Origin of the sequence: Pseudomonas sp. LP_7_YM (genome assembly GCF_004364435.1) — a bacterium.
Lineage (GTDB): Bacteria > Pseudomonadota > Gammaproteobacteria > Pseudomonadales > Pseudomonadaceae > Aquipseudomonas.
Window position 1 is genome coordinate 684,212 of the sequence record NZ_SOCT01000002.1, and the last position, 56,433, is coordinate 740,644.

Here is a 56,433-nt window from a genome sequence, read left to right on the forward strand (position 1 = left end):
TACCGCGATTACCGAGTTCCCTGAATACAAGCGCGGCGGGCAGGGCGTTATTGCCATGGTCAGCAACGAGCGTAACGGCCGTCTGGTTGGCGCGGTTCAGGTGCAGGACGGTGAGGAGATCATGCTGATTTCCGACCAGGGCACCCTGGTGCGAACTCGCGTCGGCGAAGTGTCGAGCCTGGGCCGCAATACTCAGGGCGTGACCCTGATCAAGCTGGCCAAGGACGAGAAACTGGTCGGTCTGGAACGGGTTCAAGAGCCTTCGGAAGTCGAAGGTGAAGAGCTGGATGGCGAAGTGCTCGAGGGCGAAGAACTGGAGGGCGAGGGTGCAAACCTCTCCGACTCAGACGAATCGGCCAGCGAACTGCAAGCCGATGCCGGGGCTGACGAAGAAGAACCGCAAGACTGATAAACGTTGTTTTTGAGGGCCCTTCGTGGGCCCTCTTGGCTTTAGCCAGAACTGCAGTCCCGCCGGCAGGCCTGTTGGCTGCAGCCGTTTCGAATTCAAAGAGTTGACGAGAGTGGATATGAGCAAGCGAGCCTTTAACTTCTGCGCCGGTCCAGCCGCGCTTCCTGATGCAGTTCTGCAACGCGCCCAGGCCGAGATGCTCGACTGGCACGGCAAGGGCTTGTCAGTGATGGAGATGAGTCATCGCAGCGCCGATTACACGGCCATCGCCGAGAAGGCCGAGCAAGATCTGCGTGAGTTGCTGTCCGTTCCCTCCAACTACAAAGTCCTCTTCCTGCAAGGCGGTGCCAGTCAGCAGTTTGCGGAAATTCCGCTGAACCTGCTGCCGGAAAATGGCACGGCCGATTATGTCGAAACCGGCATCTGGTCGAAAAAGGCCATTGAGGAAGCCTGCCGTTTCGGCAATGTCAATGTTGCGGCCAGTGCCAAGCCTTTCGACTACCTGGCGATCCCGGGGCAGAACGACTGGAAGCTGACCAACAACGCGGCTTACGTCCACTACGCCTCCAACGAAACCATCGGCGGCTTGCAGTTTGACTGGGTGCCAGAGACCGGTGACGTACCGTTGGTGGTCGACATGTCTTCGGACATTCTGTCGCGTCCGATCGACGTCTCGCAATTTGGTCTGATCTACGCAGGCGCGCAGAAGAACATCGGCCCCAGCGGTCTGGTGGTGGTGATTGTCCGCGAAGACCTGCTGGGTCGTGCACGCAGCAGTTGCCCGACCATGCTCGACTACAAGGTCTCGGCGGACAATGGCTCGATGTACAACACGCCAGCCACGTACTCGTGGTATCTGTCGGGTCTGGTCTTCGAGTGGCTCAAGGAGCAGGGCGGCGTCCAGGCCATGGAGCAGCGCAACCGTTCCAAGAAAGAGCGTCTGTATGGCTTTATCGACAACAGCGAGTTCTATTCCAACCCGATCAGCCACAACGCCCGCTCATGGATGAACGTGCCGTTCCGGCTGGCTGACGAGCGTCTGGACAAGGCTTTTCTGGCCGGTGCCGACGGCCGTGGTCTGCTCAACCTTAAAGGCCACCGTTCGGTCGGCGGCATGCGTGCTTCGATCTACAACGCTCTGGGCCTGGAAGCAGTCGAAGCGCTGGTGGCCTACATGGCCGAATTCGAGAAGGAACACGGCTAATGTCTGAACAAGAACTCAAGGCCCTACGCGTACGCATCGACAGTCTGGATGAAAAGGTCCTGGAACTGATCAGCGAACGGGCACGCTGCGCGCAGGAAGTGGCGCGGGTGAAGACGGCCAGCCTGGCTGAAGGCGAGGAGCCGGTGTTCTATCGCCCCGAGCGCGAAGCTGCGGTGCTCAAGCGCGTCATGGAGCGCAATCGTGGCCCGCTGAGCAACGAGGAAATGGCGCGTCTGTTCCGCGAAATCATGTCTTCGTGTCTGGCGCTTGAGCAACCGCTCAAGGTCGCCTATCTCGGGCCGGAGGGCACCTTCACCCAAGCTGCGGCGCTGAAACATTTCGGTCATGCGGTAATCAGCAAACCGATGGCGGCCATTGACGAAGTTTTCCGCGAGGTAGCGGCCGGCGCAGTCAATTTCGGCGTGGTGCCGGTGGAAAACTCCACCGAGGGCGCGGTCAACCATACTCTGGACAGCTTCCTCGAACATGACATGGTCATTTGCGGCGAGGTCGAGTTGCGCATTCACCACCATTTGCTGGTGGGCGAAAACACCAAGACTGACAGCATCAGCCGTATCTACTCCCATGCCCAGTCGCTGGCCCAGTGCCGCAAATGGCTGGACGCCCATTACCCCAACGTCGAGCGCGTAGCGGTAGCCAGCAACGCCGAAGCGGCCAAGCGGGTCAAGGGTGAATGGAACTCCGCAGCCATCGCCGGGGACATGGCTGCCGGTCTGTATGGCCTCTTGCGTATCGCCGAGAAGATCGAAGATCGCCCTGACAATTCGACGCGCTTTTTAATGATCGGTAATCAGGAAGTGCCGCCGACCGGCGACGACAAGACCTCGATCATCGTGTCGATGAGCAACAAACCAGGCGCGTTGCATGAATTGCTAGTGCCTTTCCATGAGAACGGAATCGACCTGACCCGTATCGAGACCAGGCCTTCACGTAGCGGTAAATGGACCTACGTGTTCTTTATCGACTTCGTTGGCCATCACCGGGACCCGCTGATCAAGGCCGTGCTTGAGCGAATCAGCCAGGAAGCCGTGGCACTCAAGGTTCTGGGCTCCTATCCGAAAGCGGTTCTCTGATCCGGCCTGCGGTTTTCTGAAGAGGTAAAGCGGTACATGAGCGGTGACTTCCTCGCGCTGGCGCAGGCTGGCGTGCAAAAACTATCGCCTTACGTTCCCGGCAAACCGGTGGACGAGTTGGCGCGTGAGCTGGATATTGATCCGGCTCACATCATCAAACTGGCCAGTAACGAGAACCCGATGGGTGGAAGTCCCAAGGCGCTGGCGGCGATTCGTGACGCACTGGCGGAACTGACTCGCTACCCCGACGGCAATGGCTTCGAATTGAAGCTGCGGCTGTCGGAACGCTGCGGCGTCAAACTGAATCAGGTGACGCTGGGCAACGGCTCCAATGACATCCTCGAGATCGTCGCCCGCGCTTATCTGGCCCCGGGGCTGAACGCAGTGTTCAGCGAGCACGCCTTCGCGATTTATCCGATCGTCACCCAGGCAGTGGGCGCCGAGGCTCATGTGGCCAAAGCCCGTGATTGGGGGCATGACCTGCCCGCCATGCTCGAGGTTATCGACAGCGAAACCCGCGTCGTCTTCATCGCCAACCCGAACAACCCGACCGGCACCTGGTTCGGTCCGCAGGCATTGGCGGATTTCCTTGCCGCAGTGCCGCAAGACGTGCTGGTGGTTCTGGACGAGGCCTACATCGAATATGCCGAAGGCGCCGATCTGCCGGACGGCCTGAACTTCCTGGCCCAGTATCCGAATCTGCTGGTTTCCCGCACCTTCTCCAAGGCTTATGGCCTGGCCTCGCTGCGTGTGGGCTATGCGCTGTCTTCGCCGGTAGTGGCGGATGTGCTGAACCGTGTACGTCAGCCATTCAACGTAAACAGTCTCGCCCTGGCTGCGGCCTGCGCGGCGCTCGAAGACGCCGAGTTCGTTGCCGAAAGCCGACAGTTGAACGAGGCGGGGTTAAGGCAGCTTGAAGAAGGCCTGCGTCAGATGGGGCTCGGCTGGATTGCTTCGAAGGCCAACTTCATCGCCGTCGATGTCGGTCGAGAAGCGGCGTCGGTTTATCAGGGATTGTTGCGCGAGGGCGTGATCGTGCGCCCGGTCGCGGGCTACGGCATGCCCAACCATCTGCGTGTGAGCGTCGGTCTGGCGGTTGAGAACAGCCGCTTCCTCGACGCTTTGAACAAAGTTCTGGCGCGTGGTTGATGTCATCGCTGATATCTCGGCAGTGCAGGTCGCTGAGCCTGTGATTGGCCGTCTGGTGGTGATCGGTCTCGGGCTGATTGGCGGCTCGTTCGCCAAAGGTTTGAAAGAAAGCGGGCTGTGTCGCGAGGTGGTCGGCGTCGACCTCGACCCGCAGTCGCGCAAGCTGGCCGTGGAGCTGGGTGTCGTCGATCGCTGTGAAGACAATCTCGTCGCTGCCTGCGTCGGCGCCGACGTCATTCAACTGGCCGTGCCTATCCTGGCCATGGAAAAGCTGCTGGGGATGCTCGCCGTGCTTGACCTCGGTGCTGCCGTGCTGACCGATGTGGGCAGTGCCAAGGGCAATGTCGTGCGCGCGGCCCGTGATGCTTTCGGTGTGATGCCGGCGCGCTTCGTGCCCGGACACCCCATCGCCGGCTCAGAGCAAAGTGGAGTCGAGGCGTCCAACGCACAGCTGTTCCGTCGTCACAAGGTCATTCTCACGCCCTTGCCTGAAACCGATCCTGCGGCATTGGCGCTGGTGGACCGGATGTGGTCGCAGTTGGGGGCCGACGTTGAGCATATGCAGGTGGAGCGCCACGACGAAGTCCTGGCGGCGACCAGTCACTTGCCGCATCTGCTGGCTTTCGGGCTGGTGGACTCGCTGGCCAAGCGCAATGAAAACCTCGATATCTTTCGCTACGCGGCGGGCGGGTTTCGCGATTTCACCCGCATCGCTGGCAGCGACCCGGTGATGTGGCATGACATTTTCCTGGCCAACCGTGAGGCTGTGCTGCGCACGCTGGATACCTTCCGCCACGACCTTGACGCGCTGCGTGATGCCGTGGATGCGGGCGACGGCCATCAGTTGCTCGGTGTATTCACTCGCGCCCGGGTGGCTCGTGAGCATTTCGGCAAAATCCTTGCGCAGCGCGCTTACGTTGAAGCAGAGTCTACCGATGATCTGACGTTCGTCGCTCAACCCGCTGGCAGCGTAAGCGGTCGGATCCGCGTGCCGGGTGACAAATCCATCTCGCATCGCTCTATCATGCTTGGGTCGCTGGCCGAGGGCACGACAGAGGTCGAAGGGTTTCTCGAAGGCGAGGATGCACTGGCGACGTTGCAGGCTTTGCGCGACATGGGCGTGGTCATCGAAGGTCCGCATCATGGTCGTCTGACCATTCATGGGGTAGGCCTCAACGGACTCAAACCCGCGCCCGGCCCGATCTATCTGGGTAACTCCGGAACCTCGATGCGGCTGCTGTCCGGTCTGTTGGCCGGCCAGCGTTTCGACAGCGTACTGACCGGTGATGCGTCGTTATCCAAACTTCCGATGGCGCGCGTGGCCGAGCCTTTGCGGCAAATGGGCGCAATAATCGAGACCGCGGCAGAGGGGCGTCCGCCACTGACCATTCGCGGCGGCAAGCCGCTGCACGGCATCGGATACGTCATGCCGATGGCCAGTGCCCAGGTCAAATCCTGTCTCTTGCTGGCGGGTCTGTATGCCGAAGGCGTGACGACGGTCACCGAGCCTGCGCCGACCCGCGATCACACCGAGCGCATGCTGCGCGGCTTTGGCTATCCGGTGGCGGTTAACGGAGCAACGGCGTCTGTCGAGTCGGGCACAAGGCTCACTGCAACCCGCATCGAAATTCCTGCCGACATTTCTTCGGCCGCTTTCTTTCTGGTCGCCGCGTCGATTGCAGAGGGTTCCGACCTGCTGCTTGAGCATGTGGGCGTCAACCCGACCCGCACCGGGGTCATCGACATCCTGCGTCTGATGGGCGCGGACATTTCGGTGCAGAATTTGCGCGAGCTGGGTGGCGAGCCGGTTGCCGAGTTGCGTGTTCGTTACGCCAGGCTGAAAGGGATCGTGATTCCCGAAGCGCTGGTTCCATTGGCGATCGATGAATTCCCGGTACTGTTCGTCGCTGCCGCGTGTGCCGAAGGCTGCACGGTGTTGCGAGGGGCGCAGGAATTGCGTTTCAAGGAGTCCGATCGCATTCAGGTCATGGCCGAGGGTCTGACAGCATTGGGCATCAGGGCTGAGCCAACAGCCGATGGCCTCGTTATCGAAGGCGGCAGCATCGGTGGTGGCGACATCGACAGCCATGGCGATCACCGGATTGCCATGGCATTCACTATCGCGTCGTTGCGCGCGTCGTCCCTGATCCGCATCCGGGACTGCGCTAATGTGGCGACTTCTTTTCCCGACTTCCTGGCGTTGTGCAACCAGGTGGGCATTCGTGTAACGCAAGAGGGGCAATCGTGAAAGTTCAAGCTCCGGTCATTACGATCGACGGGCCAAGCGGTTCCGGAAAAGGGACGGTGGCCGGGTTACTGGCAAAACGCCTGGGTTGGTGCCTGCTGGATTCCGGCGCGCTCTATCGTTTGCTGGCATTTGCTGCCCGTAATCATGGTGTGGACCTGACCAATGAGGAGGCGCTCAAACTTCTGGCTGCACATCTTGACGTGCAATTCGAGGCGGCGACCGGCGATCACGGTCAACGCATTATTCTCGAGGGCGAAGAGGTGACGCTGGCGATCCGCAACGAACAGGTCGGTAGCGGAGCCTCGCAGGTGGCATCGCTGCCTGTGGTGCGTGATGCATTGCTGCAGCGCCAGCGTGCCTTTCAGGAGTTTCCGGGTCTGGTCGCTGACGGTCGCGACATGGGCACTGTGGTGTTTCCCGCAGCCCCGTTGAAGATTTTCCTGACCGCCAGTGTCGAGGAACGTGGCCGACGCCGATATTTGCAGTTGAAGGCGAAGGGGGACGATGTTAGTCTGTCGAGTCTGCTAGATGAGATACGTGTCCGCGACGAGCGTGACACTCTGCGAGCGGTAGCCCCGCTCAAGCCGGCGCATGACGCCATTCAGCTGGATTCCACTGAATTATCCATCGAGCAGGTGCTGGAACGCATCTTGAGTGAAGTCGCACTTCGCGATCTCGCCGGATGACCAGAAAGCCATGTGGGAGACCAGTCATAGTCCCGCAGGCTTTCTTTCATATGAACGAAACCCACGTTGTCTGGAGCGTGGCAGATGGGCGTTTACTTCGCCCTTATCAACAGGAATTAAAATGAGCGAAAGCTTTGCTGAACTTTTCGAAGAAAGCCTAAAGACCCTTAACCTTCAGGCCGGTTCGATCATCACCGCTATTATCGTCGATATCGATTACCAGGCTGGTTGGGTAACCGTACACGCCGGTCTGAAGTCTGAAGGCCTCATCCCGCTGGAACAGTTCCACAATGATGCTGGCGAGCTGACCATCAAGATCGGCGACGAAGTTCATGTGGCGCTGGACGCGGTAGAAGACGGCTTTGGCGAAACCAAACTGTCCCGCGAAAAAGCCAAGCGTGCTGAGTGCTGGATCGTTCTGGAAGCGGCTTTCGCAGCTGAGGAAGTGGTCAAGGGCGTTATCAACGGTAAGGTTAAAGGCGGCTTCACTGTCGACGTTAACGGCATCCGTGCGTTCCTGCCAGGTTCTCTGGTTGACGTCCGTCCAGTGCGCGACACCACGCACCTGGAAGGCAAAGAGCTGGAATTCAAGGTCATCAAGCTGGATCAGAAGCGCAACAACGTTGTCGTTTCCCGTCGCAGCGTCCTGGAAGCCGAGAACAGCGCCGAGCGCGAAGCTCTGCTGGAATCCCTGCAGGAAGGTCAGCAAGTCAAAGGTATCGTCAAGAACCTCACCGACTACGGCGCATTCGTCGATCTGGGTGGCGTCGATGGCCTGCTGCACATCACCGACATGGCCTGGAAGCGTATCAAGCATCCATCGGAAATCGTCAACGTTGGCGATGAGATCGATGTAAAGGTTCTAAAGTATGATCGCGAGCGCAATCGTGTTTCGTTGGGCCTGAAGCAACTGGGTGAAGACCCATGGGTTGCTATCAAAGCTCGTTACCCAGAAAGCACTCGTGTGACTGCACGCGTTACCAACCTGACCGACTACGGCTGCTTCGCTGAGCTGGAAGAAGGCGTGGAAGGCTTGGTGCACGTTTCCGAAATGGACTGGACCAACAAGAACATCCACCCGTCGAAAGTCGTTCAGGTTGGCGACGAAGTGGAAGTCATGGTTCTGGACATCGACGAAGAGCGTCGTCGTATCTCTCTGGGCATCAAGCAGTGCAAGTCGAACCCATGGGAAGACTTCTCTGGCCAGTTCAACAAGGGCGACAAGATCTCCGGCACCATCAAGTCGATCACCGATTTCGGTATCTTCATTGGTCTGGACGGCGGCATCGACGGTCTGGTTCACCTGTCCGACATCTCTTGGAACGAAGTGGGCGAAGAAGCCGTACGTCGCTTCAAGAAGGGCGACGAACTCGACACGGTCATCCTGTCTGTTGATCCAGAGCGTGAGCGCATCTCGCTGGGTATCAAGCAGCTGGAAAGCGACCCGTTCTCCGAATACGTCACTGTCAATGACAAAGGCTCTATCGTCCGCGGTATTGTGAAAGAAGTTGACGCCAAAGGCGCCATCATCACTTTGGCCGAGGACATCGAAGCTACCCTCAAGGCTTCCGAAATCAGTCGTGACCGCGTTGAAGACGCGCGCAACGTTCTGAAAGAGGGCGAAGAGGTTGAAGCCAAGATCATCAGCGTTGACCGCAAGAGTCGCGTGATCAGCTTGTCCATCAAGTCGAAAGACGTTGAAGATGAGAAAGAAGCGATTCAGAGCCTGCGCAGCAAGCCTGAAACCGCTGAGAACACAGGTCCAACCACTCTGGGTGACCTGTTGCGTGCTCAAATGGAAAAACAGAACTGAGTTCTGTCTGACCATTGAAAAGGGCGACTTAGGTCGCCCTTTTTTGTGGGTGAGGTTTTCCTGGCTGGCGACAGATTCGAGATGATCTGGTGCATGCAAAAAACGCCAGGCCCCGAATCCAAACGCCCGCGCGTGGTTATCGCCTGTCGGCGGAAATCACCGCTCACATTAGTGAAAACATGGGCTGTTCAAACACCTCCGGTCATGCTAAAACCTTCGAAGCGCTTTACCTAGCTGCTTGAAACAGAAGGGAAAAATATGACGAAGTCGGAGTTGATCGAACGAATTGTCACCCATCAGGGACTGCTCTCATCCAAAGATGTCGAGCTGGCCATCAAGACCATGCTTGAGCAGATGTCGCAATGCCTTGCCACCGGCGAACGTATTGAAATACGGGGCTTTGGTAGCTTCTCCCTACACTACCGCCCGCCTCGTGTGGGGCGCAATCCTAAAACAGGCCAATCCGTCAGTCTTGATGGAAAATTCGTTCCTCACTTCAAACCCGGCAAAGAGCTGCGCGATCGGGTGAATGAAGAAGAGGAGCATGAGTTCCAATAGCCGTATGAGGAGTACTCGATGCGGAATCTTAAACGTCTCATATTTTTTGTCATCGTGCTGCTGATCGTAGGAGCGACGGTGATTTTTACGCTTGAGAACAAACAGTCTGTGACATTGGTATTTTTTGGCTGGTCTGCGCCCGAACTCTCCCTGGCGGTTCCGGTAATCCTGGCCCTGTTGGTGGGCATGTTGATTGGCCCTGTGCTGGCCTCAATTGCGCGACTGCGTAGAAAACCCAAGGCTTCGCGTCTGGCCTGACTATCGCGGCCTTTGGCCGCGCAGTACTTCGCCATGCCGAATGATCGCTGCTGCATCCAACTGCTTGCTCATTTCATCCAGAAATGTCTCTCCGGCTGATTCTGAAAAATCCCGTAAAACCTCTACGGCTGAATCTCACATTCAGTGACGTTAAGCTGCGCCGGTTCAGCAGCCAATTAAGGGATGCGCAGGCGTTGTCCAAGTGTCATTCATTATGATGGCGGAAGAGTTTCACCGGGTCTTGTAGCCAGTTGCGGATTCGTCAATTGTTTCTCCTGCTCTGGCTCATTTCAGCCTCTGATGGTTCATGATTTAATATCATTATCAAATCACTTGGGGCGATTTTCAGCGTTTCGAAGATAATTACGCTTCAGCAATTAACAAAACCTGATTTTTACTGCCTAACCCTCGCCTCAAGCTGTCATGCGCGAGGGTAGCGTGCAGCCGGAAAGATGGGCTGCTTCATACTGAACAGAGGAACCTCCGGGTTTTTTCGTCGCATAGGTTTTTACACATGAATCCCGACTATCCCGTTATTCAGACCCGTTGCTTCAAAGCCTACGATATCCGCGGCCAGGTCCCTAATGATCTGGACTCCGATATCGCCTATCGAATCGGGCGCTCCATGGTGGCGGAGCTGGGTGCCAAAAATATCGTGGTCGGCAGAGACATGCGGCTCGAAAGCCCTGCTCTCGCTCAGGCACTGACCCAGGGGATCCTGGACGCCGGCGCGGACGTGATCGACATCGGCTTGTGCGGAACCGAAGAAGTGTATTTTGCGACCAGCCACTATGCCGCCGACGGCGGTGTGATGGTTACGGCGAGCCACAACCCTAAAGGTTACAACGGCATGAAGCTGGTCCAGCGCCAATCGCGCCCGATCAGTGGCGATACAGGTCTGGACGCTATTCGTCAGCGCGTGGATGACGGGGATTTTGGAGTGGTTTGCGCGCAGCCAGGCAGCGTCAAGTCTGCACCGGATAAAACTGCCTACATCAAGCACCTCCTGACTTACGTCAAGGACGCCGACCTCAAACCGCTGAAAATCCTTGCTGATCCGGGTAACGGAGCTGTCGGCCCTGCGCTGGAAGCGATCATGCCCGAGCTTCCGTTCAAATGGGTCATTATCAATGCTGAACCGGATGGCAACTTCCCCAACGGTGTGCCCAATCCGCTGCTTCCGGAAAACCGCGAGCTCACTCGCAAGGCGTTACTCGAGCATAAATGTGATCTGGGCCTTGCATGGGACGGCGACTTCGACCGCTGCTTCTTTTTCGATGAAAACGGCCGATTCGTCGAAGGCTACTACCTCGTGGGCTTACTGGCTGAGATGCTGCTCAAGCAACAACCGGGTTCGAAGATCATTCACGACCCGCGGCTGACCTGGAACACCATTGATCAGGTGAATCTGGCGGGCGGTACGCCGGTGTTGTGCAAGACCGGCCATGCGTTCATCAAAGAACGTATGCGCAAGGAAGATGCGATCTACGGCGGCGAAATGAGCGCGCATCACTATTTCCGCGATTTTGCATACTGCGACAGCGGCATGATCCCGTGGCTATTGGTCACTGCTTTGATGTCGGTCTCCGGCAAGTCGTTCTCTCAGCTGGTCGATGAGCGCATGGCGGCTTACCCGTGCAGCGGCGAAATCAATTACAAGGTTCAGGACGTTAAGACCGTTCTGGGCAAAGTGCTGGAGCATTACACGCCCATTTGCTCAAAGATCGATAAAACGGACGGCATCAGTCTCGAGTTCCCTGAGTGGCGGTTCAATCTGCGTGGTTCGAACACCGAACCTCTGTTGCGACTGAACGTGGAAAGCCGCCGGGATCCACAACTGGTCGAGACCAAGGTCAAGGAAATCGAACAGCTGCTCAAAGCCGGTTGATTCAAACTGTGCCGCTGTCCCGTGTACGTTCCCGAGATGGCGGCTTAACCCTCTCATATGTGACATCCGGTAGCTGAAGAAACAAACACAGCCAACCATTTTATGACGGAACAAAAATGACTCATTGGTGGTTGGCATTTTCAGTAATCGGTTTTTCTTTCGCTTTGACTTATTGGCTTCGACAATATGCCTTAAACAAAAGCCTGCTGGATATTCCCAATGGCAGGAGTTCCCATACGGTCCCGACTCCGCGCGGTGGCGGGGTGGCGATCGTCATTGGTTATCTGGCCGCACTGACGGTACTGTTTGGTGAAGGCGTGTTGACCCTCTCGGTATTTCTAGCTTTATCTGGTTCGGGGCTCGTTATCGCAGCCCTGGGTTTCCTGGACGATCACGGACACGTTGCTGCGCGTTGGCGTCTGTTGGGCCATTTCACCGGGGCTGGCTGGGCGTTGTTCTGCCTGGACGGGCTACCGCCGATCTCCTTGTTTGGCGGTACGCTGGATCTCGGCTGGCTTGGGCATGCGCTGGCGGTGGTTTATCTGGTCTGGCTGCTGAATCTTTACAATTTCATGGATGGCATCGATGGCATCGCCAGCGTGGAAGCGGTTTGCGTTTGTGCAGGCGCAGCCCTGATCTACCTGTTAACGGGTCATTTTGAGTTGATATGGCAACCATTGCTGCTGGCGGCCTCCGTGCTGGGATTTCTGATCTGGAATTTCCCCCCTGCCAAAATCTTCATGGGAGATGCCGGCAGCGGGTTTCTGGGCATCGTTATTGGCGTTCTATCACTACAGGCGGCATGGATTTCCTCGCAGTTACTCTGGGCATGGCTTATTCTTCTTGGGGTTTTCATCGTAGACGCTACAGTTACCCTCATCCGTCGCCTCGTCCGAGGAGATAAGATCTATGAGGCTCACCGAAGCCATGCTTACCAGTTCGCCTCGCGAAGATATGGCGAGCACCTTCCGGTGACCTCCGCAGTCGGTGTAATCAATCTGTTCTGGCTTTTACCGGTCGCTATTGGTGTCACGCAGTTCGGTCTTGATGGTGCGGTCGGCTTGATCGTCGCGTACATCCCGCTAGTGATTCTTGCATTTTGCTTCAGGGCGGGAGAGCTTGAACGAAACTGAAAGGTTCTGGCTGTCGCAAGAGAGTAATTATTGCGAACGCTCGGAATCAAACGCCCGCGTTTCAGGTCGATAGGAGATTGAACTCGTGCTTGAGGGATGGATGAGTAAGTTGCGCGCTATGTTGGTGGCGTTGCCGCGTCGTCAGAAGCGAATAATTCAGGTGAGCACAGATGTCTGTCTGGTCTGGTTCGCGCTGTGGATGGCTTTTGTGGTTCGCCTTGGAATCGACGAACTCGTCAATCCGCTCGAAACCCACACCTGGCTGTTCATCAGCGCGCCTGTCATCGCCATCCCGTTGTTCATTCGCATCGGCATGTACAGAGCAGTCATGCGTTATTTCGGCAATGACGCTTTGGTGGCAATCATCAAGGCTGTCAGCCTGTCGGCTCTGATTCTGGGCGTAGTCGTCTACCTGTACAGCAACCATCAGCATGTAGTGCCGCGCTCGGTAATGTTCAATTATTGGTGGCTGAGTCTGGTGATGATTGGAGGGCTGCGGCTCGCGATGCGCCAGTATTTTCTGGGCGACTGGTTTTCCGCCGCGCAGCATGTGCCATTTGCCACCCGCGACGACGGTCTTCCCAAGGTCGCAATTTACGGTGCAGGGGCTGCTGGTAACCAACTGGTAGCGGCATTGCGCATGGGACGGTCCATGCGCCCGGTTGCCTTTATTGACGACGACGACTCGATCTCCAACCGGGTGATTTCCGGTCTGCAGGTCTACAAACCCAAGCACATCCAGCAGATGATCGATGTCACGGGCGCACAGGAAATCCTGTTGGCGATCCCGTCATCGGCCAGAACGCGGCGCCGCGAGATTCTCGGCCTGCTGGAGAGTTTTCCGCTTCATGTGCGCAGCGTGCCGAATTTTTCCGATCTGGCTGCCGGCAGGGTGAAGGTGGACGATTTGCAGGAGGTAGACATCGCCGACCTGCTGGGCCGCGACGCTGTCCCGGCGCAGGAAGAGTTGCTGGAACACTGCATCAAGAACCAGTGCGTATTGGTGACCGGGGCCGGCGGCTCCATCGGCTCGGAGCTGTGCCGACAGATCGTCCTGCTTAAGCCCACCACGTTGTTGCTGCTCGACCATAGCGAGTTCAACCTCTACACCATCCTGTCGGAATTGGAGCGGCGGATTGCGCGTGAGTCGTTGAAAGTCAAGGTCCTGCCGATTCTGGGTTCTGTGCGTAATCACTCCAAGCTGCTGGATGTGATGAAGACCTGGCAGGTCGATACGGTTTATCACGCAGCGGCGTACAAACATGTGCCGATGGTGGAGCACAACATCGCCGAAGGCGTGTTCAACAATGTGGTCGGCACCTTGAATGCCGCACAGGCTGCGTTGCAGGCAGGCGTGTCCAACTTTGTGCTGATTTCCACCGATAAGGCCGTTCGGCCGACCAATATCATGGGCAGTACCAAAAGGCTGGCCGAGTTGATCCTGCAGGCGTTGAGCCGGGAAACGGCACCTGTAATGTTTGGTGATCGGGCCAACGTGCATCAGGTCAATAAAACCCGGTTCATCATGGTCCGCTTCGGTAACGTGCTTGGCTCGTCTGGCTCGGTGATCCCGGTGTTTCACCAACAGATCAAATCAGGCGGTCCACTGACCGTGACCCACCCGAAAATCACGCGTTACTTCATGACCATTCCCGAGGCCGCACAGCTGGTTATCCAAGCGGGCTCGATGGGACAGGGCGGCGATGTGTTCGTGCTCGACATGGGCGAGCCGGTGAGGATCATCGAGCTGGCCGAGAAAATGATTCATCTTTCGGGTTTGAGCATCCGCTCGGAAAAAAATCCACACGGCGACATCTCCATCGAATTCACAGGGCTCAGGCCTGGCGAGAAACTCTATGAAGAGTTGCTGATTGGCGACAACGTCGCTGTGACCAGCCATCCAATGATCATGAGCGCTCAGGAAGATCATGTGTCATGGGACCTCTTCAAGCAAAGCCTGTCGCTGCTGCTCAAGGCGCTGGAAGACGATGATTACGCCAAGGTGCGCCAGATATTGGGCGATACCGTCAGCGGCTACGCCCCGGAAGGCGAAATAGTGGATTGGATACATCAGCAGCGACGCCACGAACCCTGAGGCCGAAACCTGCGGTTACGCAATGCCTTCGTCCACCCCGTGGCCCAAGACCGCGGATTTCCCGGGATTGCGGGCCTTAAACATCCCGTCACTTATCCTCGCATTGACCCTCGTCGATCATCGTCTAGGTTTGGGAGGCAGCTCAGGATGCTGCTTCCCAAACCACGGTGTCATGGAGCGTTAATCATGCGTATTTCCTATCTGTCCTCCCTTCTCTTCGGCTTGCTGGCCAGCACATCCGTTGCGATCAATGCTGCACCCGCCACGAATGCCGAGGCATCATCCGCCGCAACCGCGGTCGTTGCACCCGTCGGCCAGGGTGTCAAGGTCAATTTGAATACCGCCACCGCGGAAACGCTGCAGCAGGAGCTGTCAGGCATTGGTTCAGCCAAGGCGAAGGCAATCGTTGCCTATCGTGAGGAAAACGGTGACTTTACCTCTGTCGACGAATTGATCGAAGTCAAAGGCATCGGCAAGGCGATTCTGGACAAGAATCGTGAGCGACTCGCAGTAAATTGAAGAACCCATGACCTGACAAGACCGATCATTGATCGGTCTTTTTTTGCCCGGCATTCGTAAAGCCTGTTTGCCAGTGACAAGCAAGGCACATGTTGATGCGTGATCGTGTCACCACAGGGACGCTCAATCTGGAAAAATCCTGTCGGAGGTGACGAGGGATCTCCATCAGACATCGGCGATGTATTGCTTGAGTTGCTCACGGGTGGTTTGCAGAATGCGCTCGGCCAGCTGCGGATCTTTGGCACTGCGAGCCAGCACCAACGCACCTACCAGCCCCGACAGGAGCATCAAACTCTTATCGCCAGCCTGCGGCACTGTCGACATACCGGCTTCAAGCTCGGACAACACCTGGTGGATCAACTTGTCGGTGCTCTCACTGGGCTGACCACGCTGGCCCAACTCCGCCGACATGGTGGGCAGGGGGCAGCCCCACTCAGGGTGATCACGGTGTTCGGACGTCAGGTACATATCAACAAAGGCCAAGGCCGAATGATCATCCGCCAACGTTTGGGCTCTTAACCCTTCGACCTGATCCATCGCACAACGCAGGGCTTTTTCGACCAAGTCATCCTTGGATTTGAAATGGGCATAAAAACCACCGTGGGTCAGACCCAACGCTTTCATCAGCGGCTGCAAACCGGTGGCGCCGATGCCATCACGGCGAAAGCGCGCGGCGGCTTCGTGGAGAATGCGATGATGGGTTTGGGCTTTGTGATCTTCGGCGTAACGCATTGGACGAGCCTCCCGACTTTGGCCCTTTAAGGGTACGAGACATTTTTACACGTATAGCAAGCCTATGCAGTACCCCCTTTTTCGGGTTGCATGGCCATTGGTCAAAAGGGCATTCAGTCAGGGCGAGCCCCGTCACGCTGTGTGTCTGCCCAAATGGCCGGGTCTGCGTTCGCTGCCAATTCAGCGAGAAATGCTTGAGGTGAGCGCAGAGCAAGCTCGGTCTTCTTTGACTTGGCAACGTTGAAATAGCGCAACGAACTCCACAATGAATAATCACCGACCATGTAGAAACGCCGTTTGGCTCGGGTTAACGCGACATTCAGCAGGTTCGGCTTGGAAGATGCCCATTGGGCGGCACCCGGTTTTTCAGCGTCGACACCCAGCACCATGAAAACGGTGTCCTGCTCTCTACCCTGGAAGGTATGCACAGTCCCGATATGGGTTTTCAGCCAGGCATTTAGTGTGTTGGCAGGCAGTTCCCTGAATTGACCATCGACACTCCAGTCAGTACGGCGGAGCCTGTTTTGCAATTCCTGACGAATCGCCTTGAAGGGGGAAATCACGAATAGCGCCGGCAATGCGCCGTCTCGCTGATAGAGCTGTTTGAGCACATGCACCATAAAATCGATCTGTTGCGGCACAACCTGCTTGTGTTCGGTTTTGCCAGCCATGTCGATCCAGCAGCTGTCGCAGTGCACAGGCGAGGCGTTCGCTGCCGTGCGACTCGGCAATCCGAATACCATCTTGTCCGAGTATGCGATGGAATTCGACAAGCTGAACATCGGTTCCAGGCAGCGCCGGTGCACCCGTAAAGGGCTGCCGATCCAGTGCAGCGTGTCATCTTCTCCTTCAGCGTAGCTTCCATAAGCGTTAGCCCGATCAGCGAGACTTTGTACCGAAACCCGATGCGGCGCGTATTGCTCGTCGGCAGTATGACTATCGACCTGGCTCAACGCCGTGATCAGACGCGCCGGAAGGGTGAAAACAGGCTCTATCTGCAAGGGATCGCCGACGATGACAGCCCTTTTTGCACGCCACAGGCCACCGACTGCTGCCTGCGGCACCGCTTGGCCCGCTTCGTCTATATAAAGCCAACCCAGAGAGTTCGGGCCCAGTCCCTGAAACTGATTGGCGAAAGATGCGAAGGTGGTAGAGATGACGGGGACAATCATAAACAGGCTTTGCCAGATCGGCAGGACATGGTCTGCATTTTCGGGCTTCTGGTTTTGCAACAGGTGCGAGAGAGCAAAGATGTTCCCGCCAAAGCCGCCGCCTTTTTTGCCGGTTTCCGCAAGCCATGCCTGATGCAGGTTCAGTGCAGCGGCGAACAGGCCCGAGCGCAAGGTGTTCATGGCCGCATCGTGCCAGAGCCCATGTATCTGGAAATAGTCATCTTCAAGTTGTGCCAGATCCGTCGGCAGAAGTGGTTCGCCTATTTGTGCGATGAGGCTTTCCCATTCCGTCACCAGATCCAGCCACTCAAGTCGTCGGCTTTCCAGCAGTTGCCGGGCGCTAGCGCTGGCAGCCGTGCACCCCTGCAGACTGTCTTCCAACCGGTTTGACAGATCGAATTTCAGCAGTGCAATTTTTTCCCGCATACGTTGTTGCTTGCTTGCGTTTTCAACCCTTTCGCTGTTGTAGGCCTTCGCTGAAGCCAGATTGAACAGACGCGCGACCCATCCCGGTCGCTTACGGTCGATCAGGCGTTCGTCTTCCCGAAGTTCATCCATAACCTGTTGCTCAGTGCAGAGGGATGCTTGTGCGTCGGTGATAGCGGTTTGCGCTTGCGTCAGCGATCGTTGCGCTTGATCGCTTGCGGTTTGTTGTTCGGCCAGAAATTGATGTTGGTCTGTTTGAGCAATAAGTAATGCGAGTTCGGCCAAGCGACTGCGCGCTATCAGCGCTTGTGTGACATCGGCGTCCGCCTTACGGAATTCAGCTGCAGCATGTTCGAACGCTTGGCCGGAATAATTTTTCAACCAGTGCCAGAGGTTCGCAGGCTGTTCAGGGTGTGGCGTTTCAAATGAATCATACATGACGCGATCACAGAATTTTTTCCGGTTACGCGAATTGCCCAACGCACAACTGATCAGTCCCCAAGGCATATCCTGGTCGGAAGGCGATCGGACATTTCCCTTTTCCGACACGATGGCAAGGTTATGGGCTACGGGCTGGAGATACGAAAAGGTTTTCCAGTCTTGACCCAGTTCCTTGCGCTTGGGCATGTCGACGGAGATGTTTTCAACCGCAGCGTTGTTGGAGGACGCCACGACCATTTCAAAGCCAGTCAACTCATCGATCAAAGGCCGGATATGGGTTTTTTCCGATCTTCCGCGAAAGCTGACTGACACTGCCCCTTTCTTGAACGCGTCTTTGGCTGAGCGCAGATTCGACAGGACACGACCTCTTCGCACGATATTTTCCGCGAACAAATCCCGGAGCAACGTTGTTTTTCCAGTGCCAGGCGGTCCATTGACGGAGAAGATCCCCGATTCACCCAGCTGTTGCCGCATTGCATTGATCGCGAACTGCTGTCGTTGACTCATGGCATATCTGGGATCGGCCAACCAATGGCCGGCATTCATGCGCTCAGGCCGCAATGTTGCGAAGAGGGTCTGCCGGCCTTTCTCACTGAAAAGATCGACACGGCCGGACTCTACTCCGGGCATCAGGAACTGGCGCAAAGCCTCCGGAACATGCCCGTTACGCACGCTATTGATCGTTCGCTCGATGTCCTTGATATAAAAACTGTTGAGGATATCGATTTCAGGTTCGGTCTCTTCATCTGCAGCTACTTCCGGGGAGTGCGGCGAGACCGGTTCATCGCTTGAAGCTTCGTCCGTTTGGTCGGGGGAAGCGTCAGGCTCATTCGCCACTTTCGCCTTGCCCGGTCTGGGCTCATGTGCAATTACTTCGAGTACCGCCACAGGTTGATTGCCCTCGGGCTGGAAAACGGCCCAGCTGCAAAGAATTTCATGCAGACGCAGAACTTCCATCGCACTCAGAGGCAAATCCGTATGGTGTTTGCGGTTGCTCAGGAAATTCTTCAGGCGCACCTGAAGTTCTCCCTTGGCAGTTTCAAAACTGTCGAATGCCAGGGCATCCAGTCCTTTCTGCGCCAAGGTGCCCAGTGCCCAGGGCAGGGCCGACACAGAAACAGTCTCGAGTTGGGGTACCCCTTGGCTATTCAGGCGGAGTTTGGCGAAACAGGTTTCACCGTCCAGCTCCGTGCGTTCATCCTCTTCAAAGATATTGAAAGAAGTGCGCTGAAGTTCAGCAGAAATATGACGCTCACAGAATGACGAAATGCTCGATTTGTCGAATACACCCATGTAGAGGTTATAGCCGCTGATGTTCATCTGACGAGGCGGGCTAAAGGTTCTCCACCCGTCGTCAAATGACAGGGATAAAAGCTCGACTGATAACTTGCGGGTTTGCCACTTTTCCTTATCGCTGATTTGCTGATCCAACCCGAACGGTATGAAGAACTCGATTTTGTGCCAGTAATCGAGAATACCTAGAATTCGTTGCCGTTCCTTATCCACCAAAACCTGATTCCTTGCACTGGGCTAATATGGATCCGATTGTACAAGATTGGCGTTTTACTAACCTATGCCGACGTACTACCTCGGCCCCATGATTTTGGCCAATACATCTGGCCGGGGCGCGCCCTGCTGTTGCTGCAGGTGGCCATTTTCGTCCTTATAGAAAATCGCTGGCGTGGAAGACAGTCCCATCTCTTCCATCAGCTTCAGGTTGGCGTCGAGCCTGGCTTGAATATCCTTCGGAATGCTGGACATGGCTTCAAGCGTGCTGCTCTTGCCTGCCTGCTCGTGCTTTTGCAGGGCCAGTTCCGGGTTGGCGTCATTCAGCAACGTGGCGGCCTTCGCGGCGCTGTCCTCGCGAATAATGCCAACCATGATGTGACGCAACTGGACCTTGCCCGATTTGACCCAGGGCCGGGCCTGCTCCCAGAACATGTTGCAGTACGGGCAATTGGCGTCGCTGAACAGGTAAATGACTTTCGGCGCGGTTTTGGCGCCGTCGGCGATCCAGGTGCTGCTTTCCATCTGGCTCCACATTTGCCTGCTCATGGGCTCATAGACCAGCTTCTGCAGCGGCGCTTCGCTCAGGTCTTCGCCCTTTTCATCGAACAGATTGCCAGCCAGCACATGCTTGCCATCGGACGTCAGATACAGCGCCATTGCCTGTGTCTGATACTCGGCTGCGTAGCCTTTCAGGCCACCGGGCGCGTCAAAAGTACCCTTGATCGTCGCACCCTTGGCTTGGAGTGCCTTGATGGGGGCGGGCAATTCTTCAGCCTGTAACAATGCGCTTTGCACAGTCAGCAGGCCCATGGCGCCGAGCATGAAGGGTCGCATGAATCTCATCGTGTGTTCCTTGGAATAGAGGGCTGTGAAACGGAAGACGGCTTCGGGTCGCTGACATTATCCAGATAGTGCTCCAGGCTGGCGTTGGACAATTCGCCTGTATGACTTCCCGACAAGCTTCCGGCTGCGTTGTAGAAAAGCGTGGTTGGCAGCACGGCGGCCCCGACCTGTCGAGCCAGTTCAGCGGTGTCATCGAACAAAACGTTGTCCAGGTGCACGTTCTGCCTGATGAAGAATGTCGCTACTTCACGGCGATCTTCTGCCTGATTGACGAACAGGAAAACCACCTCGGGATTGGCCTGCTGGGCGGCCTGCAGTACCGGCATCTCGCGGCGGCATGGCGGGCACCATGTGGCCCAGAGATTGATCACCAGCGCCTTGCCTTGATAGTCGCTTAGCGATACGGACTCGCCCGCGGCGTTAAGCAGTGTTACCTCAGGCAGGCGCGCATCTTCGTGCTCGTTTAGCGCCAGGCCAGCGAGCCACCAGAACACTACACCGCTTGCTACACCCACGCCCAAGGGGGCGCGTAGTGCTGGCCGTTTCCAGCCATGTAACAGCGTGCTGATCAGAACGGCTGTCACGCCGGGCCAGACCAGAAAGCCGCCGTCGCGAATATCAATAATGTCCAAAGGGTGACTTTGATATTGCCTCCAGTAGGTAATCACGAAGCCCAGCCTGGCAACTACCAGCCCCAGTACGAACAAGCCGAACAATACGCTCTCAGGATTGACCCGTTGCCGACGTCCTGCGAGCCAGCCTGCCAGTGTGGCCAGCGCCAGAGCAATTAGCAGCAGTAAATGATTGATCGCCAGCGCGAACGGGCCGAGGGTAACGCTCAGCATCAGCCCCGCTCCCGTGTGGCCTGCCACTGTGCGATGAACGCACCGGCATCGACTTCGCCAGTGAGGCGCCGGTCACGTCGTTCGTTTCCGTCGGGACCCAGCCACAGCAGCGTCGGTGGCCCGGGCACTTGATAACGTTTGAGCAAATCGCGGTTGGCGTCGTTGTCAGCAGTCACGTCCAGGCGCAACAGACGTACGCCATTGAGCGCGTGAATGACTTCGCTTTTGCCGAAAACGGATTTCTCCATGATTTTGCAGGAGGTGCACCAGTCGGCGTAGTAATCCACCAGCACCCACTGGCTGGCTGACGTCGCTGCGGCCAGTTCGCGGTCCAGGGCGGCAGGGTCGTTGAGTGTGACGAAGGCGCCGTTGGGTTCGCCGGCCCTTTCCTGGCGGGATCCGCTGTAAACCTTCAATGGCTGCCAGGGATCATCGGCGCCACCGGCAGCGCCGATCAGCAGCATTGCGCCCCACAACCCGAGAATCAGGCCTGCGGGCGCGCAGAGCCTGGCAGCCCATTTCAAGTTCCGCGTCTGCGTCACGGCGCTGAACCCTTCGATCAATAACAAGGCGCCCAGCGATGCAAGCCATAGGCTTTCAGGCAGCAGTGGCCGGACCATGATCAGCGCCGTACCCAGCAGCACAAAGCCGAAGACACCCTTGACCAGATCCATCCACGCGCCCGGCCTGGGCAGGAAACGGTTGCCGACCGTGACCAACAGTAACAGCGGCAGACCAATCCCCAGGCCCATGACGAACAGCGCCAGTGCGCCGTGTACGGCATTACCGCTCTGAGCGATGTAAAGCAATGCCCCCGCCAGGGGGGCTGTCATGCAAGGCCCGACCATCAATCCCGATACAGCGCCCAGCACTCCAGCGCCTAGCAGGCTGCCGCTCCGGCGCTGACGCCCCGTGTCTTCCAGTCGGTCGCGCACAAATGCGGGCAGTTGCAGCTCGAAAAAACCGAACATCGGCAGGGACAGGACGACGAACAGGCCAGCGAAGCTGCCGAGCAGCCAGGGTTGTTGCAGCGTCGATTGCAGATTGCCGCCCAGCAGCGCTGCCACGACACCCAGCCCCGCGTAAATCAACGCCATGCTCAGCACGTAGACACTGGCAAGCGCAAAGCCTCGACGGGCACTGGCATCGCTGCCGACTACCACGCCAGCCAGAATGGGCAGCATCGGCAATGAACAAGGTGTGAAAGCCAGCAGCAGGCCCAGTCCGAAGAAGATCAGCAGGCTCCAGCCCAAAGAGCGTTCCTGCAGGGCAACGGCCAGCGCCTGATCGGGTGCCTGACGGTCGTTCACGTTGCTGCTGCCAGCGCCCAGATCGACAGTCCGGGTTTGCGGCGGATAACACAGACCCGCATCGGCACAGCCTTGCCAACCGACGGTGACCTGCCCGCTGGCGGACGCCGGAATCACCAGCTCAAGACCTTGGCGGTACACCTGCTGCGCGCCGAAATACTCGTCGTTGTGCGCTTGCCCGGCGGGAAGGGAAGGTTGCTGATTGATGCTCAGACCCTCGAACTTGAGACGTTTCTGATAGAGGTAGTAACCCTGCGCGATTTGCCAGTACAGACGAGTTTCACCGGTGTCCAGTCGCTCCGAGCTGAACAAGAAGGCCTGCCCGACCGGCAGGAAATCAGGCTTCTTGAACAGATCCCCACCCGGCAATGCCTGCGCCAACAGCGGAAACAAAAGAAGCACCAAAACCCACACCCTGCGCATGCCAAACCCCGGCCAGTCATCAAAGCCTGCGAGCCTGACGGGCAGTGATTAACAGGTGATTAACGGTAGCGTCAGAGGGCCGCTGACACACGGGTCCCCAGAGATGCGAGGGCGGATCATGCATAATCGGCCCTTAATCCGAGCCTGTTCCACTTGCCTTTTTTTCGAGGCCACCCATGCACGTATTGCTCTGTGAAGACGACGATCTGATTGCCAGCGGCATCGTGGCCGGCCTCGACGCCCAAGGTCTGACCGTGGACCGTGTGGCCACTGCATCGGCTGCACGGGCGATGCTCTCGGCGGCGCATTTCGATGTGATGATCCTGGACCTGGGCCTGCCGGACGAAGACGGTCTCAAGCTGCTGCGCCAGTTGCGTCAACAAGGCGTTGACACTCCCGTACTGATCCTCACCGCGCGCGACACGGTCACCGATCGCGTCGACGGTCTGCAGGCGGGCGCCGACGATTACTTGCTCAAGCCCTTCGACCTGCGCGAATTGAGTGCGCGGCTGCACACTCTGGTCCGGCGTATGGCCGGACGCAGTGTCAACGTTATCGAGCACGGCCTGCTGACTTACGATCCCAGCAGCCGGGAGACCCGTCTGGCAGGGCAGGCGGTGGACTTGTCGCGCCGCGAGCAGGCGTTGCTGCAGGCCCTGCTCAACAACCATGGCCGCGTGCTGTCCGGCGAGCAGCTCAAGGATTGCGTTTATGGTTTTGGCGACGAGGTCGAGAGTAACGCGCTCAACGTCCATATCCACCACCTGCGGCGCAAACTGGGAGGCGGCATCATCGAAACCGTACGCGGCCTGGGTTATCGGTTGGGGCCTGCCGGTGATCCGGAGCAACAGCGATGATGAGCCTCAGAACGCGCCTCAGCCTGACGCTGGGCTCGGCGTTCATCGTGATCTGGGTGCTTGCGGCCGCCTGGATGCTGCGCGACCTGCGCACGCAGATGATGGAATCCCTCGACCAGCGTCTGCAAGCGTCGGCGCGCATGGTGTCCGGGTTGCTGGAGCAAATGCAGATGCCCAGCGACAACGACGGCAAAACCCTGCATGCCGGTGAGTTGAGCATTCCGGACGGCATGGCCTGCCAGCTCAGTTCCTTGCGCGGGCAGGTGCTGGCACGCACCGAGAGTTCGCCGGCCGAACCTTTGAAAGCAGACTCCAGCGGTTTCGTCGACCAGATGATCAATGGCGAACACTGGCGGGTGTACACCATGATGCACGGCAATGTGCGTGTGAGTACGGCGGATCGGCAGATCGAACGGGATGTGTTGGGGCGCTCGGTGCTGCTCGCCGCTTCGCTTCCCGTGTTGGTGGCATTGTTCGGTAGCCTGATTCTGGTCTGGTTCGGGATTGGTCGCGGCCTGGCGCCGTTGAACCGGATGCGCGATGCATTGAACCGGCACAGTGCCGATTCGGTCGAGCCGCTGGATGTACCCCACCTGCCCAGCGAATTACAGCCCTTGCTCAAGAGTCAGAATCAGCTGTTCCAGCGTATCGCCGAGACCCTCGAACGCGAACGCAGGCTCACGGGTGATGCCGCCCACGAGTTGCGCAGCCCGCTGACGGCCATCAAGACTCATCTGCAGGTTGCGCGCATGACCGAAGGCGACAAGCGCGACAGGGCGCTGGCCCATGCGGAGGAGGGCACCGATCGCATGCACCGCACGCTGGAGCAACTGCTGTTGCTGGCGCGGGTCGAGGGCAGCCTCTCCTTCGATGACGGCGTGCAGTGCGATGCCGAGAAAGTCGCGAGGCTGGCGATTCACGACGCCAGCCATGGCGATGAACAGCGTATCGAACTGATTATGCCTGTGCAGTTATCCACCGCACCGGTGGAGATGCCGGCGGCGCTGGCGGTCGCGGCCTTGCGCAACCTGCTGGACAACGCATTGCGTCACACCCAGGCCGGGGAGCGGGTGGAGTTGAGTCTGGAGACGTTCGATGGTCAGGCGCATTTCCGCGTTCGGGATTACGGTCCCGGCATTCCTGAACCGGATCTAGACAAGATGACCCAGCGCTTCTGGCGTAACGGCAAGAGCCCCGGTGCCGGGCTTGGCCTGGCGATTGTGCAGGCTATCGTGCAGCGCTGCGCCTGCTCTTTGAAATTCGACAGCCGCCACGATGGGCTGAGGGTGGAGTTGAGCATGCCGTTGCGAAGGGATGGTTGACTCGAGGCTTGCAGGCCGGCATGCGTGTGCCGGCCTTATTGGCGCAGAGTGTTTGATAAGCACTGACATGCATGTGAGCCGGTGTCGCTTTTCGGAACGAAACCCTGTGCCTCTGCCCGTCAGAAAACGCTGAAACAGCGACCATCCCTCCGACAACTCTTTGATTCTGCTTCTTAATCCCGGACAATCGCGGCCCTTTCCCTGTAGAGAACCGGTCAGAAGCGCTGACTGCCGAGCTTTTCGACGCGCTTTTGACTTTGTAGCTATCACCGGCAACGGAGAAATCGACCGGATGAATGATCAGGCCAACAGCGTCGAACAACGCATTGACGAAGCGTCCGCGGGCGTGGCGACGAGCATGACCCCCTGGCATCGCCACGACACCACCTGGATGCTTGGATTGTTTGGCACCGCCGTCGGTGCAGGCACTCTGTTCCTGCCGATCAACGCAGGTATCGGTGGGTTCTGGCCTTTGCTGATTCTTGCGCTGCTGGCGTTTCCGATGACTTTCTATGCCCACCGCGGTTTGACCCGCTTTGTGCTGTCGGGGCGTGAAGGTGCCGACATCACCGAAGTGGTCGAAGAGCATTTCGGCAAGAAGGCCGGGGCGTTGATCACCTTGCTGTATTTCTTCGCGGTGTTTCCGATCCTACTGATCTACAGCGTGGCACTGACCAATACCGTCACCAGCTTCATGGAGCATCAGTTGCATGTTCAACCACCGCCACGCGCGGTGCTGGCATTTGTGCTGATCCTGGGTCTGCTGGCTGTGGTGCGTTGTGGCGAGCAGCTCATCGTCAAGGCCATGAGCCTGATGGTGTACCCGTTCATCGTTGCGCTGCTGTTTCTCGCGGTATTCCTGATCCCGCACTGGACCGGCGGCATTCTCACAACAGCGACCCGCGTGCCCGCACCGTCAGCCCTGTTGCCTACCCTGTGGCTGGCGATTCCGGTGATGGTGTTCTCGTTCAACCATTCGCCCATCATTTCCGCGTTCGCTGTCGACCAGAAGCGTCGCTACGGCGAACATGCCGATCAGCGCAGTTCACAGATCCTGGCCCGCGCCCACGGCTTGATGGTTGTAATGGTGCTGTTCTTCGTCTTCAGTTGCGTGCTGACGCTGTCCCCTGAGCAACTGGCCGAGGCGAAGGCGCAGAATCTTTCGATCCTGTCCTATCTGGCCAACCATTTCAGCAATCCGACCATCGCCTTCGCAGCACCCTTGATTGCGTTCGTGGCCATTACCAAATCGTTCCTGGGCCACTACATCGGCGCCAGCGAGGGTCTCAAGGGGCTGGTGGTGAAGACTGGCCGCCGTCCGTCGCCGAAGGCGCTGGATCGTCTGACTGCAGGTTTCATGCTGGTGGTCTGCTGGTTGGTGGCAACGCTTAACCCGAGCATCCTCGGCATGATCGAAACCCTGGGCGGCCCGGTCATCGCAGCGCTGCTGTTCCTAATGCCGATGTACGCGGTGCGCAAAGTGCCAGCCATGCGCCGATACGCGGGCAAACTGTCCAACGTGTTCGTGGTGGTGGTCGGGCTGGTATCGATTTCGGCGCTGGTCTACTCGTTGATGCCGTGACCCTGCTGCGGCGATCACGTGTTCAAGAGGTGATCGCCGTCTTCATCAGCGTGGAATCAGGGCTCAGGCGATGGTGTCGACCACGCCCCCGTCTACGCGCAAGGCCGCGCCACTGGTGGCAGAAGCCTGCTTCGACGACACGTACACCACCATATTGGCCACTTCCTCGATGCTCGCCGCTCGCTGGATGATCGAACTGGGGCGATGCTCCATGACGAAGGCTGCCGCGCAGTCTTCAAGCGCTTTGCCGGTCTTCTCCACTTCATCTTTGAGCATGTCGGTCATCCCCTCCGACAGGGTAGGGCCGGGCAGCACGGCGTTGACAGTCACGCCCGTGCCTGCCAGACGTTTGGCCAGGCCTCGGGAGATCGACAGATTGGAGGTCTTGGTGAGTCCGTAATGGATCATGTCTGCCGGGATATTCAACGCTGACTCGGACGAAATGAACACGATGCGACCCCAACCGCGTTTAGCCATTTCATCGGCATAAGCACGTGACAGTCGCACACCGGACATCACGTTGACGTCGAAGAAGCGCTGCCATACATCGTCCGGCGTATCGAAGAAATCCTGCGGCCCATAAATGCCGACGTTGTTGATCAGGATATCGACCTGTGGCACAGCTTTAATCAGCGCTTCGCAACCCTCGGCGGTGCCCACGTCCGTAGCGACGCCACGCAGTCGCGCATCCGACACTTCCCTCTTCAGGCGCTCGAGCGCTTTATCGACCGCATCCTGCTTGCGGCCATTGATGACCACCTCGGCACCGGCTTCGGCAAGGCCCTTAGCAATGGCATAACCGATGCCCAGCGTCGAACCTGTTACCAGAGCGGTTTTGCCGGTCAAATCGATTTTCATCTCGCAGATCTCCATTAAGGTTGAAAAAAAAGATGGAGTGCTGAAATCGGCATGGGTTCACGCCGATGCTGATCGGGTATTCTGGCCGTCGACTCACGCCAGGTTGACTTTCGAGGACGCAATGCAATGAGTGGCAGGAACTCACTCCAACTCTCCCTACGCCAGGCAACACCCGAAGATGCGTTGCGCATTGGCGTGTTGGGCATGCAGGTTTTTCTCGATACCTACGCCACTGAAGGCATTCGTGACTCATTGGCTCGCCAAGCGCTGAGGTCTTTTTCCACTGAGACCATTTTGGACTTGATGGCGCGTGCCGATACGTCTTTCATCGTCGCGCAAACCCAAGGGCATTTGCTCGGCTTCGCGCAACTCGCTGCACAGACCGACCATCCGATGATCCGCAGCCCACAGGCCGCTGAACTGCAACGGCTTTACGTTCAGGAGCGCTTCACGGGGTACGGACTCGGCTGGCGCCTGCTGGCATTTGCCGAACGGCAAGCCTGCTTGAAAAAGGCGTCGATGCTGTGGGCAACGGTGTGGGTCGGCAATCCCAGGGCCTTGGCGTTTTACCCACGGCAGGGCTACGCGCATATCGGTTCACCGGTTTACACGCTGCAGAATGAGACGCATGAGAACGCATTGTTCCGAAAGATGCTTTAAGCCCACGTGCCAGGGTACGGACCCCGAATGACGACCTAGAGCATGTTGAGCAGCGGGGAAAGCACCGCTGTAAGCCCGAGGATGCAGGCAATCATCTGCACGTAATAGTGAAAGCGTCGGTAGCTGCGCTCGTTATTGCGTTTGTCGTAGTGATCGACGATGTGCGAAAGCATTGACAGTGATACAGCGAACAGACAACCCGCGGCCAGCCAGGCGGGCAGGCCGTGCAGATGTGTGCCGTGGCGCCGGTGGAAAATGAACAGGTCGTTCCGCCAGACCCCGTAGATCGTGGTGGCGCAGCCGGGTTGACGGGCTTTTGCGTCTGCCGCTGGATAACGGTGCGCTTGCTCACCAAGGCTAACTCCACCCCCTTAAAACATGGCGGCTGTACGACGTTTCAGCCTGTCACCGTGCGATTGCGTCCTTGATGCTTGGCCGCGTAAAGCGCGCTGTCGGCGCGTTCGATGAGTGCTTCCATGCTCGGACATTCCTGAGCCCCACAGCCGTAGACGCCCAGACTGATGCTGACGATGCCCTCCGGGTTACCCCGGTGTTCGATGGCCCGAGCCAGTACTGTCAGGCGGATTTTCTCGGCGAGCCTGTAGGCGCCCTGGACTTCACTGTGCGGCAGAAACACGGCCATCTCTTCGCCGCCGTAGCGCACCGCCAGGTCGCCTGTGCGATTGAGGTTGCCGCGAATGCACTCAGCTACGGCAGCGATGCATTTATCGCCGGCCACGTGTCCGTAGTTATCGTTGTAGGTTTTGAAGAAGTCGATATCGATCAGGATCAGGCTCAGCGGATGCTGATTCGGGTGGCCGCTGACGAATTCCAGCCCCAGTATTTCCTGAAAGTGGCGACGGTTGGCCAAGCCAGTCAGTCCATCCTGCAACGCGAGTTTTTCAAGCGAATGGCTGGCGATGCGCAGTTGTGATTCGGCGTTCAGGCCGAAGCGGATCTGCTGGAACAGCAAAACCCCGAACAACAGGTTGGCCACCACAACACACATGATGATCGCCAGCGAGCGCCAGGCATACTGGCGCCACTCCCCCAGCACTTCCTCCTCGGACAACCCGGCCAATACCACCAACGGGTAACGGTCCAGACGTTTGTAGCCATACCGGCGGAGTTGCTGGTCGAGGATCGAGCGGACCGTTGCCGTGCCTTCGTAGCGCTCTTTGAGGTATTTGCTGAACAGTTCGCTGTCGGCAATCGACACGCCCCGCAGGTTTTCCTGGATCGGGCGACGCGCCAGAATGGTGCCGTCGGCCATCGCCAGCGTGAGGACGCCTTTCTTGCCGATGTCAAATCGATCAAAAAAACGGTCGAAATAGGCAAGCTCAAGTGTTGCCAGCACGACACCTGCAAAATTTCCCGCGGAGTCATTGACCCGGCGCGAGATCGGGATGACCCACTCGCCGGTCGTGCGGCTGCGAATGGCGGGGCTGATGTGCGGCAGGATGCTATCGAAAGATTTGTGAAAACGGAAATACTCCCGGTCGGCGTTGTCGGCGTTGTCCGGCATGCGGTTCAGCGATGTGGCCGCCCAGTTGCCTTCCTTGTCATAGATGAACAACCCCTGGACCTGCTCGACGCTGGCAGCGGTGACGCGCAGGAAGTCATGCATCCGTGAGCTGGTGGCGGCGCCGAAGCCGTCGAAGGAAAGCCGCTCGACGATGCCGGCTACCGGGATTTCGGCCTGATCGAACGCATCATCCGCTTGCTGCGCCATCGAGCGAGACAGGTTGGCGACCGTAGTGTCAGCGATTTCCAGTTCGTGATTGCGGGCCTGGCGCAATTGCCACAAGGTAATGGTGGTGATGGATAAGCACACCAGGACAGTAAAAAATCCCGCCAGCCACAGCACAGGCATGCGCTTCAGACGCCGGTTTCTGGCATCGAAGACTGTTCCTTCTACTTGTCTCAAGCCTCGCCCTCACTGACGTCTACGATTAACACCCGTCGATGTGCCAAACACCCCATGCTGGGTGACACACGCTATCGCAACAGCGACCGTCTGACACAGCGTAGGACAAGTATGGGATTTTGAAGGGAAAATTCTTTCGGCATTAGAATCTCGCAGAGAACGAGTCGGCCCTTTCGCGAGCAAGCTTGCTCCCACAGTAGATTCGCCGCACATGGCCAGGCTTAGGTGTACGGGGTGTGCCGTTGCGGCCATAGGTAAACCAGGGTCGCTGCCGATGCGGGCCTTTGAGGGTCATGCCCGGTATGATCGAGCCATCTACCCGACCACGGTGCGACATGAATTCTCCGGATTCCGGCAAAGTTATCTCCCCCGTCACCGCCCCCTGCGATCGCGATCGTCTGTCCACGTCCCTGCTGGGCGGCGGTTGCGAACCTGACCCGCGCTTTACCCTGGCCAACGAGCGCACTTTTTTGGCGTGGATTCGCACGGCGCTGGCGTTCCTCGCCGGGGGCATTGCGGTCGAGGCTTTCGCGGGCGATGTCTTCAGCCCCGGCTTGCGACGTGCGGTGGCGTTATCGCTGCTGGTGCTGGCGATGTTGGTCAGCGCCAGTGCCTGCATTCGCTGGCTGAAAGTCGAGCGCGCCATGCGTCTGCGCAAGCCGCTGCCCTTACCGGTGCTCGTGCCGGTTCTGTCACTGGGCGGCGCGCTGGTGGCGGCAGGGCTCATCGTCTTTCTCACATACGGCGCAGCATGAACCGTCGCGGGCCGCTGGTTGCGGGTCACGACGATCCGGGCCTGCAACCGGAACGCACACTGCTGGCCTGGCGCCGCACGCTGATGACCTTACTGGTGGTCTGCACGATCTTCCTGCGCTGGATTCCGCATTTTGGCATGATCGCGCTGCTACCGATCATGATCTCGCTGGTGGCGGGCATCTTGATCCAGATCGCCCTCAATGCGCGTTATCGCAAAAGCAGCAAAGGCCTCAAGCAGGAGCGTATACCCGCGCCGTTTCGGGAGGTTGTGGTATTGGCCGGCACAGTGATCGTCTTGAGTGGCGTGGGCATTTATGCGGTGGGATTCGGCTAACAGCCTCAGAAACCAACAGAGCCTACCGACCAGGCACCACACAACGCTGAGCGCGAATTCATTCGCAAGACGCATCAGGCGACAGAGAATTGGACCCTGCCACCCTTCACGATGAATGCACTCCCATCATCTACTGTGAAGCAGCCATCAATAAGCTGCGACTATCCCATCCTTGCGCGGGTCGGTTCCGCCCACATAGCCGTGAGCCGTGCGCTGGATGATCTGCGCGCCGCCAAAGGCGAACACGCCGCTCGGGTCCTCTATCTCCACTTCATGCCCTTTGGCGCGCAGTTCTTCGATCACCAGAGGATCGAACGAGCGCTCTACCGCAACTTTCAACCCCGCTTCCAGGCGCCAGCGCGGGGCGTCGGCAGCGGCTTGCGGGTTCTGTTTGTAGCGCAGGATACGCATCATCATCTGCAGATGACCCTGGGCCTGCATCGGGCCGCCCATCAGGCCGAAGGACATCAGCGGCGTGCCATCGGCGTTCATCACAAAGCCCGGAATGATGGTGTGGAAAGGGCGTTTACCCGGCGCGACGGTGTTGACGTGTTCAGGATCAAGGCTGAAGCCTGCGCCGCGATTTTGCAGGCTGATACCGGTGCCCGGCACCACCACCCCGGACCCGAAGCCCATGTAATTGGACTGGATAAACGAGACCATCATGCCGCTCTCGTCGGCTGTCGACAGGTACACCGTGCCGCCTGCCTTGGGCGCGCCGTGCAGCGGATCGGCGGCCTGTTCGGTGACCAGTGCGGCGCGTTCCTTAAGGTAGCTCGGGGCCAGCAGGTGCTCCGAGGCGACGCGCATGTGCTCGTTGTCGGCGACATGCTGGGCAAGGTCGGCCAGCGCCAGTTTCATGGCTTCTAGCACCGGGTGCACGGTCTCGACGCTGTCCACCGGGTGCTCGCCGACGCCCAGCGCTTCGAGCATGGTCAGGCCGGCCAGCGTGGCGATGCCCTGGCCATTGGGCGGCAGTTCGTGAACCATGGCTCCGGCGTAAGGCACGGAAAGGGTGTCAATCCAGTCGACGCTGTGGCTCGCCAGATCGTCCAGGCTCATGACGCTGCCATTGATATGGGCATGGGCAATGATCTGCTGGGCCAGCTCGCCACGATAAAACGACTCACCTTTGGTTTCGGCGATCAGCTCCAGGGTCTTGGCATGATCCGCAAGCTTGACCTTCTCCCCGGCGTTCGGCGCTTTGCCGCCCTGCAGGAAGCACTCGGCAAAGCCCGGTTGATCCTTCAGCAGTGCCGCACCACGACGCCACAGTTCGGCAATGATCGGCGTGACCTGATAGCCATCGCGAGCGTAGCCGATGGCGGGTTCGGCGAGGGTGGCGAAGGGCAGTTTGCCGTAGCGCTCGGACAATGCGACCCAGGCCGACACGGCGCCGGGAACGGTCACTGCACCCCAGCCGCGCTGGGGCATTTCTGTCTGCCCGGCGAAGTGCTCCGGGATCCAGGCTTGCGGCGAGCGCCCGGAAGCATTCAGGCCTTGCAGCTGCTTGCCGTCCCAGACGATGGCGAAGGCATCGCTGCCGATGCCACAGCCCGTGGGCTCGACCACGGTTAGCACCATGGCCGCAGCAATCGCAGCATCCACGGCGTTGCCGCCACGGCGTAGCATGTCGAGCCCGGCCTGAGCAGCCAGCGGTTGCGAGCAGGCGACCATGTTGTTGCCCATCACCGGCGAGCGGGCGGAGGCGTAGGGTTGGCTGTAATCCAGATCATCGAACATGAGGTTGTCTCTTCGGCAGTTGATCAACTTTAAAAAGAAGCGGGTCGGTTTCTTCAGTATGCGGCGTCAGCTTTTTGGATCGAGGGCATCTCGCAAGCCGTCGCCCAGCAGGTTGAAGCACAACACCGTGATGTAGATTGCCACGCCCGGCGCGATGGACATCCAGGGTGCCTGCTCCATGAAGTTTTTTGCAGTGTTGAGCATCGAGCCCCAGGACGGCGAGGGCGGCTGTTGGCCCAGGCCCAGGAACGAGAGGCTGGCCTCGGCCAGAATCGCAGACGCAATGGTCAGCGTGGCTTGGACCACCAGTGGCGATAATACGTTGGGCAAAACGTAACGCAGGATAATCCAACGGTCCGGCAGGCCAATGGCCCGGGCGCCTTCCAGATAATCCTCGTGGCGGATCGCCAGAACCTGACCGCGGGTCAGTCGGGAGAAAATCGGCATCGCCGACAAGCCGATGGCGATCATCGCGTTGGTCAGGCTTGGGCCGAGAAACGCCCCGAGCGCGATGGCCAGTACCAGAAACGGGCACGACAGCAGCGCCTCCATGATGCGCGAGATCACTGCGTCCAGCTTGCCGCCGAAATAACCGGCCAACAGCCCCAGGGGCACGCCGATGATCATCGCAATGGCAACGGAAACGCCACCGGCCAGCAGCGAGCTGCGCGCGCCCCACAACAACCGGGAGAACAGATCGCGCCCGAGTTCGTCGGTGCCCAGCCAGTACATCAGCGAAGGGGCCTTGCGCACCGCGAGGAAATTGGCCTTGAGCGGGTCGTGAGGCGCAATCCACGGCGCTAGCAGCGCGGCGAGGATGAACGCGATCAGCACCACCGCACCGACCACCGCGCCCTTGTTGGCGAGGAATTTCTTCACGAACGGCGAGCGCATACGCGGCTTCAATGACTTCTTGACGGGCACAGCAGGATTGACGGCAATCGAGCTCATCAGGCAGTCCTCAGGCGCGGGTTGATCAGGCGATACAGCACGTCGGCCAGCAGGTTCAGCAACAGGAAACCAATGGCCACGCACAGCACCACCCCTTGCACCACGGCGTAATCGCGATTGAACACGGCGTCGACGATCATCTTGCCGAAACCGGGAATGCTGAACACCTGCTCGGTGAGTACTGCGCCGCCGAGCAATTCACCAAACAGCAGGGTGGTCAGGGTGACAATGGGCATCAGCGCGTTACGCAGCGCGTGCTTGAGGATCACCGTGCGCGGGAACAGCCCCTTGGCCCGTGCCGTCCGTACATAATCTGCCCGCAGCACTTCGAGCATGGCGCTGCGGGTGTGGCGCATCAGCACACCGGAGAGCCCTGCGCCGAGCACGAAGGCCGGGAGGATCAAGGTCTTGAGGTTCTGCCCCACGTCTTCGCCCAGCGGCACGAAACCGGAGGCGGGCAGCCATTGCAGTTTCACGGCGAAGATCATGATCAGCAAAATCCCCAGCCAGAAGTGCGGAATGGAAATGCCCGACAGGGCGAATACGTTGGCCGCATAGTCGGTGGCCGTGCCCTTGCGCACCGCCGAAATCACCCCGGTGGGAATACCGATCCCCAGTGCGATGATCAACGCCAGCACGGCCAGCTCGATGGTCACTGGCAGCTTGGACGCCAGCAACGTGGTCACCGGTTGCTCAGTGCGCAGCGAGGTGCCTAAATCACCTTGCAGCACATTGCCGACCCAATGGACGTACTGCACCGGCAGAGGATCGTTGAGCCGATACTTTTCGCGCAGGTATTCCATGACAGCCGGATCACGTTCCTCACCGGCCATGGCCTGCACCGGATCGCCCGGCAGCAGCTTCTGCAGGGTGAAGACGAACAGCGAAACCAGAATCAGCGTTGGAAGCGCACTGATCAGGCGTCGCAGGATGAAAGTCAGCATGACGATTCCTCGTGGCCGCAACGGTTGTCCACAGCGTCGGTGATCATTTGAAGGCGACGTTATTCAGACGGATCAGGCCATCGGGGTTGGGCACGAAGCCCGTCAGGTTGCTGCGCATGGCGATGATCCGCGGATCGAAATACAGGTAGCTGGTCGGCACGTCATCGGCGAGGACACGCAAGGCTTCGAAGTACAGGGCCTGACGCTGTGTCTGATCGTTAACGGTACGTGCCTTGTTCAGCAGTTCGTCGAGTTTCGGGTTGCAGAAGTGGCCGTCGTTCTGGCCGCCCTTGCAGGTCACGAACTGGTGAATGTCGCCATCCGGGTCGGGCCGACCGGACCAGGCATTCATGCTGATCTGGAAGTTGCCGGCCTGTTGTTCATTGAGCAACGTGGCGTATTCGGTCGCGATCAGATTGACCTTGAAGCCTGCTTCCTCGGTCATGGCCTGAACGATCTGGCCGACTTGCTGAGCGATGGGGTTGTTGGCGACCTTCAGCTCAACACTGACCGGGGCTTTTACGCCTGCTTCGGCCAGCAGCTTCTTGCTCGCCTCGACATCCCGGGCAGGAACCGGCAGGTCTTTGTCGTAATACGGACTGTTTTTCGGGAAAGGCTGCGCGCTCGGTGCATACAGACCTTCGAACACCACCTGATTGAGCGCATCGCGGTCGATCGCCAGTTCGAAGGCCTTGCGTACGCGCTTGTCCTTGCCCAGCGGATTGTTGGCCTTTTCGCCATTGCCGATGTTGTACATCAGTTGCATATAGCCCAGCCCTGGTGTGCTGAACACCTGAACATGGCTGTCGGCCTTGGCGGTTTTCACGTCGGTGGGCGCCACCCGTTCGATGATGTCCAGATCACCCGAGCGCAGGTTGGCCAGACGCACCGAAGTGTCGGGAATCGGCAGGAAAATCACCTTGTCGAAGTGATAGGCCTGCTTGTTCCAGTAATTGTCGAAACGCTCCAGAACGATGCGGTCCTGCTGCACGCGCTGGACGAATTTATAGGGCCCGGAGCACACCGGTCTGGCGCTGAAGTCGGTGGCCGCTGCCTTGGGCGCGAGCATCATCCCGGCACGGTCCGACAGTTGCGAAATCAGCGTGGCGTCGGCTTGCCTGACCTTGATCGCCACGGTTTTGGCATCGATGACCTCAACGCTTTCCACCGACGCCAGTTCGCTCTTGCGCAGCGAGTCGGGCAGGGCGCGGGCGCGGTCGAGATTGAACTTTACGGCGGCGGCGTCAAAGACTTCGCCGTCGTGGAAGGTCACGCCCTCGCGCAGGGTCATGGTCAGGGTTTTGCCATCCTCGCTCCAGTTCCACGCCGTGGCCAGTTGCGGCACGTAGGTCAAGTCGGGGCTGACGTCCACCAGCTTGTCGCACAGGGCGGTGTACACCAGGCGTCCCGAGTAGGTGCGCGAGCGATGCGGGTCCAGCACGTCGGGATCGTCCTGAATGCCGATGCGCAGCGTGGTGTCGGCAAACGCCGAGTTCGCAGCAAGCAGCAACAACGCGGTTGTCATCAGTGGGGCGAACTTCATGGCTGACTCTCCAGAGAAAGGGCTTGATGGCTTTTGAACAGGTTCAGGCGCTGGCTGTAGGCGGCGCTGGGCGTGGGCACGATTAGCGAACCGGCACCGGCATTGGCGATTTCGCGCCAGTAGTGGCAGGCGACCTGACGCCCCGGCTCGACGGTTTCGAAGGCGGGTTTGAGTTCGCGACACAGCGCCTTGGCGTGGGGGCAGCGGGTGTGAAAACGGCAGCCTGACGGCGGCTTGCTCGGGCTCGGCATGTCGCCGCCGAGCAGCGGACGAGGGCGTCGCAGGTCAGGATGGCTAACCGGCACTGCGGCCATCAGCGCTTGTGTATAAGGATGAAAGGGGGTTTCGAACAGCGCGTTGACCGGCGCCAGCTCAACGATTTCGCCAAGGTACATCACCGCCACCCGATCACTCATGTGACGTATCACTGCCAGCCCATGGGCCACGATTAGCAGCGTCAGGCCGAACTGATGCTTAAGGTCCTCAAGCAGGTTGACCACTTGCGCCTGCACCGACACGTCCAGCGCCGAGACCGGCTCGTCGCCGAGAATCAGCCGAGGTTCGGAGGCCAGGGCGCGGGCGATGCCGATACGCTGACGCTGGCCACCGGAAAATTCATGGGGGAAGCGGCTGCCATGCTCAGGCGCCAGGCCAACGGTGCGCAGCAGCTCGGCGACCTTGTCCTGTCGTGCGCTGCGCGAATCGTCGCGGTGCAGCCAGATTGGCTCGCCGATAATCGACTCTACGCTCATGCGCGGGTTCAGTGAGGCAAACGGGTCCTGAAAGATGATTTGCAGATCACGCCGCACCTGACGCAGCTTGTCGGCGGGCAGGTTGCCCAGATTGCGGCCTTCGTAAATCACATCGCCAGCCGTGGGCTTGAGCAGGTTCAGCAGCACGCGGCCCAAGGTCGATTTACCGGAGCCTGATTCGCCCACCAGCGCCAGCGTTTCGCCGCGCCGTACCGCCAGTGAGACCTCATTGACAGCCTGCACCGGCGGCTTTTTGCGCTGAAAAAGTCCGGCTTCGCTGTGGAAGTGTTTGCTGACCGCGATGCTTTCCAGAATCGGACTTTCCAAGGGGGCTGCATCGGCGATGGTGCTGACGGGTGTGTTCATGCGCTGACTCCCAGATGCTGTTCCAGTGGCGCACGAATGCACGCCGCGAAGTGACCCGCGGAGATTTCCAGCAGCGGCGGTCGGGCTTCGCGACAGGCTGCAATAACGAACGGACAGCGACTGGCGAAGCGACAGCCGCTGGGCATTTGCGCGGGCGTCGGCACGCGGCCATTGATCGTCGCCAGGCGGCCTTCCCGCGGCCCCACCGATGGCATCGAGCCCATCAGGCCGATGGTGTAAGGGTGCTGCGGGTCGTCGAACAGGGTCTTCACCGAAGCGCTTTCGACGACGCGACCGGCGTACATCACCATCACCTCGTCGGCGACTTCGGCGACCACGCCCAGGTCGTGCGTGATGAGGATCATCGAGGTGCCGGTCTCGGCCTGCAGGCTGGCCACCAGTGCAAGAATCTGTGCCTGAATGGTCACGTCCAGCGCCGTCGTGGGTTCGTCGGCGATGATCAGTGCTGGGTCGTTGGCCAGCGCCATGGCGATCATCGCGCGCTGGCGCATGCCGCCGGACAGTTCGTGGGGGTAGGCGTCCAGACGCTGAAGGGCATCGGGCACGCGGACCTTTTCCAGCATCAGCAGCGCGCGCTGCCGTGCGGCACTGGCGGACAGGCCCTGATGACGGATCACGCTTTCGGCGATCTGCTCGCCGATGGTGAACACCGGGTTGAGCGAGGTCATCGGCTCTTGAAAGATCATTGCCATGCGGTTGCCACGCACATCGAGCAGGCGTTCATCGGACATGCCCAGCAGCGGCTCTTCCAGCAGGCTCGAAGCGCTGGCCTGGACCTTGGCGGTGTCCGGCAGCAGGCCCATGAGCGCCATGGAGGTCACGCTCTTGCCGCAGCCGGATTCGCCGACGATGGCCAGTGTCTTGCCTGGGTGGATGGAGAACGAAACGCCGTCGACCACGTTGGCCGGGGCATCCTTGAAGCGCACGGTCAGGTCGCTCACGCTCAGTACGGCGTGGGACTGATTACGAGGGGTGTCACTCATACGCTGGCCTCGAGGTCTTGTTGAATGACGTGGTCCAGGGCCTGCTGCAAGGCGCGCAAATGGCCACGCATGGCAGTGGCGGCCTTGACCGGGTCGCGGGTTTCGATGGCACTGACGATGTCGTCGTGATCGTGGCTGTAGGTGTCCAGACGGTCGGCATTGCGTGCGCGTTGGCGCAGGTCGCGCCAGGCGGGATCCAGGCGAATGGCGTCGAGCATTTCAAAGATGTCCAGCATCAGCCGGTTGCCTGCGGCTTCGGCAATGCCACGGTGCAGCGCGCTGTCCCACAGCTCAATGCCCTCGGCGTCGATCTCGGTGGCGTGCTGCTGACGCGTGGTGCGTTCGGTCAGGCGGCGCAGGATCGCCATTTGCTCCCCGCTGGCCCGCAGCGCAGCGAGGGACGCCAGCGCTGGTTCCAGATACAGGCGCGCTTCCATGACCTCGCTGAAATTGGTTCGGCTGGACAGCTTGGCAAAACTCATCGATGCGCTGGGCGGAGTCGGCCCGACGAAGGTGCCTTTGCCCTGGCGACGCCAGATCTGCCCTTCGGCCTCAAGCACCGACAGAGCCCGGCGAATGGCTCGGCGACTTACACCGAAATCCACCGCCAGTTCACGTTCGGTAGGCAATGCCCGCTGGGGAAATGCCGCATGTTGCGCGACCATCTGGCGTAAGGCATCCAGGGCCATTTTCGACGAATTGTCGTGGAGCGCTTCAGTCTCGAACCTTTCCATCGTGGTCTCTCGTGACAGATGAAAACAGGACGCCGCTCGTGATCGCGGCTATTAAGGGGCGATATCGGAAGGGTGCAATAGCGATGCCAATTTAAATTGGTTCGGCGGTGGGCCAGGCAATTTGTCGGGCTTAGAGGAGCGCATTGGCACATTGCGGGCCAATTGCCAATGGTTCAGGAGGTTGGTTCGCGGGATTAAGAGGGGATTGGTTCGGGGATTAAGCGCACCAATTTTTTGAAGATGTTACTTGCATGCCTGTTTATGGTTCGGGTGCATGGTTACGGGGCGGCAGCTCGGCAAGGGCAGCCGCCGCTGTGGAGGCGGCTTGCTTACCAAGAGATCGGTGGATGCAGAGCCGCGTTGGGGTTTGAAGTCAATCTTCGTGAGCAAGCTCACTCCCGCAACAGGACCTACATGCAGCCCGGAATCGAGACTGGCAAGTAATCTGCGGGAATGAGCCCGCTCACGACAGGGCCGTTCGAATCGCAGCCTCTTCGGGGGACGAAGGTGACGCCTCGTGAGCAAGTCCATCTCATCAGCCGACCGCACCTGTCCTCAGATGCTTAATCCCACTGCGGCGCGAGACTTGCAGGGCTGGTCAGGCGGTGCGCACGATCAAGCGCGGCGATTTGCTTCATGTCGTCGTCGCTGAGTGTGAGGTCCACAGCCTTGAGATTGCTCTCCAGATTGGCCCGTTTGGTGGAGGACGGGATGACCGAATAGCCCAGTTGCATCGCCCAGGCCAGCGTCACCTGTGCCGGCGTTGCATCGTGACGCCTGGCAATCTGCTCGATGACCGGGTCTTTCAGCACTTCGCCCACGGCCAGGGTCATGTACGAAGTGATCTTGATCCCTTGCTGTCTGGCAAAGTCGGCAACGACGCGGTTTTGCAGATAGGGGTGCAGTTCGATCTGGTTGGTGGCGATATTCTGCGCACCTACTGCCTCGATTGCTTCCTTCATCAGCGCGATGGTGAAGTTCGACACGCCGATTTCACGGGTCAGGCCCTGTTTCTTCGCCTCAAGCAGAGCGCCCATGAATTCGGCGACCGGCACCTTGCCACCTGGCGATGGCCAGTGAATGAGGGTCAGGTCGACGTGATCGGTTTTTAGCTTCGTCAGGCTTTCCTTGAGGCTGGGGATCAGCTTGTCGGCGGCGAAATTATCGGTCCAGATCTTGGTGGTGATGAACAGCTCATCGCGTGGAACGCCGCTCTGCCCGATGGCGATGCCGACCTCGGCCTCGTTGCCGTAGATCTGTGCGGTGTCGATGACGCGATAGCCCAGTTCCAGGCCGTTGCTGACCGAGTCGATGACGACCTGGTCTTTCAAACGGAAGGTGCCAAGACCAAATGCAGGAACAGTCATTAAGTACTCCAGTACGCAGGTTGAAAATGTTCGGCCCCTCATTGCGTTTGGGTCCCGAAGAAAATGGCGATCAATCGGAATTTCGACCGTAAATCCTAAGCAGCGCTGGAGGGTAGAGCGATGGCAGTGAGTGTTCGTTCAGTTGGATTGAGGCCGATGCCCAGACGCCCGGGCTGTCCCGTTGGCACCCAGAATCCGCCAACGGATGTCGCCCGTTGTTCAGGCGTGCCCGTCCTTCTTCACGAAATGCTTGTGCATGTCTGCGGTCAGGACTTCGACGCGTTCAGTCAGGACCTTGGTCATTTCGGTCAGGCGGGTATTCTGTTCCAGCAGTTCAAGCATCTGTGCGGTGTTTTGCGCGGCACTTGCCATGCGCTCTTCGTTGGCCACTGCCAAGGCTTCGCGATGTTGTGCATCGGCATCGGATGTGGCCTTGTCCCGGGCAGCCTGACGGGTCTGGGCCAGCAGAATGAGCGGCGCGGCGTAGGCCGATTGCAGGCTGAATGCCAGATTCAGGAGGATGAAAGGGTAGAGGTCGAACGTCACCAGGCCACTCAGGTTGGCACCCACCCATAGCAGCACGAGCAGGGTTTGTGCTCCAAGGAAGGTGGGTGTGCCGAAGAAACGCGCGAAGGCTTCGGCCTTCAGAGCAAAAGCGTCGCTGCCAAAAGTGGGCGCCAGGTGCGCATGGAGTTTATGAAAGCGCATGTGATCGACTTTCACAGGCTTGGCGGGTGCGGTTGTGTCGGTGGCAGTGGTTTCGGGGGTGACAGCGGGCATGGGCCATTCTCGCAGGTTAAAGACTTTCACCTACTATAGGCCCACGCTCGCAGGCTTTGTACTGAGCTGCGGTGAATGCGTGATGACCCACAGCGCAGAGGTCAGTCCTGCTGCTCGGGGTACAACGGCTTGGAGCGATGCATGATGTTGGCGTAGTCGTACACGTACTGACGGCCTGCGTGGCTAGTCATGCGCAGACAATCGATCAGTTGTCGCTCTTTTTTGTTCAGGTATCTCAACTCTTTCTGGTCACTGGACTTGAGGCGATCGCGTTCATGGGCGTCAGGAAAGGTGATGACGTTCGTCATGAAATATCTCCTTGGTTAAATCCGTGTGCCCGGTTCCATGTCCGGGTTTATTGCTTGTCGTGTGACCTCGCACCTTACCCACAAAAAGTCTGACCCATCAACCCTGCAAATGATTAACAGATCACAGTACACGCGTGACTTCGAACGATTGGCGACTGCCATTGACGCTGATTTGCAGCTCATCGCCTTCGAGCTTGCCAAGCAGATTTTGCCCCAAGGGCGCGCGCGGGGTGATGACCGTGATCAGCGTGTCATCGAGATAAACCTTCAGGCCCGCCGCATCCGGGCCGAGAAACAGGTGCTGCGCCACGCCCTTGCCCGACTCAAGGACGATCAGGTCTCCCGACTGAATGCCGCGCGTCTGATCGAATGGCTTGAGGCCGAGCTGCCGATACAGGCTCAGCGACTGACGAATTTCCTCCACGCGACGCGCTTGGCCGGCCGCCAGATAGGAGGCCTCAAGACCCAGGGTGTCGTACTTGTTCTCGGCAATGTTTTCTTCATGCGTCGCCGTTTCGTAGGCGGTTTGCGCGGCACGAATGGCGACGTCCAGATCGATGTCGAGTTTTTCGATGATCCGTTGCAGGACCTGTTGCTTGTTCATGAGTGCGGCATATCTCGTCAAATGAATCAACCGCAGAACTGATAGATCGCCGCGCGGCTTTTTTCGCTTGGGGCGGTCTGGTTCTGCTGCATCCAGAACTGGCATTTTGGCCCGTTGAAACTGCGCTGCCGGTCGGCCTCTTCGGCTTTCTGAGCCTGACGGGTCTCGCTGTCACGCAGGATCTGCCGGTACTGATCAAACATCGAGTTGTCACTCTCAGGCTTTGCTTTGCCTGTCGGCGGGGTGATCAATTGCGCAGCGGCGTTATTCAGGGCCTGGGTCTGTTCGGCAGGCAGGGCCTTGTAGACCAACCAGCCGGTGAGCACGACAGCCAGGCATCCCAGCCAGATGCCAGCGGCAATGGACAACGCCAATTTCAGCGGACGCAGCGTGGCGGACAATTCGCGATGTTTGACGTACATGGCAGACTCCAGGCTTGCACAGTGTCGGTGGCCGCGATTGTCGCACGACCAGCGCTGGTGATTCAGTGCTGTTATGACGGACAATCCGTTTTTTTGAACATCCTCAGGGAGCCCCGATGAAAGCCTCTTGGGATATTTTCTGCACCGTTGTAGATAATTTCGGCGATGTCGGCGTGACCTTTCGCCTGGCCCGACAGTTGGTCGCCGAACACGACCTGCAGGTGCGCCTTTGGGTCGATGATCTTTCGGCCTTCGCGCGTCTGTGCCCCGGCGCCGATGCGCAGGCCGAACAGCAATGGCATGACGGCGTTCAGGTGTGTTCCTGGCCTGAAGACTGGCAACCGGCCGAGCCTGCCGATGTGGTCATCCAAGCCTTCGCCTGTCACCTGCCAGCGGCGTATATAGAAGCCGTTCAAGCGTGCAACCCCCGCCCGTTGTGGCTGAACCTGGAATACCTTAGCGCAGAGGAGTGGGTCACCGGGTGCCACGGCCTGCCGTCGCTGCAATCGAGTGGTGTTAAAAAGTTCTTCTTCTTTCCGGGGTTCAGAACTTCAACCGGGGGCTTGTTACGTGAAGCCGGGCTGATCGACCGACGCCACGCCTTTGAGCGCAACCTTTCTGCACGACAGGCGTTTCTCGCCGACCTGAGCATTTATCCACAACCTGGCGCACGCCTGATCTCGTTGTTCGCCTACGAACACGCAGGCTTGGGCTCGTGGCTGGCATATCTGGCTCAGGATGCAGAACTCACTCACCTGCTCGTGCCTGAAGGACGTGTCATTGGCGACGTCGAGCGCTGGCTTGACGTAGAGGGTTTACGGGCCGGGGCGGTGCACGTGCGTGGCGCGCTGACGATTCAGGTGCTGCCGTTCGTGCGTCAGGAAGATTACGACCGGTTGCTCTGGTGTTGCGCTTTCAACGTAGTGCGTGGCGAAGATTCGTTCGTACGCGGGCAATGGGCTGGTCGTCCGTTGATCTGGCACATCTACGAGCAGGACGACGACGCCCATTGGGCCAAGCTCGATGCCTTTCTGGAGTTGTATCTGGCAGGACTTTCAGACGCAGCCGGGCAGGCCCTGATCGAGGTCTGGCGTCACTGGAATGCCGGACAGGACATGACGCAAAGCTGGAGCGCGCTGGAAATACACCGTAGCGAACTGGCGCTTCATGCCGAACGCTGGTGTCTGGAACGCGCCTTGCAGGATGATCTGACGACTGCGCTGGTACAGTTTCACCGGAATTGGCTATGATACGCGGCCTTGTAGTAAGCCCTGTACGAAAAGTGGCTTTTCGTACAGGGCTTAGTAAGTACTTCAATCCAAATTCGGATACTCGTAATGAAAACTGGTAAAGAGCTGAAACCCGGTACCGTGATCAAGCTGGAAAAAGATCCTTGGCTGGTTCAGAAGGCCGAATTCACCAAGTCGGGCCGTAACAGCGCGATCATGAAGACCAAGCTGAAAAACCTGCTGACCGGCTACAAGACCGAGATCGTCTACAGCGCTGACGACAAGCTGGAGGACGTGATTCTGGACCGTAAGGAAGCCACCCTGTCTTTCATCAGCGGTGACACCTACACGTTCATGGACACCACCGACTACACCATGTACGAGTTGAACGCTGAAGACATCGAAGCCGTTCTGCCTTTCGTTGAAGAAGGCATGACCGACGTCTGCGAAGCCGTGTTCTTCGAAGAACGTCTCGTGTCCGTAGAGCTGCCGACCACCATCGTACGCGTCGTCGACTACACCGAAGGTTCCGCGCGTGGCGACACGTCGGGCAAGGTCATGAAGCCTGCCAAGCTGAGCAACGGTACTGAGCTGCAAGTGGCCGACTTCATCGAAATCGGTGACAAAATCGAGATCGACACTCGTGAAGGCGGTTCCTACAAAGGCCGTGCTAAATAAGCACTGCTGCTGTAACGCCAGATACGAAAAAGCCCGACCATCGAGTCGGGCTTTTTTGTGGGCGCCGGGTTTAGGGCCGCTGCTGCAGGGGCCAGCCGGCTTGCGTTCATCAAGACCGGGCTGACCCATGAGGGTCGAGCCGGTGCGATTCACGCTGACTGCAAATGGACCTTCAACGCCCGCGCCGCCTGCTGGATGGCCGACCGTACTCGGGACTGACTGGCCACATTGAGCAGCCCGTAGTGTCGCCATGTTGCCGCCGACACGGTTACTCGCCACTGCAACCACGCTCCACCCACAGGGCAAGCAACGACCCCGCCATGATCTTGCCGGATATGTTCATCTCCAGCATTGCGGGAGGATCAGACAGTCACGTGCAGACGAACCTCAACGTTGCCACGGGTAGCGTTGGAGTAAGGGCAGACGTTGTGAGCCGCTTCGACCAGTGCTTGAGCATCAGCTTGCTCCAGGCCCGGCAGGTTCACGTGCAGGTCGATGTCCAGGCCGAAACCGCCGGGAATCTGACCAATGCCGACATGCGCCGTGATCGAGGTGTCTGCCGGGATGCTGCGCTTGCTCTGGCTGGCGACGAATTTCAGTGCGCCGATGAAACAGGCCGAATAACCGGCAGCGAACAGTTGTTCAGGGTTGGTGGCTTCACCACCTGCGCCACCCATTTCTTTTGGGGTGGCGAGTTTCACGTCGAGAATCTTGTCGCTGGAAACAGCACGGCCATCTCGGCCACCGGTGGCGGTTGCGACTGCGGTATAGAGCGCTTGCATGGTATTTCCTCGTTTGATGATGTGGTTCTGGAATAAATAATCAGCGCTAAAATTTAGTGCGCCAAACAGTTGAAGCGAAATGTACTGCGCTAATATCTTGCGCGCAAGTTAAATTTCAAAAGGCTTGAAGTCGGAGATCAAAAAAGCCGGCAACGCGCCGGCTTGGTAGGGAGAAGGGCGTGCTCAAAGACTGGCGTGCAGGTTGCCGCGCAAACTCAGAAGGCTCTTTTGTAAGGCTTGCAGCTGCTCGACCGTCATTCCGGTCGCTGCAAGGATGCACTGCGGGATGCTTTGGGCCTTCTTGTGCAAGGCTTTGCCTTGTTCGGTCAGGTGTAGCAGCACGACGCGCTCGTCCTCCTTGCTGCGGGTGCGGCGGATCAGGCCTTCGGTTTCCAGGCGCTTGAGCAGTGGCGTCAGGGAGCCGGGGTCCGTCAGCAGACGCGTGCTGACCTCTCCGACAGTCATACCTTCTTCTTCCCACAAGACCAGCATGGCCAGGTATTGCGGGTAGGTCAGGTTCAGTTCCTGAAGCAGTGGTTTGTAAACCTTGGTCATCATCAATGACGTCGAATACAGGGCAAAACACAACTGGTTATCCAGCAGCAGGTTTTCGCAGCTACCTGCGCCTGCAGTGATGGAGCTATCGACGGTGTTCATTGAAGCGTCCTCAGTAAAGCGGAATTCGCGATTAATTTAGTGTCCTTGCCTTTAATGCACCAGACAATTCAGCAATAGGCCCCTCGCGGTGCTCTCTGTCGATGAAGCAGGCGGGCCTGTGGACACGTTTCGTGAATCGACGAATCACGATTCGTTGTCTGTTATTGCTCCTTTGCAGATTTCCTCAATTGGCCTGACTGCGTAGCATGGGCGCAGGATCAAATAGAGGACCGCATGTGATCGTTGATGTCGTGATGTACTTGCTGCTGGGGGCTGCCATGGGCACCTTGGGCGGGCTGTTCGGAATTGGTGGCGGGCTGGTTGCGATCCCGGCATTGGGCGTGCTTTTCGGTCTGGACCAGCAACTGGCCCAAGGAACAGCGCTGCTGATGGTATTACCCAATGTTCTGTTGGCGCTATGGCGCTACCACCAGCGCAACCGGATTTCGGTGCGCAACGCGATGATGCTGATCGTGCCGAGCTTCGTGGCTTCCTGGCTGACCTCGATGTGGGCGGTGCGCGTCGAAGCCCAGAACATGCGCATTGGCTTCGTGGGTTTTCTGATCGTGCTGACATTGTTCAACCTGATCCAGATGTACTGGCATAAAGGCAATGCCGGCGCTGAGTTGCGTCACGGTAGATGGCTATGGGTCCTGGGACTGGGTTCGGGTATCACCGCGGGTCTGTTCGGCGTCGGTGGCGGCGTGATCGCGACACCGATTCTGACCGGCATCTTCGGCGCCACGCAAGTGGCTGCCCAGGGTCTGGCGCTGGCGTTGGCGGCGCCGGCCACGGTGATCACGCTAACCACTTACGCACTGCATGGCCACGTGAACTGGCTGATGGGCATCCCGCTGGCGATCGGGGGGCTGGCCAGCATCAGTTGGGGTGTCGCGCTGGCCCACAGTCTGCCGGAGCGTAGGCTGCGTTCGCTGTTCTGCGTGTTTCTGGTGTTCTGCGCGATCATGCTGTGCTTCAGGCTTTGATGCTGCCTAGCGCTTGAAACCCTCGGCAATGTGTTCTGCCAGGCATTCGGTGATCGGCGAAGGATTGTTTGGGTTGCGCAGCAGTACGATGCTCGCCGACGGCAACTGTGGCAGGCCCTCTGACTCACCCAGAACCCGCAGGTCCGAGGTTATCAGGCTTTCCAGTTGTGCGGTCACCGCCAGCCCTGCGCTGACCACGGCCATGATCGCCGACAGGCTGGCGCTGGTGTACGCCACTCGATAATCACGCCCTGACGCGTCCAGCGCGTGGGTGGCCCATAACCGGCAAAAACAATCGTTATTGAACATCGCCAGAGGAACTGGCGTCTGTTCATGTGGGCAAAATCCCACGGCCTCGGCCCATACGAAGCGCTCCTGACGCAGGATCTGTCCGATTTCCATGCCCGGCTCGCGAGTGATGATACTCAGGTCCAGATCCTGGCGCAGCAGCAACTGCGCGGACGATTCGCAATGCACTTCCACCTGGATCAATGGATAGACCTGAGAGAAACGCGACAGGATGTCCGGCAGAAAACGCATGACGTAATCGTCCGGCGTGCCGATCTTCACCGTGCCGACCATATGGGGCTCGCGCAGGGTATTGAACACCTCACTGTGCAGCTTGAGGATGCGCCGGGCATAACCCAACAGCACTTGTCCCTCGGCAGTCAGGTTCAAGACCCGGCCTTGCCTTTGGAACAACGGGCGTTGCACCACGTCGTCTTCCAGCCGCTTCATCTGCATGCTGACCGCAGACTGCGTACGGTTGACCACCTCGCCTGCCCTGGTGAATCCACCTTGGTCGGCGATTGCGACAAAGGTGCGCAACAGTTCGCTGTCGATACTCGGGTAAGTGGCCATCGCATCAATCTCCTAGATGCATTCCATAAGAAACATTCGTTGGATTGATCTTAAGCCCGGGTAGAGAATCGCGCCATCCCACATGGAGGGCGCATGATGAAAAATCAAAAAGGCTTTGTATGGGGGCTGAACCCCCTGTCCCGCTACGCTTTTCCAAAGCGCGCGTTGGCTGCGTTAACCCGGCAGATAGCGCGTTGGCACAAGCTTTATCACCAGCGTGTGGAGCTGGCCAGCTTAAGCGACGACGCGCTCAAGGACATCGGGTTGAGCCGCGCCGACGTCTATGAAGAAACGGAGCGTCCTTTCTGGTACGACCCGATCAAGCGCTGACAGGACGCCGTGTGATCAGGTAGTTTTGCGCTTCGACCAGGAGGTCCTGATGCCCGCAGAACTCCCCATTCAACACACAATATCTATCAAGCAGGCCCGTCGTCTGGCGCTTTGCGCCCAGGGATTTCATGGCCGGCAGCCGCCTGCGAAGATTACATCCCGGCATGTCACGCAATTGATCGAGCGCTTGGGCGTGTTGCAGATCGATTCGGTCAACGCGCTGGTGCGCTCGCATTATCTGCCGCTGTATTCGCGCCTGGGCAACTACCCGCAAAAGTTGCTGGATCAGGCGGCCTGGAGTAAGGGGCGACAGCGCAAACTGTTCGAATACTGGGGGCATGAGGCATCGTTGTTGCCGATCGATTTATACCCGCTGATGCGTTGGCGCATGCAGCGAGCGTCCCAGGGCCAGGGCATTTATCAGCAGATGGCCAAATTCGGTCGCGAACAGCAACCGACCATTGCCCGCGTGCTGCGGGCAGTCCGTGAGCAAGGCGCGCTGGGCGCAGGCACCCTCAATACGCGGCAGGAGCGCGCGGGCCCCTGGTGGGATTGGAGCGCGGAGAAAATTGCGTTGGAATGGCTCTTTGCAGCCGGGGAATTGACAGTCGCCGGGCGTCGAGGGTTCGAGCGCCTGTATGACTTGCCGGAGCGGGTATTGCCAGCCGCCATCATCGATCACCCGCCGCTTGCTGAAGCCGATGCCCAGCGTGGTCTGCTGCTGCACGCGGTCAAGGCACTGGGCGTGGGCACTGAAAAGGACATTCGCGATTATTTTCGCCAGGATCCCGCACCGGCCAGGTCGGGCTTGGCTGAGTTGCTGGAGCAGGGGGCAATTCAACGTGTGCACGTGCAAGGCTGGAGGCAGCCTGCATACGTTTTGCCGGAATTCAAAGTGCCGCGCAACGTCACCGCCAGTGCCTTGCTGTCGCCGTTCGACTCACTGATCTGGGAGCGTGCGCGCACGGAGCGGTTGTTCGATTTTCGCTACCGGCTGGAAATCTACACCCCTGCCCACAAGCGTGTTTACGGTTATTACGTGCTGCCTTTTCTGCATCACGAGCGCATAGCCGCGCGTATCGATCTGCGTGCGGAACGGACAGCGGGGCGGCTGGCGGTGCATGCCGTACACGAAGAACAGCCGGGGCTGGATGAGGAGGGCATGTACGCGCTGGCCGCAAACGTGCGCCAACTCGCGGACTGGTTGGGCTTGCCTGAGGTGCTGATCAACTGCCAGCGTGTCAGCGGGGCAAGGTTACGAACGGCGTTCGTAAGTGCGGGGTTACAGCTTCTGTGATTGCCCTGCCACGTCATGGGCTGCCACTGATGCACATGCGCTTGCCCGCGATAAGTCGTTGCAGTCGACAGTCATCGCTCGGCTGACACGATGTTCGCGGGCAAGCGTTGCTACCGTTTTTTAGCGGCGCACTTGCTTCAACGTTTCGGCGATCAAAAACGCCAGCTCCAGCGACTGATCTGCGTTCATCCGTGGATCACAATGGGTGTGGTAGCGGTCCGACAAGCCGTCTTCGGTGATCGGACGCGCGCCGCCGATACACTCGGTGACATTCTGCCCGGTCATTTCGATGTGAATGCCGCCAGCGTATGTGCCTTCTGCCCGATGGACCTGGAAGAACTGCTTCACTTCGCCAAGAATCTGCGCGAAGTCGCGGGTCTTATAGCCACTGCTGGCCTTGATCGTGTTGCCATGCATCGGGTCGGAGCTCCACAACACCTTCTTGCCTTCGCGCTCTACCGCCCGAATCAGGCCGGGCAGGTGATCACCGACCTTGTTCGCCCCCATCCGGGCGATCAGGTTCAAGCGCCCAGGGTCGTTGTCCGGGTTAAGGATATCGATCAGGCGAATCAGGTCGTCGGTATTCATACTCGGACCAACTTTCACGCCGATCGGGTTTTTCACCCCGCGCAGAAACTCGACATGCGCGCCGTCCAGTTGACGTGTGCGGTCGCCGATCCAGAGCATGTGCGCCGAGCAGTCGTAGAAATCGTTGGTCAGGCTGTCACGGCGCACGAAGGCTTCTTCGTAATTGAGCAGCAAGGCCTCGTGTGCGGTGAAGAAGCTGGTTTCGCGCAGTTGCGGCGAGGTGTCCATGCCGCAGGCGCGCATGAATGCCAGGGTTTCATCGATGCGATTGGCCAGTTGACTGTACTTGTCCGACAGCGCGGAGCCTGCGATGAAGTCCAGGTTCCACTGATGCACCTGGTGCAGATCGGCAAAGCCGCCCTGCGCGAATGCGCGCAGCAGATTCAGTGTCGCTGTGGACTGGTGGTAGGCCTGCAATAGGCGGTCCGGGTCCGGTACACGGCTTTTCTCGTCAAAACCGATACCGTTGATGATGTCGCCGCGGTAGGCGGGCAAGGTCACCCCGTCCACGGTCTCGTCGTTCGAAGAGCGAGGTTTGGCGAATTGACCGGCCATGCGCCCGACCTTGACCACCGGGCAGCCTGCGGCGAAGGTCATGACGATCGCCATCTGCAGCAGCACCTTGAAGGTGTCGCGAATTTTCGCGGCGGAGAACTCGAAGAAGCTCTCGGCGCAATCGCCGCCTTGCAGCAGAAACGCGCGACCCTCGGTGACCTCGGCAAACTGGCGACGCAACTCCCGCGCTTCACCGGCGAACACCAGTGGCGGATAACCGGCCAGCGTCTGCTCGACACGCCGCACATGCGCGGCGTCAGGGTATCGGGGTTGTTGCTGTATGGGCAGGCTCCGCCAGCTGTCGGGGCTCCAGGTTTGGCTCATGGTGAACTCTGTGTGAACGCGATCGGGCGGCCATGGTAGCAGTTCATTTCGATAATTTGCGTGACCTGCGGGGGGCGCCTGGCCGACAATCCGCGTTTCCCGAAGTGGACCTGCATGTGCTCGATGCCACTGAGCTACTCCGCAACGCAGGCTATTGTGGCAGCGAATTCATTCGCGATTGGCCGGCAGGCAATGCCTCATCATCGTCTGTAGAGCACTTCGCGATGAATTCGTCCTCTATAGCGTTAGCCCCAACAGCGAACAATGGCAAGAGAACAGCAATGACCGAGGAGCGTGTAGAGCGCGTGCTGGCTGAAGTTCACGATGACTTTGGCGTGATCCGCGTGCTGGAAGTGGAGGATTACCGCTTTCTTGAATTCGGCGATGCCATCGAGCAGAGCTGCACGTTCACCGCCGATCCAGCATGGCTGGAGTATGACTACACCCGCGCCATGCTGATCGGCGCGCTGTGCCATGAGGCACCGCAAAGCGCATTGTTCATGGGGCTGGGCGCTGGCACACTGACCCAGGCGTGCCTGAAGTTTCTGCCTCTGGATGACGTCGAAGCCATCGAACTGCGTGCGGACGTGCCACGTCTGGCCATGGAATACATGGGCCTGTCTGATGACCCGAGGCTGTACATCCGTATCGGCGACGCGCTGGATTTACTGCCGACGGCCGAAAGTGCCGACCTGATCTTCGTTGACCTTTATAACGATACCGGTCCGGCAGTGGGGCATCTGGCGTGGGGCTTTCTGGAAAAGTGCCAGCAGCGGCTGAACCCGGGCGGCTGGCTGATCATCAACCAATGGGCCTCGGACGACGGCAAACCACTGGGTGCAGCATTGCTGCGTGGCCTGTATCACCGCCACTATTGGGAGCTGCCGGTGAAGGAGGGCAACGTGATTCTCATCGTGCCTGCCGACCTGGACCAAATGCTCGACAAGGATGCGCTGATTGCGCGTGCTGAGGTCCTTGCGCCGCAATTGGGTTACTCGCTGTTGCCGCTGATCAGGGCTGTGCGTCCGGCGAGCTGAGCGGCGAGTTCAGCGCCCGCTGGTCTCATTGGACGAGCGTCCATAAGGACTCTTTAGATGAATCGTTTAAGCTCTGAGCGTCAGGCATACCGGGCTCCCGGAAACTGGCCAGCGGCACGGGTTTGCGCGAAGCCTGTGGCAGATGGCCGCAAGGTGTCCTTTAGCTGAAAAAAATCCTCACTTTTTTCAGCAATTCCGGTATAGTGCGCGCCGGCCTTTCATAGGGCCCTCGTCACGGTATGGGTTTGCGAAGCCTTCTTCACAAGCCGGTTCGGTTACGAACTACCCTTGACGATCCATTCATCAATACGTTTTCGCAAATCCCCGCCGACAAAGCAGCCAGGGTGACTCTAGGGTCTTACACGGCACGCGCAGCTTTGAAGCATGGGTCTTTGCGGATGCACTCAGAGGCAGACCCATGACCCAGGAAACCGGCGGCTTCGCCGCTTTTAATCTTAATCCGAATATTCTTGCTGCCGTCGCCGCGACGGGGTACGAAGAGCCTTCGGCTATTCAGCAGCAGTCGATCCCGATCATCATGGCTGGCCAGGACATGATCGGCCAGGCACAGACCGGTACCGGTAAAACCGCCGCGTTCGCCCTGCCAATCCTGCATCGCATCGACCCGGCCAAGCGCGAGCCGCAAGCCCTGATTCTGGCGCCAACCCGTGAGTTGGCGTTGCAAGTAGCAACCGCTTTCGAAACCTACGCCAAGCAAATGCCGGGCGTTACCGTCGTTGCGGTCTACGGCGGCGCGCCGATGGGCCCACAACTGAAAGCCATCCGTAACGGCGCTCAGATCGTCGTCGCTACCCCGGGCCGTCTGTGTGACCACCTGCGTCGTGACGAAAAAGTGCTGGCGACCGTGAACCACCTGGTTCTCGACGAAGCCGACGAAATGCTCAAACTCGGTTTCATGGACGATCTGGAAGTCATCTTCAAGGCACTGCCAGCAACCCGTCAGACCGTTTTGTTCTCGGCCACCCTGCCGCAGTCGATCCGGGCGATTGCCGAGCGCCATCTGCGTGATCCGCAGCACGTCAAGATCCAGACCAAGACTCAGACCGTCACTGCGATCGAGCAGGCTCACCTGCTGGTTCACGCTGACCAGAAGACTTCTGCCGTTCTGAGTCTGCTGGAAGTCGAAGATTTCGACGCCCTGATCATGTTCGTACGCACCAAGCAGGCCACTCTGGATCTGGCAAGCGCGCTGGAAGCCAAAGGCTACAAGGCCGCTGCGCTGAACGGCGACATCGCCCAGAACCAGCGTGAGCGCGTCATCGACTCGCTCAAGGACGGTCGTCTGGACATCGTTGTTGCGACCGACGTCGCTGCCCGTGGTCTGGACGTTCCGCGCATCACTCACGTTTTCAACGTGGACATGCCGTACGATCCTGAGTCCTACGTTCACCGTATTGGCCGTACCGGTCGTGCCGGTCGCGAAGGTCGTGCGTTGCTGCTGGTAACACCGCGTGAGCGCCGCATGCTGCAAGTGATCGAGCGTGTGACCGGTCAGAAGGTCGCCGAAGTTCGCCTGCCGGATTCGCAAGCGGTTCTCGATGCCCGCATCAAGAAACTGACCAACAGTCTGTCGCCGCTGGTTGCCGATGCTGAAGCGAGCCATGGTGAGTTGCTGGACCGTCTGACTGCTGACATCGGTTGCACCCCGCGTGCACTGGCTGCCGCGCTGCTGCGCAAGGCCACCAACGGTCAGGCACTGACCCTGGCTGCCATCGAGAAGGAACGTCCACTGGTGCCGAACAGCGCGCCGCGTGGCGATCGTGCTGATCGTCCATCGGGCGACCGTCCTGATCGTGGTGATCGTGAGCGTCGCGCACCGATGCCGCTGGCTGAAGGCCGCGCTCGCTGCCGTACTGCGTTGGGTGCCCGTGATGGCATCGCTGCCAAGAACCTGCTGGGCGCCATCCTCAACGAAGGCGGCCTGGCTCGCGAAGCCATCGGCCGCATCCAGGTACGTGACAGCTTCAGTCTTGTCGAGCTGCCGGAAGATGGCCTCGAGCGTCTGCTGGCCAAGCTGAAAGACACTCGCGTTGCCGGCAAGCAGCTTAAGCTGCGTCGTTATCGCGAAGACTGATCGGCAGCTGAGCTGATCGTCTGAATAAAAAATCCCCGACTGGTTCGGGGATTTTTTTTGGCTGGGATTTGGTTGCTTATCAAGCTACAAAACAGTCATGGACTTCCTATCTGCAAAGGCCACGTATTCGAGAGATTTTTTCCAGACTGCTCATGAAGCAGGATCGTTGGGGAGCCTTCTACGAAAAAGCGGCTACTCCTATTCCAAAGGATCTTTCAAGTCGTCATCAAACTTCACAGCCCTCTGCCGTCCTTCGGGATGGACCAGCGACACACTGGTTCGGGTTCGCTGGATTTCGTCCACGCTGCCCATGAGCCGCGGCACTCCTTGCCTCATCCAGCTTAGGGTCGGGGAAATTGCCGGGTGCATGAAACGTGGTCAACGATGCCGCTGTAACCCGATATCGCAGCGCTTCAAGCCGCTGGCAGAGGGCCTCTGAGCTTCACTCAACCAAATCGGTAAATATCCATCCCCAGTGCGCCCAGGGTGAAACCCTGGTGTGCCACGCTGAATTTACCCCCTGCGCCGCGGGCGAAATACAGCGGCAGCAGATGCTCGTCGGAAGGATGGTTGCGTGCGGCACTTGGCGCTTGGCGGCGATAGTCGTGCAGCGCGTCCTCATCGTCGGCGGCGAGGTGTTCGACCATCCAGTCGCGGAAAGCCAACGCCCACGGCTCGACGCTTTCCGGCCCGGCGTGCCAGTCCAGCTCACGCAGGTTGTGGGTGATACTGCCGGAGCCGATGATCAGCACGTCTTCCTTACGCAAGCTGCGCAGGGCCTGGCCTACACGTGTCTGCAAGGCAGGGCCCATGCGCGAAGGCAGTGAAATCTGTACGACTGGAATATCGGCATTGGGGTACATCAAGGAAAGCGGCACCCAAACCCCGTGGTCGAAAGGCCGGCGGCCATCCATGCGGGCGGGCAGGTCGGCGGCTGCAAGCATTTCCATTACACGCCGTGTCATTTCCGGTTCGCCCGGCGCAGGGTATTGGACAGCAAACAGCGCCGCAGGAAAGCCGCCGAAGTCGTGCCAGGTTTCCGGCTGTGGGTTGCCGTTGACCAGCAGGTCGTTACTTTCCCAGTGCGCCGAAACGATCACGATGGCCTTCGGCCGCGGCAGTTCTGCCGCCAGATGTGCCAGTGCCGGGCCGCTCGGGCCGGGTTCCAGCGCGAGCATCGGTGAGCCATGAGATATGAACAGGCTGGGGAACATGTTGGTTGTCCTGAGCATTAAGATACGGGTCATGATCAGTCAGATCATCAATCGCAATCTAATATAAGTTTTCGTGCCCTTTGATCGAAGAATCAGGAGTTTTTATGGAGCCAGAGTTTTGGCATGAACGCTGGGCGATCAATCAGATTGGCTTCAATCAATCAGAGGTGAGTCCGTATCTGATGGCGCTGTGGCCCGAGTTGAAGGTGCAACCGGGTGCGCGGGTGTTCGTACCTTTGTGCGGCAAAACCATCGACCTGCACTGGCTTCTGCGTCAAGGTCTGCAGGTGGTGGGCGTTGAGCTTTCAGAAAAAGCCGTCGCTGCGTGGTTTAGCGAAAGTGGCTTGACGCCCTCTATCGAGGAGCGTGGCAGCTTCAACGTCTACCGCCACGAGGCCTGCGAGATCTGGTGTGGTGATTTTTTCGCGCTCAAGGCCCGCGACATTGGTGAATGTAGCGCTTTCTATGATCGGGCGGCGCTGATCGCATTGCCTGCGCAGATGCGCTGGCAGTATGTCGGACAGATCAATCGGTTAATGGCCAAGGACGCTTGCGGTCTGTTGATCACGCTGGAGTACGAACAAATGCAGGTCGCCGGGCCGCCTTTTTCAGTGGATGAAAATGAGGTACAGCAGTTGTTGTCTGTGCAGTGGCGACTGAAAAAAGTGAGTGAGTGGGACGTGCTTGAGCAGAGCGAGAAATTCAAAAAGGCTGGCGCTGCACGTCTGATAGAGGGCGCTTATCGTATGTATCGACGTTGACTTCGATCCTGGAGGTCGCTTTCACTAGAAAGATCGATCAGCCATCGATCAATGTTTTCAGACAAAAGAAAAGGGCGACTGATGTCACCCTCTTTTTAACCCCTTCCAGAATCAGCCGCGACGGCGCAGAGCGTCGATACGGTCTTCAAGTGCCGGATGGCTCATGAATAGACCGGCCAGGCCATGCTTCAAGCCGCCGTTGATGCCGAACGCGGTAAGGCTCTCGGGCATCTGCACCGGGACGCCCTGTTCCGAGCGCAGGCGTTGCAGGGCGCTGATCATCGCCCCGGTGCCCGCCAGACGGGCACCGGCATCGTCGGCACGGTATTCGCGTTTGCGCGAGAACCACATGACGATGGCGCTGGCCAGGAAGCCCAGTACGATTTCGGCAAAAATGGTCGCGATGTAGAACGCGATACCACGGCCTTCTTCGTTCTTGAAGATAACCTTGTCGACGAAGTTGCCGATGA

53 protein-coding genes (2 of these 53 only partly in view) are annotated in these 56,433 nt (G+C 58.8%); 27 read left to right on the forward strand and 26 right to left on the reverse strand.

Features of this window, described 5'->3' with window-relative positions:
- The 13 genes from gyrA to EC915_RS08265 all read left to right on the forward strand — a co-directional run.
- On the forward strand, positions 1–409 hold the 3' end of the coding sequence (gyrA, locus tag EC915_RS08205) for a DNA gyrase subunit A (RefSeq protein WP_133750023.1). 2,387 nt of this gene lie to the left of the window's left edge; 409 of the gene's 2,796 nt are visible here — the last part of the coding sequence; the start codon falls outside the window, past its left edge; its stop codon occupies positions 407–409.
- A gap of 118 nt (positions 410–527) precedes the next feature.
- On the forward strand, positions 528–1,613 hold the full coding sequence (gene serC / locus EC915_RS08210; protein ID WP_133750024.1) for a 3-phosphoserine/phosphohydroxythreonine transaminase: 1,086 nt from the start codon (positions 528–530) through the stop codon (positions 1,611–1,613).
- Complete coding sequence (gene pheA, locus EC915_RS08215) at positions 1,613–2,707, forward strand: prephenate dehydratase (protein ID WP_133750025.1); 1,095 nt, start codon at positions 1,613–1,615, stop codon at positions 2,705–2,707. The genes serC and pheA overlap by 1 nt, the downstream gene beginning before the upstream one ends.
- A 36-nt stretch (positions 2,708–2,743) precedes the next feature.
- A complete protein-coding gene (gene hisC / locus EC915_RS08220) occupies positions 2,744–3,856 on the forward strand; it encodes a histidinol-phosphate transaminase (RefSeq protein WP_133750026.1) in 1,113 nt (370 codons plus the stop codon).
- 40 nt (positions 3,857–3,896) lie between these two features.
- Positions 3,897–6,104: a bifunctional prephenate dehydrogenase/3-phosphoshikimate 1-carboxyvinyltransferase gene (locus tag EC915_RS08225; RefSeq protein WP_256658687.1), complete on the forward strand. Its 2,208-nt coding sequence runs from the start codon at positions 3,897–3,899 to the stop codon at positions 6,102–6,104.
- Complete coding sequence (gene cmk, locus EC915_RS08230) at positions 6,101–6,790, forward strand: (d)CMP kinase (protein ID WP_133750027.1); 690 nt, start codon at positions 6,101–6,103, stop codon at positions 6,788–6,790. Before EC915_RS08225 ends, cmk begins: the two co-directional genes overlap by 4 nt.
- Positions 6,791–6,911: 121 nt before the next feature.
- The gene (rpsA, locus tag EC915_RS08235) at positions 6,912–8,603 is read left to right on the forward strand and encodes a 30S ribosomal protein S1 (RefSeq protein ID WP_133750028.1); all 1,692 of its coding nucleotides are present in this window, start codon (positions 6,912–6,914) and stop codon (positions 8,601–8,603) included.
- A 258-nt stretch (positions 8,604–8,861) separates the two neighbouring features.
- Positions 8,862–9,161, forward strand: a complete 300-nt coding sequence (gene ihfB / locus EC915_RS08240; RefSeq protein ID WP_133750029.1) for an integration host factor subunit beta — start codon at positions 8,862–8,864, stop codon at positions 9,159–9,161.
- Positions 9,162–9,179: 18 nt separating this feature from the next.
- Positions 9,180–9,419: a lipopolysaccharide assembly protein LapA domain-containing protein gene (locus EC915_RS08245; protein WP_133750030.1), complete on the forward strand. Its 240-nt coding sequence runs from the start codon at positions 9,180–9,182 to the stop codon at positions 9,417–9,419.
- A gap of 514 nt (positions 9,420–9,933) precedes the next feature.
- A complete protein-coding gene (locus tag EC915_RS08250; RefSeq protein ID WP_133750031.1) occupies positions 9,934–11,307 on the forward strand; it encodes a phosphomannomutase in 1,374 nt (457 codons plus the stop codon).
- Between the two features lie 116 nt (positions 11,308–11,423).
- The gene (locus EC915_RS08255) at positions 11,424–12,440 is read left to right on the forward strand and encodes a glycosyltransferase family 4 protein (protein ID WP_133750032.1); all 1,017 of its coding nucleotides are present in this window, start codon (positions 11,424–11,426) and stop codon (positions 12,438–12,440) included.
- Positions 12,441–12,540: 100 nt separating this feature from the next.
- Positions 12,541–14,535, forward strand: a complete 1,995-nt coding sequence (locus EC915_RS08260) for a nucleoside-diphosphate sugar epimerase/dehydratase (protein ID WP_133750033.1) — start codon at positions 12,541–12,543, stop codon at positions 14,533–14,535.
- 186 nt (positions 14,536–14,721) lie between these two features.
- The gene (locus tag EC915_RS08265) at positions 14,722–15,054 is read left to right on the forward strand and encodes a helix-hairpin-helix domain-containing protein (protein ID WP_133750034.1); all 333 of its coding nucleotides are present in this window, start codon (positions 14,722–14,724) and stop codon (positions 15,052–15,054) included.
- Positions 15,055–15,219: 165 nt separating this feature from the next.
- Here EC915_RS08265 and EC915_RS08270 read toward each other — a convergent pair whose 3' ends face one another.
- The 5 genes from EC915_RS08270 to dsbD form a co-directional block, all read right to left on the reverse strand.
- A complete protein-coding gene (locus tag EC915_RS08270; RefSeq protein ID WP_133750035.1) occupies positions 15,220–15,786 on the reverse strand; it encodes a TetR/AcrR family transcriptional regulator in 567 nt (188 codons plus the stop codon).
- Positions 15,787–15,899: 113 nt separating this feature from the next.
- Complete coding sequence (locus tag EC915_RS08275) at positions 15,900–19,331, reverse strand: DEAD/DEAH box helicase (RefSeq protein ID WP_256658688.1); 3,432 nt, start codon at positions 19,329–19,331, stop codon at positions 15,900–15,902.
- Positions 19,332–19,409: 78 nt separating this feature from the next.
- A complete protein-coding gene (dsbG, locus tag EC915_RS08280; RefSeq protein ID WP_372237859.1) occupies positions 19,410–20,177 on the reverse strand; it encodes a thiol:disulfide interchange protein DsbG in 768 nt (255 codons plus the stop codon).
- Positions 20,174–21,022 carry a TlpA disulfide reductase family protein gene (locus tag EC915_RS08285; protein ID WP_133750037.1) on the reverse strand — a complete coding sequence of 283 codons (849 nt, stop codon included), beginning with the start codon at positions 21,020–21,022 and terminating at the stop codon, positions 20,174–20,176. The genes dsbG and EC915_RS08285 overlap by 4 nt, the downstream gene beginning before the upstream one ends.
- The gene (dsbD, locus tag EC915_RS08290) at positions 21,022–22,755 is read right to left on the reverse strand and encodes a protein-disulfide reductase DsbD (RefSeq protein WP_133750038.1); all 1,734 of its coding nucleotides are present in this window, start codon (positions 22,753–22,755) and stop codon (positions 21,022–21,024) included. Before dsbD ends, EC915_RS08285 begins: the two co-directional genes overlap by 1 nt.
- Before the next feature lie 176 nt (positions 22,756–22,931).
- On the opposite strand from dsbD, the gene EC915_RS08295 reads away from it, so the two are divergent.
- From EC915_RS08295 to EC915_RS08305, 3 genes are all read left to right on the forward strand, one after another.
- Complete coding sequence (locus tag EC915_RS08295; protein WP_133750039.1) at positions 22,932–23,612, forward strand: response regulator; 681 nt, start codon at positions 22,932–22,934, stop codon at positions 23,610–23,612.
- A complete protein-coding gene (locus EC915_RS08300; protein WP_133750040.1) occupies positions 23,609–24,934 on the forward strand; it encodes an ATP-binding protein in 1,326 nt (441 codons plus the stop codon). Before EC915_RS08295 ends, EC915_RS08300 begins: the two co-directional genes overlap by 4 nt.
- Positions 24,935–25,226: 292 nt before the next feature.
- Entirely contained in the window at positions 25,227–26,516 is a 1,290-nt protein-coding gene (locus tag EC915_RS08305) for a serine/threonine transporter (RefSeq protein ID WP_133750041.1), read from the forward strand.
- 63 nt (positions 26,517–26,579) lie between these two features.
- On the opposite strand, the gene EC915_RS08310 is transcribed toward EC915_RS08305, so the two are convergent.
- A complete protein-coding gene (locus EC915_RS08310) occupies positions 26,580–27,374 on the reverse strand; it encodes an SDR family NAD(P)-dependent oxidoreductase (RefSeq protein ID WP_133750042.1) in 795 nt (264 codons plus the stop codon).
- Positions 27,375–27,500: 126 nt separating this feature from the next.
- Here EC915_RS08310 and EC915_RS08315 point away from each other — a divergent pair, with 126 nt between their 5' ends.
- A complete protein-coding gene (locus tag EC915_RS08315) occupies positions 27,501–28,034 on the forward strand; it encodes a GNAT family N-acetyltransferase (RefSeq protein ID WP_133750043.1) in 534 nt (177 codons plus the stop codon).
- A 35-nt stretch (positions 28,035–28,069) separates the two neighbouring features.
- On the opposite strand, the gene EC915_RS24795 is transcribed toward EC915_RS08315, so the two are convergent.
- Complete coding sequence (locus EC915_RS24795; protein ID WP_166650943.1) at positions 28,070–28,207, reverse strand: hypothetical protein; 138 nt, start codon at positions 28,205–28,207, stop codon at positions 28,070–28,072.
- 224 nt (positions 28,208–28,431) lie between these two features.
- Positions 28,432–29,961: a sensor domain-containing diguanylate cyclase gene (locus EC915_RS08320; RefSeq protein ID WP_133750044.1), complete on the reverse strand. Its 1,530-nt coding sequence runs from the start codon at positions 29,959–29,961 to the stop codon at positions 28,432–28,434.
- A gap of 335 nt (positions 29,962–30,296) precedes the next feature.
- Here EC915_RS08320 and EC915_RS08325 point away from each other — a divergent pair, with 335 nt between their 5' ends.
- Together EC915_RS08325 and EC915_RS08330 are read left to right on the forward strand one after the other, a co-directional pair.
- Positions 30,297–30,716, forward strand: a complete 420-nt coding sequence (locus tag EC915_RS08325; protein WP_133750045.1) for a YidH family protein — start codon at positions 30,297–30,299, stop codon at positions 30,714–30,716.
- Positions 30,713–31,051 carry a DUF202 domain-containing protein gene (locus EC915_RS08330; protein WP_133750046.1) on the forward strand — a complete coding sequence of 113 codons (339 nt, stop codon included), beginning with the start codon at positions 30,713–30,715 and terminating at the stop codon, positions 31,049–31,051. Before EC915_RS08325 ends, EC915_RS08330 begins: the two co-directional genes overlap by 4 nt.
- 147 nt (positions 31,052–31,198) lie before the next feature.
- Here the strand turns inward: EC915_RS08330 and EC915_RS08335 are convergent, their stop codons facing one another.
- The 12 genes from EC915_RS08335 to EC915_RS08390 all read right to left on the reverse strand — a co-directional run bounded on the left by EC915_RS08335 (position 31,199) and on the right by EC915_RS08390 (position 42,569).
- Entirely contained in the window at positions 31,199–32,794 is a 1,596-nt protein-coding gene (locus EC915_RS08335; RefSeq protein ID WP_133750047.1) for a gamma-glutamyltransferase family protein, read from the reverse strand.
- Positions 32,795–32,860: 66 nt separating this feature from the next.
- A complete protein-coding gene (locus EC915_RS08340; protein ID WP_133750048.1) occupies positions 32,861–33,745 on the reverse strand; it encodes an ABC transporter permease in 885 nt (294 codons plus the stop codon).
- Positions 33,745–34,689: an ABC transporter permease gene (locus EC915_RS08345; protein ID WP_133750049.1), complete on the reverse strand. Its 945-nt coding sequence runs from the start codon at positions 34,687–34,689 to the stop codon at positions 33,745–33,747. The genes EC915_RS08340 and EC915_RS08345 overlap by 1 nt, the downstream gene beginning before the upstream one ends.
- Before the next feature lie 43 nt (positions 34,690–34,732).
- Complete coding sequence (locus EC915_RS08350) at positions 34,733–36,232, reverse strand: ABC transporter substrate-binding protein (protein ID WP_133750050.1); 1,500 nt, start codon at positions 36,230–36,232, stop codon at positions 34,733–34,735.
- Entirely contained in the window at positions 36,229–37,350 is a 1,122-nt protein-coding gene (locus EC915_RS08355; RefSeq protein WP_133750051.1) for an ABC transporter ATP-binding protein, read from the reverse strand. Before EC915_RS08355 ends, EC915_RS08350 begins: the two co-directional genes overlap by 4 nt.
- Complete coding sequence (locus EC915_RS08360; protein ID WP_133750052.1) at positions 37,347–38,354, reverse strand: ABC transporter ATP-binding protein; 1,008 nt, start codon at positions 38,352–38,354, stop codon at positions 37,347–37,349. Before EC915_RS08360 ends, EC915_RS08355 begins: the two co-directional genes overlap by 4 nt.
- Positions 38,351–39,088 (reverse strand): FadR/GntR family transcriptional regulator, encoded by a 738-nt coding sequence (locus EC915_RS08365; RefSeq protein WP_133750053.1) that lies wholly within the window; start codon positions 39,086–39,088, stop codon positions 38,351–38,353. Before EC915_RS08365 ends, EC915_RS08360 begins: the two co-directional genes overlap by 4 nt.
- 563 nt (positions 39,089–39,651) lie before the next feature.
- Entirely contained in the window at positions 39,652–40,455 is an 804-nt protein-coding gene (gene dkgB / locus EC915_RS08370) for a 2,5-didehydrogluconate reductase DkgB (RefSeq protein ID WP_133750054.1), read from the reverse strand.
- 219 nt (positions 40,456–40,674) lie between these two features.
- A complete protein-coding gene (locus EC915_RS08375) occupies positions 40,675–41,163 on the reverse strand; it encodes a DUF1003 domain-containing protein (RefSeq protein ID WP_256658689.1) in 489 nt (162 codons plus the stop codon).
- A gap of 173 nt (positions 41,164–41,336) precedes the next feature.
- Positions 41,337–41,543 carry a hypothetical protein gene (locus EC915_RS08380; protein ID WP_133750056.1) on the reverse strand — a complete coding sequence of 69 codons (207 nt, stop codon included), beginning with the start codon at positions 41,541–41,543 and terminating at the stop codon, positions 41,337–41,339.
- Between the two features lie 121 nt (positions 41,544–41,664).
- The gene (locus tag EC915_RS08385; RefSeq protein ID WP_133750057.1) at positions 41,665–42,147 is read right to left on the reverse strand and encodes a transcription elongation factor GreAB; all 483 of its coding nucleotides are present in this window, start codon (positions 42,145–42,147) and stop codon (positions 41,665–41,667) included.
- A 26-nt stretch (positions 42,148–42,173) separates the two neighbouring features.
- Positions 42,174–42,569: a hypothetical protein gene (locus tag EC915_RS08390; RefSeq protein WP_133750058.1), complete on the reverse strand. Its 396-nt coding sequence runs from the start codon at positions 42,567–42,569 to the stop codon at positions 42,174–42,176.
- A gap of 116 nt (positions 42,570–42,685) precedes the next feature.
- Between EC915_RS08390 and earP the strand changes: the two genes are divergently transcribed.
- Together earP and EC915_RS08400 are read left to right on the forward strand one after the other, a co-directional pair.
- The gene (gene earP, locus EC915_RS08395) at positions 42,686–43,819 is read left to right on the forward strand and encodes an elongation factor P maturation arginine rhamnosyltransferase EarP (protein WP_133750059.1); all 1,134 of its coding nucleotides are present in this window, start codon (positions 42,686–42,688) and stop codon (positions 43,817–43,819) included.
- Positions 43,820–43,906: 87 nt separating this feature from the next.
- Positions 43,907–44,476: an elongation factor P gene (locus tag EC915_RS08400; RefSeq protein WP_133750060.1), complete on the forward strand. Its 570-nt coding sequence runs from the start codon at positions 43,907–43,909 to the stop codon at positions 44,474–44,476.
- A gap of 362 nt (positions 44,477–44,838) precedes the next feature.
- Here the strand turns inward: EC915_RS08400 and EC915_RS08405 are convergent, their stop codons facing one another.
- Together EC915_RS08405 and EC915_RS08410 are read right to left on the reverse strand one after the other, a co-directional pair.
- Complete coding sequence (locus tag EC915_RS08405; RefSeq protein ID WP_133750061.1) at positions 44,839–45,258, reverse strand: organic hydroperoxide resistance protein; 420 nt, start codon at positions 45,256–45,258, stop codon at positions 44,839–44,841.
- A gap of 183 nt (positions 45,259–45,441) precedes the next feature.
- Entirely contained in the window at positions 45,442–45,915 is a 474-nt protein-coding gene (locus tag EC915_RS08410; protein WP_133750062.1) for a MarR family winged helix-turn-helix transcriptional regulator, read from the reverse strand.
- A 254-nt stretch (positions 45,916–46,169) separates the two neighbouring features.
- Here EC915_RS08410 and EC915_RS08415 point away from each other — a divergent pair, with 254 nt between their 5' ends.
- The gene (locus EC915_RS08415) at positions 46,170–46,901 is read left to right on the forward strand and encodes a sulfite exporter TauE/SafE family protein (protein ID WP_133750172.1); all 732 of its coding nucleotides are present in this window, start codon (positions 46,170–46,172) and stop codon (positions 46,899–46,901) included.
- Positions 46,902–46,907: 6 nt separating this feature from the next.
- On the opposite strand, the gene EC915_RS08420 is transcribed toward EC915_RS08415, so the two are convergent.
- Complete coding sequence (locus tag EC915_RS08420; protein WP_133750063.1) at positions 46,908–47,762, reverse strand: LysR substrate-binding domain-containing protein; 855 nt, start codon at positions 47,760–47,762, stop codon at positions 46,908–46,910.
- 93 nt (positions 47,763–47,855) lie between these two features.
- Here EC915_RS08420 and EC915_RS08425 point away from each other — a divergent pair, with 93 nt between their 5' ends.
- Both EC915_RS08425 and EC915_RS08430 read left to right on the forward strand, forming a co-directional pair.
- Positions 47,856–48,092, forward strand: a complete 237-nt coding sequence (locus EC915_RS08425) for a DUF1127 domain-containing protein (RefSeq protein WP_305955383.1) — start codon at positions 47,856–47,858, stop codon at positions 48,090–48,092.
- A gap of 49 nt (positions 48,093–48,141) precedes the next feature.
- Positions 48,142–49,389, forward strand: a complete 1,248-nt coding sequence (locus EC915_RS08430) for a winged helix-turn-helix domain-containing protein (RefSeq protein ID WP_133750064.1) — start codon at positions 48,142–48,144, stop codon at positions 49,387–49,389.
- Between the two features lie 120 nt (positions 49,390–49,509).
- On the opposite strand, the gene EC915_RS08435 is transcribed toward EC915_RS08430, so the two are convergent.
- Positions 49,510–50,856: a class II 3-deoxy-7-phosphoheptulonate synthase gene (locus EC915_RS08435; protein WP_133750065.1), complete on the reverse strand. Its 1,347-nt coding sequence runs from the start codon at positions 50,854–50,856 to the stop codon at positions 49,510–49,512.
- A gap of 281 nt (positions 50,857–51,137) precedes the next feature.
- Here EC915_RS08435 and EC915_RS08440 point away from each other — a divergent pair, with 281 nt between their 5' ends.
- Both EC915_RS08440 and EC915_RS08450 read left to right on the forward strand, forming a co-directional pair.
- Positions 51,138–51,893: a spermidine synthase gene (locus tag EC915_RS08440; protein WP_133750066.1), complete on the forward strand. Its 756-nt coding sequence runs from the start codon at positions 51,138–51,140 to the stop codon at positions 51,891–51,893.
- Positions 51,894–52,311: 418 nt separating this feature from the next.
- Entirely contained in the window at positions 52,312–53,988 is a 1,677-nt protein-coding gene (locus EC915_RS08450; RefSeq protein WP_133750067.1) for a DEAD/DEAH box helicase, read from the forward strand.
- A gap of 446 nt (positions 53,989–54,434) precedes the next feature.
- Here EC915_RS08450 and EC915_RS08455 read toward each other — a convergent pair whose 3' ends face one another.
- On the reverse strand, positions 54,435–55,202 hold the full coding sequence (locus EC915_RS08455; RefSeq protein ID WP_133750174.1) for a class III extradiol ring-cleavage dioxygenase: 768 nt from the start codon (positions 55,200–55,202) through the stop codon (positions 54,435–54,437).
- A gap of 104 nt (positions 55,203–55,306) precedes the next feature.
- Between EC915_RS08455 and EC915_RS08460 the strand changes: the two genes are divergently transcribed.
- Entirely contained in the window at positions 55,307–55,963 is a 657-nt protein-coding gene (locus EC915_RS08460) for a thiopurine S-methyltransferase (protein ID WP_133750068.1), read from the forward strand.
- 111 nt (positions 55,964–56,074) lie between these two features.
- On the opposite strand, the gene htpX is transcribed toward EC915_RS08460, so the two are convergent.
- Positions 56,075–56,433: the 3' portion of a protease HtpX gene (gene htpX / locus EC915_RS08465; RefSeq protein ID WP_133750069.1), read on the reverse strand. It continues 529 nt past the right edge of the window; only the last 359 of its 888 coding nucleotides appear in the window; its start codon lies off the right edge, out of view; the stop codon is at positions 56,075–56,077.

What these genes read in the sequence shown, in the direction of transcription:
- serC (WP_133750024.1), top strand. Translation starts at nt 528, where the DNA reads ATGAGCAAGCGAGCCTTTAACTTCTGCGCCGGTCCAGCCGCGCTTCCT.
- pheA (WP_133750025.1), top strand. Translation starts at nt 1,613, where the DNA reads ATGTCTGAACAAGAACTCAAGGCCCTACGCGTACGCATCGACAGTCTG.
- hisC (WP_133750026.1), top strand. Translation starts at nt 2,744, where the DNA reads ATGAGCGGTGACTTCCTCGCGCTGGCGCAGGCTGGCGTGCAAAAACTA.
- rpsA (WP_133750028.1), top strand. Translation starts at nt 6,912, where the DNA reads ATGAGCGAAAGCTTTGCTGAACTTTTCGAAGAAAGCCTAAAGACCCTT.
- ihfB (WP_133750029.1), top strand. Translation starts at nt 8,862, where the DNA reads ATGACGAAGTCGGAGTTGATCGAACGAATTGTCACCCATCAGGGACTG.
- EC915_RS08245 (WP_133750030.1), top strand. Translation starts at nt 9,180, where the DNA reads ATGCGGAATCTTAAACGTCTCATATTTTTTGTCATCGTGCTGCTGATC.
- EC915_RS08250 (WP_133750031.1), top strand. Translation starts at nt 9,934, where the DNA reads ATGAATCCCGACTATCCCGTTATTCAGACCCGTTGCTTCAAAGCCTAC.
- EC915_RS08255 (WP_133750032.1), top strand. Translation starts at nt 11,424, where the DNA reads ATGACTCATTGGTGGTTGGCATTTTCAGTAATCGGTTTTTCTTTCGCT.
- EC915_RS08260 (WP_133750033.1), top strand. Translation starts at nt 12,541, where the DNA reads ATGAGTAAGTTGCGCGCTATGTTGGTGGCGTTGCCGCGTCGTCAGAAG.
- EC915_RS08265 (WP_133750034.1), top strand. Translation starts at nt 14,722, where the DNA reads ATGCGTATTTCCTATCTGTCCTCCCTTCTCTTCGGCTTGCTGGCCAGC.
- EC915_RS08270 (WP_133750035.1), bottom strand. Translation starts at nt 15,786, where the DNA reads ATGCGTTACGCCGAAGATCACAAAGCCCAAACCCATCATCGCATTCTC.
- dsbG (WP_372237859.1), bottom strand. Translation starts at nt 20,177, where the DNA reads ATGAGATTCATGCGACCCTTCATGCTCGGCGCCATGGGCCTGCTGACT.
- EC915_RS08285 (WP_133750037.1), bottom strand. Translation starts at nt 21,022, where the DNA reads ATGCTGAGCGTTACCCTCGGCCCGTTCGCGCTGGCGATCAATCATTTA.
- dsbD (WP_133750038.1), bottom strand. Translation starts at nt 22,755, where the DNA reads ATGCGCAGGGTGTGGGTTTTGGTGCTTCTTTTGTTTCCGCTGTTGGCG.
- EC915_RS08295 (WP_133750039.1), top strand. Translation starts at nt 22,932, where the DNA reads ATGCACGTATTGCTCTGTGAAGACGACGATCTGATTGCCAGCGGCATC.
- EC915_RS08300 (WP_133750040.1), top strand. Translation starts at nt 23,609, where the DNA reads ATGATGAGCCTCAGAACGCGCCTCAGCCTGACGCTGGGCTCGGCGTTC.
- EC915_RS08305 (WP_133750041.1), top strand. Translation starts at nt 25,227, where the DNA reads ATGAATGATCAGGCCAACAGCGTCGAACAACGCATTGACGAAGCGTCC.
- EC915_RS08310 (WP_133750042.1), bottom strand. Translation starts at nt 27,374, where the DNA reads ATGAAAATCGATTTGACCGGCAAAACCGCTCTGGTAACAGGTTCGACG.
- EC915_RS08315 (WP_133750043.1), top strand. Translation starts at nt 27,501, where the DNA reads ATGAGTGGCAGGAACTCACTCCAACTCTCCCTACGCCAGGCAACACCC.
- EC915_RS24795 (WP_166650943.1), bottom strand. Translation starts at nt 28,207, where the DNA reads ATGCTTTCGCACATCGTCGATCACTACGACAAACGCAATAACGAGCGC.
- EC915_RS08325 (WP_133750045.1), top strand. Translation starts at nt 30,297, where the DNA reads ATGAATTCTCCGGATTCCGGCAAAGTTATCTCCCCCGTCACCGCCCCC.
- EC915_RS08330 (WP_133750046.1), top strand. Translation starts at nt 30,713, where the DNA reads ATGAACCGTCGCGGGCCGCTGGTTGCGGGTCACGACGATCCGGGCCTG.
- EC915_RS08335 (WP_133750047.1), bottom strand. Translation starts at nt 32,794, where the DNA reads ATGTTCGATGATCTGGATTACAGCCAACCCTACGCCTCCGCCCGCTCG.
- EC915_RS08340 (WP_133750048.1), bottom strand. Translation starts at nt 33,745, where the DNA reads ATGAGCTCGATTGCCGTCAATCCTGCTGTGCCCGTCAAGAAGTCATTG.
- EC915_RS08345 (WP_133750049.1), bottom strand. Translation starts at nt 34,689, where the DNA reads ATGCTGACTTTCATCCTGCGACGCCTGATCAGTGCGCTTCCAACGCTG.
- EC915_RS08350 (WP_133750050.1), bottom strand. Translation starts at nt 36,232, where the DNA reads ATGAAGTTCGCCCCACTGATGACAACCGCGTTGTTGCTGCTTGCTGCG.
- EC915_RS08355 (WP_133750051.1), bottom strand. Translation starts at nt 37,350, where the DNA reads ATGAACACACCCGTCAGCACCATCGCCGATGCAGCCCCCTTGGAAAGT.
- EC915_RS08360 (WP_133750052.1), bottom strand. Translation starts at nt 38,354, where the DNA reads ATGAGTGACACCCCTCGTAATCAGTCCCACGCCGTACTGAGCGTGAGC.
- EC915_RS08365 (WP_133750053.1), bottom strand. Translation starts at nt 39,088, where the DNA reads ATGGAAAGGTTCGAGACTGAAGCGCTCCACGACAATTCGTCGAAAATG.
- dkgB (WP_133750054.1), bottom strand. Translation starts at nt 40,455, where the DNA reads ATGACTGTTCCTGCATTTGGTCTTGGCACCTTCCGTTTGAAAGACCAG.
- EC915_RS08375 (WP_256658689.1), bottom strand. Translation starts at nt 41,163, where the DNA reads ATGCGCTTTCATAAACTCCATGCGCACCTGGCGCCCACTTTTGGCAGC.
- EC915_RS08380 (WP_133750056.1), bottom strand. Translation starts at nt 41,543, where the DNA reads ATGACGAACGTCATCACCTTTCCTGACGCCCATGAACGCGATCGCCTC.
- EC915_RS08385 (WP_133750057.1), bottom strand. Translation starts at nt 42,147, where the DNA reads ATGAACAAGCAACAGGTCCTGCAACGGATCATCGAAAAACTCGACATC.
- EC915_RS08390 (WP_133750058.1), bottom strand. Translation starts at nt 42,569, where the DNA reads ATGTACGTCAAACATCGCGAATTGTCCGCCACGCTGCGTCCGCTGAAA.
- earP (WP_133750059.1), top strand. Translation starts at nt 42,686, where the DNA reads ATGAAAGCCTCTTGGGATATTTTCTGCACCGTTGTAGATAATTTCGGC.
- EC915_RS08400 (WP_133750060.1), top strand. Translation starts at nt 43,907, where the DNA reads ATGAAAACTGGTAAAGAGCTGAAACCCGGTACCGTGATCAAGCTGGAA.
- EC915_RS08405 (WP_133750061.1), bottom strand. Translation starts at nt 45,258, where the DNA reads ATGCAAGCGCTCTATACCGCAGTCGCAACCGCCACCGGTGGCCGAGAT.
- EC915_RS08410 (WP_133750062.1), bottom strand. Translation starts at nt 45,915, where the DNA reads ATGAACACCGTCGATAGCTCCATCACTGCAGGCGCAGGTAGCTGCGAA.
- EC915_RS08415 (WP_133750172.1), top strand. Translation starts at nt 46,170, where the DNA reads ATGTACTTGCTGCTGGGGGCTGCCATGGGCACCTTGGGCGGGCTGTTC.
- EC915_RS08420 (WP_133750063.1), bottom strand. Translation starts at nt 47,762, where the DNA reads ATGGCCACTTACCCGAGTATCGACAGCGAACTGTTGCGCACCTTTGTC.
- EC915_RS08425 (WP_305955383.1), top strand. Translation starts at nt 47,856, where the DNA reads ATGATGAAAAATCAAAAAGGCTTTGTATGGGGGCTGAACCCCCTGTCC.
- EC915_RS08430 (WP_133750064.1), top strand. Translation starts at nt 48,142, where the DNA reads ATGCCCGCAGAACTCCCCATTCAACACACAATATCTATCAAGCAGGCC.
- EC915_RS08435 (WP_133750065.1), bottom strand. Translation starts at nt 50,856, where the DNA reads ATGAGCCAAACCTGGAGCCCCGACAGCTGGCGGAGCCTGCCCATACAG.
- EC915_RS08440 (WP_133750066.1), top strand. Translation starts at nt 51,138, where the DNA reads ATGACCGAGGAGCGTGTAGAGCGCGTGCTGGCTGAAGTTCACGATGAC.
- EC915_RS08450 (WP_133750067.1), top strand. Translation starts at nt 52,312, where the DNA reads ATGACCCAGGAAACCGGCGGCTTCGCCGCTTTTAATCTTAATCCGAAT.
- EC915_RS08455 (WP_133750174.1), bottom strand. Translation starts at nt 55,202, where the DNA reads ATGTTCCCCAGCCTGTTCATATCTCATGGCTCACCGATGCTCGCGCTG.
- EC915_RS08460 (WP_133750068.1), top strand. Translation starts at nt 55,307, where the DNA reads ATGGAGCCAGAGTTTTGGCATGAACGCTGGGCGATCAATCAGATTGGC.